At 69.0% G+C, this 54,965-nt stretch carries 51 protein-coding genes and 2 tRNA genes (1 of these 53 cut by a window edge); 18 read left to right on the top strand and 35 right to left on the bottom strand.

Translation table 11 applies throughout. The features are described 5' to 3' along the window. Positions 1-171 precede the first annotated feature (171 nt). From BLQ03_RS03740 to BLQ03_RS03720, 5 genes are all read right to left on the bottom strand, one after another. Positions 172-248: transfer RNA gene (locus BLQ03_RS03740), tRNA-Asp, on the bottom strand. 31 nt (positions 249-279) lie between these two features. Continuing rightward, positions 280-356: transfer RNA gene (locus BLQ03_RS03735), tRNA-Asp, on the bottom strand. Between the two features lie 187 nt (positions 357-543). Beyond that, entirely contained in the window at positions 544-1,857 is a 1,314-nt protein-coding gene (locus BLQ03_RS03730; protein ID WP_090752966.1) for a hypothetical protein, read from the bottom strand. 149 nt (positions 1,858-2,006) lie between these two features. Next, complete coding sequence (locus tag BLQ03_RS03725) at positions 2,007-2,921, bottom strand: PRC-barrel domain-containing protein (protein ID WP_090752963.1); 915 nt, start codon at positions 2,919-2,921, stop codon at positions 2,007-2,009. A gap of 108 nt (positions 2,922-3,029) precedes the next feature. Beyond that, complete coding sequence (locus tag BLQ03_RS03720) at positions 3,030-4,121, bottom strand: anhydro-N-acetylmuramic acid kinase (RefSeq protein WP_090752961.1); 1,092 nt, start codon at positions 4,119-4,121, stop codon at positions 3,030-3,032. Positions 4,122-4,184: 63 nt separating this feature from the next. Here BLQ03_RS03720 and tyrS point away from each other — a divergent pair, with 63 nt between their 5' ends. The 3 genes from tyrS (at position 4,185) to BLQ03_RS03705 (ending at position 7,307) form a co-directional block, all read left to right on the top strand. Then, positions 4,185-5,432, top strand: a complete 1,248-nt coding sequence (gene tyrS, locus BLQ03_RS03715) for a tyrosine--tRNA ligase (protein WP_090752958.1) — start codon at positions 4,185-4,187, stop codon at positions 5,430-5,432. Next, positions 5,429-6,325 carry a PfkB family carbohydrate kinase gene (locus tag BLQ03_RS03710; RefSeq protein WP_090752955.1) on the top strand — a complete coding sequence of 299 codons (897 nt, stop codon included), beginning with the start codon at positions 5,429-5,431 and terminating at the stop codon, positions 6,323-6,325. The genes tyrS and BLQ03_RS03710 overlap by 4 nt, the downstream gene beginning before the upstream one ends. 73 nt (positions 6,326-6,398) lie before the next feature. Continuing rightward, entirely contained in the window at positions 6,399-7,307 is a 909-nt protein-coding gene (locus tag BLQ03_RS03705) for a pseudouridine-5'-phosphate glycosidase (protein ID WP_090752953.1), read from the top strand. A 146-nt stretch (positions 7,308-7,453) separates the two neighbouring features. Here the strand turns inward: BLQ03_RS03705 and BLQ03_RS03700 are convergent, their stop codons facing one another. From BLQ03_RS03700 to BLQ03_RS03680, 5 genes are all read right to left on the bottom strand, one after another. Next, on the bottom strand, positions 7,454-8,503 hold the full coding sequence (locus BLQ03_RS03700; protein ID WP_090752950.1) for a patatin-like phospholipase family protein: 1,050 nt from the start codon (positions 8,501-8,503) through the stop codon (positions 7,454-7,456). Positions 8,504-8,590: 87 nt separating this feature from the next. Next, positions 8,591-9,718: a peptide chain release factor 2 gene (gene prfB, locus BLQ03_RS03695; protein WP_090752947.1), complete on the bottom strand. Its 1,128-nt coding sequence runs from the start codon at positions 9,716-9,718 to the stop codon at positions 8,591-8,593. An 86-nt stretch (positions 9,719-9,804) separates the two neighbouring features. Continuing rightward, entirely contained in the window at positions 9,805-12,303 is a 2,499-nt protein-coding gene (locus BLQ03_RS03690) for a penicillin-binding protein 1A (protein ID WP_090752944.1), read from the bottom strand. Positions 12,304-12,378: 75 nt separating this feature from the next. After that, the gene (locus BLQ03_RS03685; protein ID WP_090752941.1) at positions 12,379-13,584 is read right to left on the bottom strand and encodes an N-acetylmuramoyl-L-alanine amidase family protein; all 1,206 of its coding nucleotides are present in this window, start codon (positions 13,582-13,584) and stop codon (positions 12,379-12,381) included. A gap of 2 nt (positions 13,585-13,586) precedes the next feature. After that, complete coding sequence (locus BLQ03_RS03680) at positions 13,587-14,729, bottom strand: pyridoxal phosphate-dependent aminotransferase (protein WP_090752938.1); 1,143 nt, start codon at positions 14,727-14,729, stop codon at positions 13,587-13,589. A gap of 137 nt (positions 14,730-14,866) precedes the next feature. On the opposite strand from BLQ03_RS03680, the gene BLQ03_RS03675 reads away from it, so the two are divergent. Then, entirely contained in the window at positions 14,867-15,616 is a 750-nt protein-coding gene (locus BLQ03_RS03675; protein WP_090752936.1) for a DsbA family protein, read from the top strand. 261 nt (positions 15,617-15,877) lie between these two features. Here the strand turns inward: BLQ03_RS03675 and ispG are convergent, their stop codons facing one another. From ispG to hemA, 3 genes are all read right to left on the bottom strand, one after another. After that, positions 15,878-16,999: a flavodoxin-dependent (E)-4-hydroxy-3-methylbut-2-enyl-diphosphate synthase gene (ispG, locus tag BLQ03_RS03670; RefSeq protein ID WP_090752933.1), complete on the bottom strand. Its 1,122-nt coding sequence runs from the start codon at positions 16,997-16,999 to the stop codon at positions 15,878-15,880. 69 nt (positions 17,000-17,068) lie between these two features. Continuing rightward, the gene (locus BLQ03_RS03665; protein ID WP_245688661.1) at positions 17,069-18,223 is read right to left on the bottom strand and encodes a helix-turn-helix domain-containing protein; all 1,155 of its coding nucleotides are present in this window, start codon (positions 18,221-18,223) and stop codon (positions 17,069-17,071) included. A gap of 194 nt (positions 18,224-18,417) precedes the next feature. Then, on the bottom strand, positions 18,418-19,647 hold the full coding sequence (gene hemA / locus BLQ03_RS03660) for a 5-aminolevulinate synthase (protein ID WP_090752929.1): 1,230 nt from the start codon (positions 19,645-19,647) through the stop codon (positions 18,418-18,420). A 178-nt stretch (positions 19,648-19,825) separates the two neighbouring features. Here hemA and BLQ03_RS03655 point away from each other — a divergent pair, with 178 nt between their 5' ends. Both BLQ03_RS03655 and BLQ03_RS03650 read left to right on the top strand, forming a co-directional pair. Beyond that, positions 19,826-21,211, top strand: coding sequence for a dipeptidase (locus BLQ03_RS03655; protein WP_090752926.1), 1,386 nt, complete (start codon positions 19,826-19,828; stop codon positions 21,209-21,211). Between the two features lie 111 nt (positions 21,212-21,322). After that, positions 21,323-21,529, top strand: coding sequence for a hypothetical protein (locus tag BLQ03_RS03650; protein WP_090752924.1), 207 nt, complete (start codon positions 21,323-21,325; stop codon positions 21,527-21,529). A 58-nt stretch (positions 21,530-21,587) separates the two neighbouring features. On the opposite strand, the gene BLQ03_RS03645 is transcribed toward BLQ03_RS03650, so the two are convergent. The 5 genes from BLQ03_RS03645 to BLQ03_RS03625 form a co-directional block, all read right to left on the bottom strand. Further along, the gene (locus tag BLQ03_RS03645) at positions 21,588-22,097 is read right to left on the bottom strand and encodes a CarD family transcriptional regulator (RefSeq protein ID WP_090753082.1); all 510 of its coding nucleotides are present in this window, start codon (positions 22,095-22,097) and stop codon (positions 21,588-21,590) included. A 270-nt stretch (positions 22,098-22,367) separates the two neighbouring features. Next, the gene (fdxA, locus tag BLQ03_RS03640; protein WP_090752921.1) at positions 22,368-22,706 is read right to left on the bottom strand and encodes a ferredoxin FdxA; all 339 of its coding nucleotides are present in this window, start codon (positions 22,704-22,706) and stop codon (positions 22,368-22,370) included. Positions 22,707-22,786: 80 nt separating this feature from the next. Then, on the bottom strand, positions 22,787-23,122 hold the full coding sequence (locus BLQ03_RS03635) for an RNA-binding S4 domain-containing protein (RefSeq protein WP_090752918.1): 336 nt from the start codon (positions 23,120-23,122) through the stop codon (positions 22,787-22,789). A 16-nt stretch (positions 23,123-23,138) separates the two neighbouring features. Next, on the bottom strand, positions 23,139-26,195 hold the full coding sequence (locus tag BLQ03_RS03630) for a helicase-related protein (protein ID WP_425415713.1): 3,057 nt from the start codon (positions 26,193-26,195) through the stop codon (positions 23,139-23,141). A 1-nt stretch (position 26,196) separates the two neighbouring features. Continuing rightward, positions 26,197-26,664 carry a tetratricopeptide repeat protein gene (locus BLQ03_RS03625; RefSeq protein ID WP_245688660.1) on the bottom strand — a complete coding sequence of 156 codons (468 nt, stop codon included), beginning with the start codon at positions 26,662-26,664 and terminating at the stop codon, positions 26,197-26,199. A gap of 160 nt (positions 26,665-26,824) precedes the next feature. Here BLQ03_RS03625 and BLQ03_RS03620 point away from each other — a divergent pair, with 160 nt between their 5' ends. Next, the gene (locus BLQ03_RS03620) at positions 26,825-27,109 is read left to right on the top strand and encodes an SCP2 sterol-binding domain-containing protein (protein ID WP_090752915.1); all 285 of its coding nucleotides are present in this window, start codon (positions 26,825-26,827) and stop codon (positions 27,107-27,109) included. A gap of 7 nt (positions 27,110-27,116) precedes the next feature. Then, positions 27,117-28,088, top strand: coding sequence for an alpha/beta hydrolase (locus BLQ03_RS03615; RefSeq protein WP_090752911.1), 972 nt, complete (start codon positions 27,117-27,119; stop codon positions 28,086-28,088). A 289-nt stretch (positions 28,089-28,377) separates the two neighbouring features. Here the strand turns inward: BLQ03_RS03615 and pgi are convergent, their stop codons facing one another. Genes pgi through BLQ03_RS03590 form a run of 5 tightly spaced genes read right to left on the bottom strand, consistent with a single transcriptional unit; the run spans position 28,378 to position 33,944 of the window. Next, positions 28,378-29,988, bottom strand: coding sequence for a glucose-6-phosphate isomerase (gene pgi, locus BLQ03_RS03610; protein ID WP_090753074.1), 1,611 nt, complete (start codon positions 29,986-29,988; stop codon positions 28,378-28,380). Positions 29,989-30,008: 20 nt separating this feature from the next. After that, positions 30,009-30,671, bottom strand: a complete 663-nt coding sequence (gene pgl, locus BLQ03_RS03605; protein ID WP_090752908.1) for a 6-phosphogluconolactonase — start codon at positions 30,669-30,671, stop codon at positions 30,009-30,011. Between the two features lie 19 nt (positions 30,672-30,690). Further along, on the bottom strand, positions 30,691-32,142 hold the full coding sequence (gene zwf / locus BLQ03_RS03600) for a glucose-6-phosphate dehydrogenase (RefSeq protein ID WP_090752906.1): 1,452 nt from the start codon (positions 32,140-32,142) through the stop codon (positions 30,691-30,693). Positions 32,143-32,199: 57 nt separating this feature from the next. Further along, entirely contained in the window at positions 32,200-32,745 is a 546-nt protein-coding gene (locus BLQ03_RS03595) for an RSP_2648 family PIN domain-containing protein (protein WP_090752904.1), read from the bottom strand. Continuing rightward, entirely contained in the window at positions 32,742-33,944 is a 1,203-nt protein-coding gene (locus BLQ03_RS03590) for an RSP_2647 family RNA methyltransferase (protein WP_090753072.1), read from the bottom strand. Before BLQ03_RS03590 ends, BLQ03_RS03595 begins: the two co-directional genes overlap by 4 nt. A gap of 169 nt (positions 33,945-34,113) precedes the next feature. On the opposite strand from BLQ03_RS03590, the gene BLQ03_RS03585 reads away from it, so the two are divergent. Then, on the top strand, positions 34,114-35,478 hold the full coding sequence (locus tag BLQ03_RS03585; RefSeq protein ID WP_090752902.1) for a glutamate--cysteine ligase: 1,365 nt from the start codon (positions 34,114-34,116) through the stop codon (positions 35,476-35,478). 31 nt (positions 35,479-35,509) lie between these two features. Here BLQ03_RS03585 and BLQ03_RS03580 read toward each other — a convergent pair whose 3' ends face one another. The 6 genes from BLQ03_RS03580 to BLQ03_RS03555 form a co-directional block, all read right to left on the bottom strand. Next, the gene (locus BLQ03_RS03580) at positions 35,510-35,917 is read right to left on the bottom strand and encodes a DUF2852 domain-containing protein (protein WP_090752899.1); all 408 of its coding nucleotides are present in this window, start codon (positions 35,915-35,917) and stop codon (positions 35,510-35,512) included. Positions 35,918-36,009: 92 nt separating this feature from the next. Next, positions 36,010-36,618, bottom strand: a complete 609-nt coding sequence (locus BLQ03_RS03575; RefSeq protein WP_090752897.1) for a TetR/AcrR family transcriptional regulator — start codon at positions 36,616-36,618, stop codon at positions 36,010-36,012. A gap of 10 nt (positions 36,619-36,628) precedes the next feature. Further along, complete coding sequence (locus BLQ03_RS03570; RefSeq protein WP_090752893.1) at positions 36,629-36,904, bottom strand: HPr family phosphocarrier protein; 276 nt, start codon at positions 36,902-36,904, stop codon at positions 36,629-36,631. Continuing rightward, a complete protein-coding gene (locus BLQ03_RS03565; protein ID WP_090752889.1) occupies positions 36,901-37,311 on the bottom strand; it encodes a PTS sugar transporter subunit IIA in 411 nt (136 codons plus the stop codon). Before BLQ03_RS03565 ends, BLQ03_RS03570 begins: the two co-directional genes overlap by 4 nt. Next, positions 37,308-38,306, bottom strand: a complete 999-nt coding sequence (gene rapZ / locus BLQ03_RS03560; protein ID WP_090752885.1) for an RNase adapter RapZ — start codon at positions 38,304-38,306, stop codon at positions 37,308-37,310. Before rapZ ends, BLQ03_RS03565 begins: the two co-directional genes overlap by 4 nt. Before the next feature lie 33 nt (positions 38,307-38,339). After that, positions 38,340-38,753 (bottom strand): HPr kinase/phosphorylase, encoded by a 414-nt coding sequence (locus BLQ03_RS03555; RefSeq protein WP_090752882.1) that lies wholly within the window; start codon positions 38,751-38,753, stop codon positions 38,340-38,342. 268 nt (positions 38,754-39,021) lie between these two features. Between BLQ03_RS03555 and BLQ03_RS03550 the strand changes: the two genes are divergently transcribed. Then, on the top strand, positions 39,022-40,617 hold the full coding sequence (locus BLQ03_RS03550) for a phosphoenolpyruvate carboxykinase (protein ID WP_090753069.1): 1,596 nt from the start codon (positions 39,022-39,024) through the stop codon (positions 40,615-40,617). Positions 40,618-40,849: 232 nt separating this feature from the next. On the opposite strand, the gene rnr is transcribed toward BLQ03_RS03550, so the two are convergent. Next, positions 40,850-43,108, bottom strand: coding sequence for a ribonuclease R (rnr, locus tag BLQ03_RS03545; RefSeq protein ID WP_090753066.1), 2,259 nt, complete (start codon positions 43,106-43,108; stop codon positions 40,850-40,852). Between the two features lie 88 nt (positions 43,109-43,196). Here rnr and BLQ03_RS03540 point away from each other — a divergent pair, with 88 nt between their 5' ends. Then, a complete protein-coding gene (locus BLQ03_RS03540) occupies positions 43,197-44,138 on the top strand; it encodes a glycosyltransferase family 8 protein (protein ID WP_139166615.1) in 942 nt (313 codons plus the stop codon). Here BLQ03_RS03540 and BLQ03_RS03535 read toward each other — a convergent pair. Further along, a complete protein-coding gene (locus BLQ03_RS03535) occupies positions 44,135-44,680 on the bottom strand; it encodes a gamma-glutamylcyclotransferase (protein WP_090752875.1) in 546 nt (181 codons plus the stop codon). The genes BLQ03_RS03540 and BLQ03_RS03535 overlap by 4 nt on opposite strands. 61 nt (positions 44,681-44,741) lie before the next feature. Between BLQ03_RS03535 and BLQ03_RS03530 the strand changes: the two genes are divergently transcribed. Then, positions 44,742-45,752, top strand: a complete 1,011-nt coding sequence (locus BLQ03_RS03530; protein ID WP_090752871.1) for a DUF2125 domain-containing protein — start codon at positions 44,742-44,744, stop codon at positions 45,750-45,752. Here BLQ03_RS03530 and BLQ03_RS03525 read toward each other — a convergent pair. Beyond that, the gene (locus BLQ03_RS03525) at positions 45,749-46,681 is read right to left on the bottom strand and encodes a prephenate/arogenate dehydrogenase family protein (RefSeq protein WP_090752867.1); all 933 of its coding nucleotides are present in this window, start codon (positions 46,679-46,681) and stop codon (positions 45,749-45,751) included. The two genes, BLQ03_RS03530 and BLQ03_RS03525, sit on opposite strands and share 4 nt — an antisense overlap. Beyond that, positions 46,678-47,775, bottom strand: coding sequence for a histidinol-phosphate transaminase (hisC, locus tag BLQ03_RS03520; protein ID WP_090752864.1), 1,098 nt, complete (start codon positions 47,773-47,775; stop codon positions 46,678-46,680). Before hisC ends, BLQ03_RS03525 begins: the two co-directional genes overlap by 4 nt. Before the next feature lie 129 nt (positions 47,776-47,904). Between hisC and queA the strand changes: the two genes are divergently transcribed. From queA to BLQ03_RS03490, 6 genes are all read left to right on the top strand, one after another. Then, positions 47,905-48,960, top strand: a complete 1,056-nt coding sequence (gene queA / locus BLQ03_RS03515) for a tRNA preQ1(34) S-adenosylmethionine ribosyltransferase-isomerase QueA (RefSeq protein WP_090753063.1) — start codon at positions 47,905-47,907, stop codon at positions 48,958-48,960. 12 nt (positions 48,961-48,972) lie between these two features. Then, on the top strand, positions 48,973-50,229 hold the full coding sequence (locus tag BLQ03_RS03510; protein ID WP_090752860.1) for an MFS transporter: 1,257 nt from the start codon (positions 48,973-48,975) through the stop codon (positions 50,227-50,229). Further along, positions 50,226-50,813 (top strand): DUF924 family protein, encoded by a 588-nt coding sequence (locus tag BLQ03_RS03505; protein WP_245688658.1) that lies wholly within the window; start codon positions 50,226-50,228, stop codon positions 50,811-50,813. Before BLQ03_RS03510 ends, BLQ03_RS03505 begins: the two co-directional genes overlap by 4 nt. A gap of 41 nt (positions 50,814-50,854) precedes the next feature. Continuing rightward, on the top strand, positions 50,855-52,246 hold the full coding sequence (lpdA, locus tag BLQ03_RS03500) for a dihydrolipoyl dehydrogenase (protein ID WP_090752856.1): 1,392 nt from the start codon (positions 50,855-50,857) through the stop codon (positions 52,244-52,246). Positions 52,247-52,812: 566 nt separating this feature from the next. After that, a complete protein-coding gene (locus BLQ03_RS03495) occupies positions 52,813-53,649 on the top strand; it encodes a manganese catalase family protein (protein WP_090753058.1) in 837 nt (278 codons plus the stop codon). After that, positions 53,649-53,999: an HIRAN domain-containing protein gene (locus tag BLQ03_RS03490; protein WP_090752853.1), complete on the top strand. Its 351-nt coding sequence runs from the start codon at positions 53,649-53,651 to the stop codon at positions 53,997-53,999. The genes BLQ03_RS03495 and BLQ03_RS03490 overlap by 1 nt, the downstream gene beginning before the upstream one ends. A 226-nt stretch (positions 54,000-54,225) precedes the next feature. On the opposite strand, the gene phoB is transcribed toward BLQ03_RS03490, so the two are convergent. Both phoB and phoU read right to left on the bottom strand, forming a co-directional pair. Further along, positions 54,226-54,915, bottom strand: a complete 690-nt coding sequence (gene phoB, locus BLQ03_RS03485) for a phosphate regulon transcriptional regulator PhoB (protein ID WP_090752850.1) — start codon at positions 54,913-54,915, stop codon at positions 54,226-54,228. A 24-nt stretch (positions 54,916-54,939) separates the two neighbouring features. Next, positions 54,940-54,965, bottom strand: partial view of a phosphate signaling complex protein PhoU gene (gene phoU, locus BLQ03_RS03480; RefSeq protein WP_090753055.1) — the final stretch only. It continues 694 nt past the right edge of the window; 26 of the gene's 720 nt are visible here — the last part of the coding sequence; its start codon lies off the right edge, out of view; the stop codon is at positions 54,940-54,942.

Genomic DNA, 54,965 nt, shown 5'->3' with positions numbered 1-54,965 from the left:
GGCCCTGCATCGCGCGGTGCATCATCCCGCCGTAATCGATTTCGCGTGCCATCGTCGTCTCCTGCCTAGGGCCATGCCAAGCATAGGGATGTGACGCGGATTGAAAAGACCAAGGCGCGGCCGCATGAGGCCGCATTTCCCATTGTGCAGGTCTTCGAGGAAAAGGGAAAGTGGCGCGGTTGACGGGGCTCGAACCCGCGACCCCCGGCGTGACAGGCCGGTACTCTAACCAACTGAGCTACAACCGCGCATAAACCCGGCGGAGATTCCTGGTGGTGGTGGCGCGGTTGACGGGGCTCGAACCCGCGACCCCCGGCGTGACAGGCCGGTACTCTAACCAACTGAGCTACAACCGCCCAACCACCCCCGGATCACCCTAGGGTGCGCGGGGTTTACGCAGCCCTGCATTGGAGGTCAAGCGCGAATAAGCGACCCAAGGCAGCAGAGGGGCGAAAAAGAAAGAACCCCGCGCGAGGCGGGGTTCTTCCAGGCCGGCGGCGGGGTGGTGGGCCGCCCTGCCCCCGGCCGTCGTGGAGGTCCGGCTCAGTTGCTGCCGGTGCCCGCGCCCGCGTCGGTCGCAGCGCCCGCTTCGGTGCCGGCGGCAGCGCCCGCGCCCGTGTAGGGCGGCAGGTTCTGGATCTGGTCGGCCGGGGTGCCGACATAGGCTTCAAGATCGCCCGCCGCGGTGCGCTGGAAGGAAATCTGGTCCAGCGGATAGGCGACCTGACGCTCGCCGATGCCGAGGAAGCCGCCCACCGCGACAACGGCGGTGTTGCTGGCCGCGTCATAGGCGTCGATCTCGCCGATCTCCTCGTAGTCGCCGTTGCCGCTGGCCGCAAAGACCTGCAGCCCGTCGATGCCCTGGTTCGTCACCTCGACAGGATCGACCAGCGTATAGCCTTCGCGCACGGCGATGTCGGTGGCCATCACCGGGGCCACGGCAGTCGCGCCCGCAGCGGTGGCGTCGGCGCCCGTCACATTGACGGTCGGCTCACCCTGCTGGACCTCGACATTGGCCTGACCGGCGGACTGGACCTCGACCTGCGGCTCGGGCGCCTCGGCGACATTCACCTGGGCCTCGCCCGTCTGCTCGACGTTCACGGCGGCCTCGTTCTGGCGAATCTCGACCTGAGCGGCCTCGGCGCGGGTCACCTCGACCTGGGCCTCGGCCTCGGTCACGTTGACCTGAGCCTCGGCGCCTTCGACCACGACGCGCGGTTCGGGTTGAACGAAGGAGACCACCGGCTCGGGGGTTTCCACGGTCACGATCGGCTGGGTCTCGCCTACACGGACCTCGGGATCGGCCAGCGCGACCGACACGATCGGCTGCGGGATGTTCACGGTCACGGTCGGCTCGGCCTGGGTGACGGTGATGCGCGGGGCGCACTGTTCCACGTTCACCTGCGGCGGCGCCTGGGTGACGGTCACGGTGGGCTCGGGCTGTTCGACCTGCACCTGGGGCGCGGCCTGGATCACCTGCACCTCGGGGTTCGGAACCTCGACATTCACGACCGGCTCGGCCTGCTCGACCACGACCTGCCCGCCCGGCACGGCAACGGCCCCCGTGGCCGCAGCCCCGGTCGCGGTGTCGGTCGTCGCGGCATCGGTCGTCGCGGCGTCAGTGGTCGCGGCGTCAGTCGTCGCAGTGTCGGTCGTCGCGGCGGCATCTGCATCGGCACCGGCCTCGGTGGCAGCGACATCGGCCGCCACGGCGGCGGCACCGGCAGCATCCGCGGCCGAATCGGCGGCCTGGGCTGCGGGGTCGGCCGGCGTCGTTTCAGGCGCGGTCTGGGCCATCGCACCCGCCGCGACGAAGGACAGCACAGCGGCCGTTCCAAGAAGCTGCTTGATCAGCATGGAGGTTCCTTTCCTTGTTCTTTTTGAAGTGCCCGCCGGTGTCTCAGGCATCGCGGTCACAACCCCACGACCGCGCCCCGGTTCCCGCCTGAACAAAAAAGGGGCACCCCGAGGGGCGCCCCTTGCCGTCATGGCCGTGGCCCTGCGGCTCAGCGCATGACCGTGGTGGTGTCGAAATCGGGCAGCGCCTCGAGCTCTTCGCGGGTGAAGTTCGTGGCGAAGAAGGCGTCGTCCCCGATCTGCACGAAATGCAGCGCGTCCTTGTTCAGAAGCACCTGCTTGGCGCCCAGGCCCAGGAAGCCGCCGATGTCGGCCACATAGCCGGTGATGTTGCCCTCGGCGTCCACGACGATGTCGTCCACCTTGGCGATGTCGGTCCATTCGGCCGGACGCTCGGTCAGGGTGGTGCTGGCCCATTCGGTCGAGGAGGGCTGGTTGGTCGTCCAGATGCGGCGGTTCATGATCCACGAGCCCAGCATGCCGGGATGGTCGGCCGTCATCGCCGCGGCGCCCGCGTCACCCGAGGTGGCGGTCACGGTCGTGGTGGTCGTGGTGGCCGAGTCGCTGCCCGTGGCGTCGGTGTCCATGGCCGAGCCGCTGTCGGTGGTGCCCGCGGCGTCCGTGGTGGTGCCCATCGAGCCCGTGGCGGCGTCCGACGACATCCCCGTGGTGCCGGTGGTCGCGCCCGAAGCCGCATCGGTCGTCATGCCCGTGGTCGTACCCGACGCCGCGCCCGTCGTGCCGCTGGCCGCGTCGCCCCCGCTGGTCATGCCGCCCCCGGTGGTCATGCCGCCCGAGGTGCCGCCCGTAGCCGCGTCGCCCGAAGTCGTGCCGCTGGCGTCCGCACCGCTCGCGTCGGCGCCGCCGGCTGCAACGCCGCCCGTGGCATCCGCGCCGCTGCCGCCCATGCCGCCGGTCGCCGCAGCCGAGCTGTCGGTGGCGGTGCTGCCCGCGGCGGGCGGGGTGGCGGCAGCGCCCGAGGTGTCGGTCTCCACGGCGGTCTGCGCCATGGCAAAGCCCGTCAGGGCCAGAGACGAAGTGGCGGCGAGAAGCAGAGCTTTCATCGTTGACGTCCTTCTTTTGTCCAAATCAGCCGGGATCGATTTTCCGTCCCCGATCTGGGCCCCCAACGTCCCTTGCGCGGCTCGCGTTCCCCTTCGATCAAGCAGTTGTCAGCGGAAGGCCGGGCTGATCCGCCCGCCGCAGACAGGGGCAGGAACCCCCGTCGTTCCCGGTCCCGAGGTCGGCAGACCCCGCAGAACCCGCGCGGCAAGCCAGGCGAAAGCCTGCGCCTCGATCATGTCGCCGTCGAGCCCCGCCTCCTCGACCGGGCGCACGGGCAGGCCGCAGCGGGCGCCCAGCGCCTCCATCATCGCGGCGTTGTGACGGCCGCCCCCGCAGGCCAGCACCGAGGCCGGGCGCGAGGGCAGCAGCCCCAGCCCCGCCGCCACGGCTGCCGCCGCCGCATGGGTCAGGGTCGCGGCGGCATCCGCGTCCTCCATCTGCGCGACGGCAGGGCCGAGCGCCGCGAAGGCGTCGCGGTCCAGCGACTTGGGGGCGGGGCGGGCGAAGTAGGGGTAGCGCAGGAACTTCTCGATGACCGATTCGCGGGGTTCTCCTTGAGCGGCAAGCACGCCGCCCTCGTCGCGCGGAAACCCGCGCCGCGCCCGCATCAGGTCGTTCAGCGGCGCATTGGCCGGACCGGTGTCGAAGGCCACGCAGGCGGTCAGCGGATCCGCCTCGCGCGGGTCGCACCAGGTCAGGTTGCCGACGCCGCCGAGGTTCAGGAACACCACCGGAGCCGCCTCGAGCCGCCCCTGCCCGACCGCCCAGTGCGCCAGCGCATGGTGGAAGAAAGGGGCAAGCGGCGCGCCCTCGCCGCCCTGCCGCACGTCCTCGGTCCGGAAGTCCCAGACCACGCGGCGGTTCGTGGCGCGGGCGAGCTGCCACCCCTGCCCCGCCTGATGTGTGCGCCCCGCGCCCGGATCATGGGCAAGCGTCTGCCCGTGATAGCCGATCGCCTCGGCCTCGGGGAAATCCGTCGCCAGCTCCGCATGTGCCCGAACCGACAGTGCCGCCGCCTCGGCCACGCCCGGCGCACCCGGCCAGCGGCCCAGCGCCGCGTGCAGGACCTCGGCCTCCTCGGCCGCATAGGGACGATAGCCGGTCCGCCCGAAACCGAAGATCGCCTCGCCGTCGGTGTCCAGCACCGCCGCGTCCACCCCGTCCAGCGAGGTGCCCGACATCATCCCCAGAACCAGCATCCGCTTTTCTTTCCCTCGTGCCCCACGCGCTGTATAGGCGGGCCGAGTAGAAGGAAGAAGCCGATGACCTACCGCCCGAAGTCCGAGTTCCTGACCGTCATGGTCGAACGCGGCTATCTGGCCGACTGCACCGACCTGCAGGCGCTGGATGACGCCCTGACGGAAGGACCGGTCACGGCCTATATCGGCTATGACGCCACGGCGGCGAGCCTGCACGTCGGCCACCTTCTGAACATCATGATGCTGCGCTGGTTCCAGAAGACCGGCAACAAGCCGATCACCCTGATGGGCGGCGGCACGACCAAGGTGGGCGACCCCAGTTTCCGCAGCGAGGAACGCCCGCTTCTCGGCCCCGAGCAGATCCAGTCGAACATCGACGGGATGGCGCAGGTCTTCGCCCGCTACCTGCGCTATGGCGACGGCGCGGCGATGATGCTGAACAACGCCGAGTGGCTGGACGGGCTGAACTACCTCGACTTCCTGCGCGACATCGGGCGGCATTTCTCGGTCAACAGGATGCTGTCCTTTGAATCCGTCAAGTCGCGGCTGGACCGGGAACAGAGCCTGTCCTTCCTCGAATTCAACTACATGATCCTGCAGGCCTACGACTTCCTGGAACTCTACCGCCGCTATGGCTGCCGGCTGCAGATGGGCGGGTCGGACCAGTGGGGCAACATCATCAACGGGATCGACCTGACCCGGCGCGTGCTGGATGCGGAAATCTGGGGCCTGACCTCGCCGCTGCTGACGACCTCGGACGGGCGCAAGATGGGCAAGTCGGCGGGCGGCGCGGTCTGGCTGAACGGCGCCATGCTGTCGCCCTACGAGTTCTGGCAGTTCTGGCGCAACACCACCGACGCCGACGTGGGCCGGTTCCTCAAGCTCTACACCGAGCTTCCCGTCGCGGAATGCGAGCGGCTGGGCGCGCTCGAGGGCCAGGCGATCAACGACGCCAAGATCGTGCTGGCGAACGAGGTCACGACCCTGCTGCACGGAGCCGAGGCCGCGGCCAGCGCCGAGGCGACCGCGCGGCAGGTCTTCGAGCAGGGCGGCACCGGCGCGGACCTTGAACTGGTCGCCATGCCGGCTTCGGCCTTCGAGGGGGGCCTGTCGGTCGTCCAGATGCTCGCGCAGTCGGGGCTGACCGCCTCGGGGAAAGAGGCCAAGCGCCTGATCGCCGAAGGGGGCCTGCGGCTGAACAACGACGCCGTGGCCGACCCGCAGCGGGTGCTGACCGTGGACGAGATCGGCGAAGGCATGAAGGTCAGCCTCGGCAAGAAGAAGCACCGGATGCTGCGGATCGTCGGATGACATCCGCGCGCCCGGACATCCTCTGCGTCGGCGCGGTGCTGTGGGACGTGATCGGCCGCAGCCCCGCGCCGATGGCTCCGGGCGCGGATGTTCCGGGCCGCATCCGCCATGTGCCGGGCGGGGTCGCGCTGAACGTGGCCGTCGCTTTGGCTGCCCGGGGGCAGTCCGTGGCCGTGCTGGGCGCGGTCGGTGCGGACCCCGAGGGCGAGGCGCTGCTGTCCGCCGTGCGCGCCCTTGGCGTGGCCACCGACTGGATGCAGCGCCTTCCGGAATGGCCGACCGACATCTACATGGCAATCGAGGACACTGACGGCCTGATCGCCGCCATTGCCGACGCCCATTCGCTGGAGGCCGCGGGCGACCGCGTTCTGGCGCCGCTGCGCGACGGCACCTTCGGCTCGGCCCAAAGCCCGTGGCACGGCACGGTGGTGATCGACGGCAACCTGACCGTGCCGCAGCTGGAAGCCATCGCCGCCGATCCGGCCCTGCGCCGGGCCGACCTGCGCGTCGTCCCGGCCAGCCCCGGCAAGGCCGAACGCCTCGCCCCTCTGCTGGGGATGGATCACGTCACGCTCTATCTCAACCGCGCCGAGGCCGAGACGCTGGCAGGCCACCCCTGCGCGGATGCTGCCGAGGCCGCCGCCGCCGTGGTCGTCCGGGGCGCCGCGCGCGTGCTGGTCACGGATGGCCCCCGCCCCGCCGCCTGTGCCCAACGCGGGGCCGAGGTGCTGACGCAGGCCCCGCCCCCCGTCACCATCGCCCGGGTGACCGGCGCTGGCGACTGCTTCATGGCCGCCCACATGGTGGCCGAGCGCGGGGGCGCGGGTCGCAGCGCCGCGCTCGACGCTGCTATCCGCGCTGCCGCCGCCCATGTCTCGGGCGAAGGGCCATGAATTTCTTCTTCGTGAAAATATCCCAAGGTCCGGGGCAGCGCCCCGGCTTCCTTCCGATCTCAAGGAGCCGCCGATGACCGACCTGCCGCTGAGCTTCACCCCCGAGGTCCGCGAGGCGCTTGACGCGGGACGCCCCGTCGTCGCGCTGGAATCGACAATCATCACCCACGGGATGCCCTATCCGAAGAATCTGGAAATGGCGCGCGACGTGGAAGCGGCGATCCGCGAGGCGGGCGCGGTGCCCGCAACCATCGCGCTGATGGACGGCCGCATCCACATCGGCCTGGACGACGCCGCGCTGGAATCGCTCGCGCAGGCGCAGGACGTGATGAAGGTCAGCCGCGCCGACCTCGCCGCCTGCTTGGTAACGCGCCGCACCGGGGCGACCACGGTCGCGGCCACGATGATCTGCTCGGCGCTTGCAGGCATCCGCGTCTTCGCCACCGGCGGCATTGGCGGCGTGCACCGCGGCGTCGAGGACACGATGGACATCTCGGCCGACCTTTACGAACTGGCGGCGACCCCGGTGACAGTGGTCTCGGCGGGGGCCAAGGCGATCCTCGACCTGCCGCGGACCTTCGAATATCTCGAAACCTTGGGCGTGCCGGTAATCGCCGTCGGCCAAGACGTAATCCCCGCCTTCTGGAGCCGCGATTCGGGCCTGCCCGCGCCCCTGCGGCTGGACGACCCCGCCCAGATCGCCGAGGCCGCGCGGATGCGCCGCGCCCTCGGCCTGCCCGGCGGCCAGTTGGTCGTGAACCCGATCCCTGCGGAGGCCGAGATCCCCCGCGCCGAGATCATGCCCGTGGTCGAGCAGGCGCTCGCCGACGCAACCGCACAAGGGATCGCCGCCAAGGCCGTGACCCCCTTCCTGCTGGACCGCATCTTCGAACTGACCGAGGGCCGGTCGCTGTCCGCCAACATCGCGCTGGTTCTGTCGAACGCACGCCTCGCCGCAAGGATCGCAGCCGAGGGCGCCTGACCCCGTTCTTCTTCGTATGAATATCCTCCGGGGCTGACGAGCGCCCGGAAAACGGTCTAGTGGACCGTTTTCAGCGAGGCAGGGGTCGGCAGACCCGATCGGCGGTGGAAAACCCCCGGTCCGGCCGTGACGCCGTTCGCCGCGCCTCAGCCGTAAAGCCGGGGCAGATCCACCGAGTCACGCTCGCCGATGTTGCGGGCGTCTCCGCTCAGAAACTTCTCGGCCGCCAGCCGCCCGGCGGTCTTCATGCGCCCGATCAGCCCCGGCCCCGGCAGCAGCTTGGTGCGCGTCCCCAGCGAGGTCATCAGGGCGTCGTCCGACAGCAGGTGGATCAGCGGCTCCTTCATGTCGCGGCCGGTCAGGCGGCCCTCGGCGGACAGGCGCTTGACGAACTGGATCGCCCGCAACTCGCGCTGCAGCGAGGAATTAAAGCTGACCTCGTTGATCCGGTCCTGGATCTCGACGGGCGAGCGGGGGATGCCCTCGCGCTCCATCGGGTTGATCGTCACGATGACGATGTCGCGCGGCAAGTCGGTGCCGAACAGCGGGAACAGCGCGGGATTGCCGGAATAGCCGCCGTCCCAATAGGCCTCGCGCCGTCCGGTCTTGGGGTCGTCGATCTCGACCGCGCGGAACAGCGTGGGCAGGCAGGCCGAGGCCATCACCGCCTCGGGCGTTACCTCGTCGCCGGCAAAGACCCGCACGCGGCCCGTGCGGACGTTGGTGGCGGTGACGAATAGCGCGGGGTTCTGGATGTGGCACGAATGCAGGGGATGCGGCATCCCAGCGATGATGCGGCCCAGAGGGTTGGAATAGAACACCCCCGAATCATAGGGGCTGAAGATGCGCGACCAGTTCTCCATCCAGGCTACCGGCGAGAAGAGTTCCGCCCAGCGCTGCAAGGATGAGGGCACATGGTCGAGGCAGGTCATCCAGCGCAGCAGCCGATGGTCGTTCACGCGGCTGACCTCCGCCCAGACATGGTCAAGGTTCTCGCGCGCCGCCTTCCGCCCGGCTGCGCCGTCCGCCGAGGCGAGCCCCGCCGCGAGTGCCGCCCCGTTCAGCGCCCCTGCGGAAGTGCCGCTGATCCCGGCAACCTCCAGTTCATCGCCGTCCAGCAGGCGGTCGAGGACGCCCCAGGCGAAGGCGCCGTGCGCACCGCCGCCCTGAAGGGCAAGGTTGATCCGTTTTGGCATGCTGCCCCCTTTCCTTCGCTCCGCTGCAACGCAGCGTGACGAAGGAAAGAGCGGACCGTCAACAGGGATGTGAACGGGGGACCGCCCTCAGTCCTCGGCGTTGGCCTCGGCCCGGCTTTTCCCGGCCACGTCCATCGCCAGGGTCGCGGCCATGAAGCCGTCGAGGTCGCCGTCCAGCACCCCCTGCGTGTCCGAGGTCTCATGACCCGTCCGCAGGTCCTTCACCATCTGATAGGGCTGCAGCACGTAGGAGCGGATCTGGTTGCCCCAGCCGGCATCGCCCTTGTTCTCATGCGCGGCGTTGATGGCCGCGTTCCGCTTGTCCAGTTCCAGCTGATACAGGCGCGCCCGCAGCGCGTTCATCGCGGCCTCGCGGTTCTGGTGCTGCGACTTCATCGAGCTGGTGACGACGATGTTCGTCGGCAGGTGGGTGATCCGCACCGCCGAGTCGGTGGTGTTCACGTGCTGCCCGCCCGCGCCGGACGACCGGTAGGTGTCGATCCGGATCTCATTGTCGGGGATCACGATCTCGATATTGTCGTCCACCACCGGATAGACCCAAACCGAGCTGAACGACGTGTGCCGCCGCGCTGCCGAGTCATAGGGGCTGATGCGGACCAGCCGGTGCACGCCCGATTCCGACTTGAGCCAGCCATAGGCGTTCGGGCCGCTGATCTTGTAGGCGGCGGACCGGATGCCCGCCTCTTCGCCGGGCGTTTCCGACTGAAGCTCGACCTTGTAGCCCTTCTTTTCCGCCCAGCGCGTGTACATCCGCGCCAGCATGGACGCCCAGTCGCAGCTTTCCGTGCCGCCCGCACCCGCGTTGATTTCCAGGAATGTGTCGTTGCTGTCAGCCTCGCCGTCCAGAAGGGCCTCGAGCTCTTTCTGTGCGGCAAGCTCGGCCAGGGACTTCAGCGTGGTTTCGGCGTCGGTCACGATTTCGGCGTCGCCCTCGGCCTCGCCCAGTTCGATCAGTTCCACGCTGTCCTTCAGGTCGCGGTCGATGCGGCGATAGGTTTCCACCTTGTCCGACAGCACCTGCCGGTCGCGCATCAGCTTCTGCGCGCGGGCGGGGTCGGACCACAGGTCGCCGTCCTCGATCATCGCGTTCATCTCTTCCAGCCGGTGGGGCGCGGTGTCCCAGTCCATCCGCTGCGCAAGCAGGTTCAGCGACTTGCGGATGGCTTCGACGGAGGCTTGCGTTTCGGCGCGCATGGGCGGTCCCTGCAAAGGAATGGCGATCGTCTGAACGGATGGAGGAGGCTGATACCGCGCGGGGGCGTTCGGCACAAGCAGGGCGGTCAGTAAAGCCCGCCCGCGCTCATGCTGTTGAAATCGGCCTTCTTGGGAATGACCTTGCGCTTGCCGGTCGAGGTGGTCACGGCCTTTTCCGTCGTCTCGGTCACGTCGCTGCTTTTCTTGGACTCGCGGTCAAAGCCGCCGTCCACGACGCGGTTCACCACGACCGACCCCTCGCGGAAATATTCCGAGACGGTGAACTTGCCGTAGGACACGTCGGCGAAATAGCCGCCCGGCGGGACCTTGAAGGCGGTGCCGCCGTATTTCTTCACCGCCTGCCGCATGAACGAGTTGAACACCGGCACGCAGAGCGTCCCGCCATAGGCGTTCGATCCCAGGCTGCGCGGCTCGTCGAAACCCAGATAGCAGCCCGCCACGATGTTCGAGGTGAAGCCGATGAACCACACGTCCTTGGCGTCGTTCGTGGTTCCGGTCTTGCCCGCAACAGGCACCGGCAGCTTGACGCCCTTGCCCGAGCCGCGCTTGACCACGCCTTCCAGCATCGAGGTCAACTGATAGGCGGTGATGGCGTCCATCACCCGCTCGCGGTCGGATTCGATCACAGGCGGCTGGTTCGGGGGCAGAGCGCCCTGCTGGCAGTTGACGCAGGCGCGCTTGTCGTGGCGATAGACCGTGCGGCCGCGCCGGTCCTGCACGCGGTCCACCAGCGTGGGTTCCACCCGCTCGCCGCCGTTGGCGAACATGGCATAGGCCGCGACCATCTTGAACAGCGTGGTTTCCTGCGCGCCGAGGCTGTTGGCCAGGAAGGGCGACAGGTGGTCATAGACGCCGAAGCGCTCGGCATATCCAGCCACCGTGTCCATCCCGATGTCCTGGGCGATGCGGATGGTCATCAGGTTCCGGGACTGCTCGATCCCCGTGCGCAGGGGCGTCGGGCCGTAGAAGCCGCCGCCCGAGTTCTTGGGCGTCCAGAGGCCCTGCGGCGTGTTCACGGTGATCGGCTCGTCGGCCACGATGGTCGCGGGGGTGAAGCCCCGGTCCAGCGCGGCGGCATAGACGAAGGGCTTGAAGGCCGAGCCCGGCTGCCGCATCGCCTGCGTCGCCCGGTTGAAGACCGAGGACTGGTAGCTGAAGCCTCCCTGCATGGCGACAACCCGGCCGGTGTTGACATCCATCGCCATGAAGCCGCCCTGGATCGTCGGAACCTGCCGCAGCGTCCAGCGGATGAAGGCGCCGGTGTTGTCATCGGTCATCTGCCGGACCATCACCACGTCGCCCAGCGACAGCAGGTCGGACGCCACCTTCGCCTGCGGCGCGCGCTCGCGCCCCGGCATCAGCTTGCGCGCCCATTGCACATCCTTGGCAGGGATAACGTGGGGCTCGGCCTCGGACGGGACGCCCTCGATGCCGATGATGGCGTCGCGTTCGGTCAGGTCCAGCACGACGGCCGGGTGCCAGCCCTCGATGTCGCGCGGCACCTTGGCCTTGGCCAGCGCCGCGCGCCAGCGGTCCTCGGAGCCCAGGTCCTCGGGCGGGATCACCTGGCCCGTGCCGCGCCAGACGCCGATGCCGCGATCATAGCGTTCCAGCGCGTCCTGCAGCGACTTGGCGGCGACCTCCTGCATGGCCGGGTCCATGGTCGCGCGGATCTGCAACCCGCCGGTGAAGAACTCGTCCTCGCCGAACTGCTGGGACAGCTGGCGGCGGATCTCGTCGGTGAAATAGTCGCGCGGCGGCAGGCTGTTGCGGAAGGCGGGATAGTCGCCGTTCTGCACGGACTTCAGCGGCAGGGCGGATTCGGCGCGATAGACAGCCTCGGTCAGGTAGCCGTTCTGCCACATCTCGCGCAGGACATAGTTGCGCCGTTCGGTGATGCGGTCCTTGTCACGCACCACGGACCGCGAGGGCGCCTGCGGCATGGCGGCCAGGGTCGCGGCCTCGTGCGGCGCAAGCTCGCTCAGCGACTTGTTGAAATAGGTCTGGGCGGCCGCTGCGACCCCGGCGCTGTTCTGGCCCAGGAAGATCTCGTTGAGGTAAAGTTCGAGGATCTGGTCCTTGGACAGCGTGTTCTCGAGCCGAGTCGCAAGGATTAGTTCCTTCACCTTGCGTTCCACGCTGCGCGAGGAATCGAGCAGGAAGTTCTTCATCACCTGCTGGGTGATGGTCGAGGCGCCGCGCACGCTTTCGCCCCGCGTCTGCACGGCCTGCACCGCCGCCCCCGCCATGCCGCGCGGGTCATAGCCGCGGTGCTGGTAGAAGTTCTTGTCCTCGGCCGAGACGAAGGCCTGCTTCACGAGGTCCGGGATTTCCTCGATCGGCACGAAGATGCGGCGTTCCTCGGCGAACTCGTCGATCAGGCGGCCTTCGCCGGAATAGATGCGGCTGATGGTCTTTGGGGCGTAGCTCGCCAGCGCCTCGTGGCTGGGCAGATCCCGCGAATAGATCCAGAAGATCCCTCCCACCACGAGCGCCAGGAACACCCCGGCGGTCACGAACCAGGAAAAGACCCCGCCGAGGAAGTTCAGGACGAAACGGATCACTGATGGAGCCTACCGCGACATTGAGCGAGGTGTTCCTATAGCGCCACACCCCCTTCGGGTCAAAGAAAGCTTGCGTCAGCGGGTGGCGCCCTGGGCGGCTCCCTGCCCGTCCCGGTCCGCCGCCCAGGCGAGGATGCCCCGGGTCAGCGCCTGCGCCACCCGCTCGCGCCAGTCGGGATCGAACAGGTTGGCGCGGTCGTCGGGGTGGGTCAGGAAGCCCAGTTCGATCAGCAGGGACGGAATGTCGGGCGATTTCAGGACCGAGAAGGCTGCGCCGCGCACGGGCGTGCGGTGCATGACGACGCCTGCCTCGTTCAGCTTGGCGACCAGATGGCGCGCCGCGTCCTGGCTGCGGGGCTGGGTGCCGATGCGGGCCAGGTCCATCAGCGCGCGGCTCACGTCCTCGTCGGTGTCCGACAGGTCCATCCCCGCCAGCAGGTCGCTGCGGTCGTGCCGCTGCGCGAGCTGCCGCGCGGCGCGGTCGTTCGAGCGCCCGTCCCAGGTGTAGATCGTGGCCCCCGCCGCCTCGCCTTCCGGCAGGGCGTCGGCATGCAGCGAGATGAAGAGGTCCGCGCCCTTTGCCCGCGCGACCGTGGTGCGCCGTTCCAGCGGGATGAAGCGGTCGTCCTCGCGCGTCAGCACGACCTCGATGCCTTCGGCGCGCAGGATGGCGGCGAATTCGCGGGCGAAGCCCAGCATGACGGCGGCCTCGGTGATGCCGCCCGCCTGCGCCCCCGGATCAAAGCCGCCGTGGCCGGGGTCCAGCACCACGCGCAGCCGGTCGTCGGCGGGTCCCTGGGCACCTGGCCCGGTCTGTACCGGCTGCGGCAGGCCGCGCAGGACGGTCAGCGTATCGCTGCGGGGGCGGAAGGCCTCGGGCGCAACAGGCACCAGATGCAGGGTCAGGGCGGGGTCAGGCGCGGTGGCCATGCGCGCAGTCTTCAGCTCCATCGGGCCGGGCAGCGTCAGGATCGCCCGCGCGCCGCCCTGGGGCGCGGGTCCCCAGCGCAGGGAGGACGGATCGGCAGGCGCCTTCTCGGGCGGCCGGGTGTCGCGCAGGTCCACGACCAGCCGGGGCGGGCCGTCGATGATGGCGATGTTGTGGGGCACGGCACGGTCCAGTCCGATCGTCAGCACCAGCGGGCGCGGCTTGCCCCGGTCCCGGCCCAGAAAGCCCAGCGTCGTGCGGGCGGGATCGAGTTCGGCCAGCGCCTCGGCCCAGACCTGGACCGGCGCGGCCAGCAGCAGCACCAGAGCCAGGGCCCGCAGCGCGCCCCGCATCCCTACCGCCCGGCCATGTAGCGGGCGAGCCGGTCCAGTCCCTCGGCGATGTCCGCGGTCGATCGCGCATAGGAGAAGCGCAGCGTTTCCGCCCCGCGCACCGGGTCGAAATCCACCCCCGGCGTGACCGCCACGCCGGCCTTGTCGAGGATATCTGCCGCCAGCGCCGCGCTGTCATGGGTCAGCGCCGAGACATCGGCATAGACGTAGAAGGCCCCGTCCGGCGGCGCGATCCTGTCGAAGCCCATCGCCGGCAGCCGCTCCAGCATCATCCGCCGGTTCTCGGCATAGACGGCCAAGTTCGCCTGCGCCTCGGCCTCGGCTTCCGGGGTCAGCGCCGCCAATGCCGCGACCTGGCTGGCATGGGGGGCGCAGATGAACATGTTGGCGGCCAGCCGGTCCATCGTGCGGACCATGTCGGGCGGCACCACCAGCCAGCCCACGCGCCAGCCGGTCATGCTGAAGTATTTCGAGAAGCTGTTGATGACGACGACATCGTCCGTCAGCTCCAGCGCGCTGACGGCCCGCTGGCCGTAGTCGAGGCCGTGGTAGATCTCGTCCGAGATCAGCGAGGCGCCGATCTCGCGCGTGCGCCCGACCAGCGCCGCCAGCGCGTGGCGGTCCAGCATCGTCCCCGAAGGGTTGCCGGGCGAGGCGATCATGACGCCCTGCACCCCCTCGGGGATGTCCTCGGGGACGGGCTGGTAACGGTTCTCGGCGCGGGTCTGCATTCCCACGGGCTCGACCGACATGGCGCGCAGGATCTGGCGATAGCTGGGATAGCCGGGCTCGCCTACGGCCACCTTGTCACCCGCGTCGAACAGCGCCGCGAAGGCCAGAAGGAACGCCCCCGAGGAGCCCGGCGTCACCACCACCCGCGCGGGGTCCAGGTCCACGCCGTACCAGCGGCGGTAAAGCCCCGCGATCCCTTCCCGCAGCGCAGGCAGGCCCAGCGCGACCGTATAGCCCAGGGGTTCCGCCAGTTCCTGTCCCAGCGCCTTCAGCGCGGCGGCGGGTGCGGGCGTCGAGGGCTGGCCCACCTCCATGTGGATGATGTGGCGGCCTGCGGCCTCGGCCCGGCGCGCGGATTCCATGACATCCATGACGATGAAGGGATCGACCTGACCCCGCCGCGACTGCCGCATCCGCCTGCCCCTTTTCGTTTGGCGGCCCTTTTCGCCCCGGCCCGCCCCGCTGGTCAAGCGGCAGTGATCCCTGCGGGGGTGGACAGCGCGCCCGGGACTGGCGCAATGTCCGCGCGAACCCGGGGAAAGGACCAACGATGAAAGCCCTGATGACGGCCGCGCTGATGGCAGCGGCCCTTGCCACCCCCGCCGCGGCCTTCGATCCCGCCAACATGACCGAAGCCGAGCGCGCGGCCTTCGGCGAGGCGGTGCGCGACTACATCATGCAGAACCCCGAGGTGCTGATCGAGTCGCTCAATGCGATGGAAGCCCAGCGCCTGGCCAACGAGGCCCAGAACGACAAGCAGCTGGTCGCCGCCAACAGCGCCGAGATCTTCGAGGACGGCCATTCCTGGGTCGGCGGCAACCCCGACGGCGACCTGACCATCGTCGAATTCATCGACTATCGTTGCGGCTATTGCCGCCGCGTCGCCCCCGAGGTGGACGAGGTCGTGGCCAAGGACGGCAACATCAAGCTGATCCTGAAGGAGTTCCCGATCCTCGGGCAGGAAAGCGACCTCGCATCGCGCTATGCCATCGCGGTCAAGCAGCTTGCGGGCGGGGACAGCTACAAGACGGTCCATGACAAGCTTTACGAGATGCGGGGCTCGGTCACGATCGAATCGCTGAACGCGATCTCGCAGGACCTCGGGCTTGATGCCGAGGCGATCGTGCAGCGGATGAACACCGAGGAGGTGTCCGCCGAGATCCGCAAGAACCGGCAACTGGCCGAGAAGATGCAGATCATGGGCACCCCCACCTTCGTGATCGGGCCCGAGCTTCTGCGCGGCATTCCCTCGACGGGGCTTGCTTCCGCGGTCGAGCAGATCCGGGCCGCGCAGGGCTGACCGGAAGGGCCCAGGGGTGCGTTCACGTGGCGCCCTTGGGGAATGTCTGAAATGACTGCCGCCGTTAACGGAATGTTAACTCTCGGTCCCTAGAAGCGTTGCCGCGGCACAGGCGGAAATGCCAAAGGCCGCACCGGCGAAAGCAAGCCCCCGTCCATGCAGGCGGGGGCGTATTTTGTAAAGAGTGCGATGTTTCTTCAGGGGTAAGGCGGCTCGTCGAGGCGCCGGGGGTCGAAAGACCCCCTACCCCGCAGGAAACCCTTACTCTGCCGCCTGAGGCGCGCGGGCCAGTTCCTCGGCCCGGCGTTCCACCAGCTCGACGATGTGGTCGATCATCTGGTCGTTGGTCATCTTGTGGCTCTGCCGCCCGGCCACATAGACCATGCCGCTGCCCGCCCCACCACCGGTGAAACCGAGGTCGGTCATCAGCGCCTCGCCGGGGCCATTCACCACGCAGCCGATAATCGACAGGCTCATCGGCGTCTTGATGTGCTCGAGCCGCTTTTCCAGAGCCTCGACCGTCTTGATCACGTCGAATCCCTGCCGCGCGCAGGAGGGACAGGAAATGATCTGCACGCCCCGTGTCCGCAGGCCCAGCGACTTGAGGATCTCGTAGCCGACCTTGACCTCTTCCACCGGGTCGGCCGACAGTGACACGCGGATCGTGTCGCCGATGCCCATCCACAAGAGGTTGCCCATGCCGATGGCGGACTTGACGGTGCCGCCGCGCAGCCCCCCCGCCTCGGTGATCCCGAGGTGGATCGGCGCGTCGGTCGCCTCGGCCAGTTCCTGATAGGCGGCGGCGGCGAGGAAGACGTCGGACGCCTTCACGCTGATCTTGAACTCGTGGAAGTCGTTGTCCTGCAGCAGCTTGATGTGGTCGAGGCCGGATTCGACCATCGCTGCCGGACAGGGCTCGCCGTATTTCTCCAGCAGGTGGCGTTCCAGCGAGCCGGCGTTCACGCCGATGCGGATGGAACAGCCGTGGTCCTTGGCGGCCTGCACGACCTCGCGCACCCGCGCCGCGTCACCGATGTTGCCCGGGTTGATCCGCAGGCAGGCCGCGCCCGCCTGCGCCGCCTCGATGGCGCGGCGGTAATGGAAATGGATGTCGGCCACGATCGGCACCGGGCTTTCGCGCGTGATCTCGCGCAGCGCCCGGGTTGAGGCCTCGTCGGGGGTCGAGACGCGCACGATGTCTGCGCCCGCCTCTGCCGCCGCGATCACCTGCGCCAGCGTGGCGCGCACGTCCGACGAATCGGTGTTCGTCATAGTCTGCACGCTGATCGGGGCGTCGCCCCCCACCGGCACGCGGCCGACCATGATCTGGCGCGACCGGCGGCGTTCGATGTTGCGCCAGGGACGGATGGGGTTGTGCGTCATCGCGGGACCTTTCGGCTGACGCCCGCAGACATAGGCCCTTGCAGCCGCGCGGGCAACCGCACGAAGCCGTCAGGGGGTCGCCGCCCCCCCCTCGCTCGGCAAGGGGGCGGCCGAGGCGACGGCGAACATGCTGGCAAGCTCGGGATCTGCCGTCACGTCCGCGACCGCATAGTTCTGCGCCAGCGCGTCGGGCGACAGCACCACGTCCTTGATGACCTTGGCCCCCGGCGCCGCCGGGCCGTAGGTCTGGCCGTTCACCGTGAAATAGACCGCGCCCGAGTTCCCTGTCCGCAGCTTCGGCGGCTGTTCGGTCGGCGGCAGCGCAAAGCGCTCGCCCGCATCAAGCGTCTTTTCCAGAATCACCGTCCCGTCGGCCGAGCTGATCCGAACCCAGGCGGGCCGCGCCGCCAGGATCTCGAGCTGCGGCGCATCGGGGCCAAGGGTCCGCACCGTCTGGGTGGCCAGCTGCGCTTCAGCCGCGCCCGCCTGCGGGACGGCAGCCGGGACCGGCTGCTGCCCTGCCTCTGCGACCTGGGTCTGCGTGGCAGGCTGTTGTTCCGGCAGGCCGGGGTCGATCGCGGCGATGGGCGTGTCGCGCGGCGTCAACACCGGCACCTCCAGCGCACGGGGGCGATAGATGCGGTCCAGCGCCTCGGGCTGCGGCAGGTCGACCGAAGCCACGTCCTGCACCCCCGCGGGCGCGGCGTCCTGCACCGGGTCCAGCGTCGCCACCACGGCGGGCGCCTGGTCCGAGGGCGTCAGGTTGACCTTCTGCACCTCTTTCAGCACCGACCAGCCGCCATAGCCGAGGCCGAGGACGACGGCGGCCATCACCAGCAGCGAACCCACGGCCCTGGGCTCCAGCGAGGACCAGAAGCTTTCGGGCTGCGGCAGATACAGCGCGCGGGGATTGGCCAGGGCCTCGGTGGGGTCGCCGGGCTGGCGGGGCGCCTTGGGGCCAGGTGCGGCGGGCGCAATGCCATGCGCGGGCTGGAAGCCCGATTCCTCGCAGAAGCGGCGGAAGACCCAGTCCTGGTCCATGCCGAGGTAGCGGGCATAGGACCGCACATAGCCCGCGACGAAGCTGGGCGCGTCGAAGGCCGAGATGTCGCAATTCTCGATGGCGGCGATGTAGGAGGCGCGGATCCGCAGCTCGCGCTGGACATCCAGCAGTGACTTGCCGATCGTCGCGCGCTCTCCACGCATCATGTCGCCAAGCCGCATTTCGAAATCATCGAAACCCGGCGCAGCCACCCCACCCGTCAAGGAATCGCCCGTCGTTGACGACGCCCGCGTCCCGCTCATGTCTGCCTGCCTCATTCTGGAAGGTCCGCTTCACGCCTTAACGCGAATCTGGCCCTCTTTGTTTAGGGACAGGCTATCACGGGGGCGAGAGGGGCGACACTGCTTGTTGGCCCTCAGGCGACCGCGTGCGAGCGATTAAGCGCGCAGCGTGACCAGAGCGCATCCATCGCGCGCACCAGATGGTCGATCTGCTTCGGGTCATGCACCGGCGAGGGCGTGAAGCGCAGCCGTTCCGTCCCGCGCGGCACGGTGGGGAAGTTGATCGGCTGGACGTAGATGCCGAATTCGGCCAGCAGCATGTCCGACAGCATCTTGCAGTGGACCGGGTTGCCGACATGGACCGGCACGATATGGCTGCCGCGGTCGTCGATGGGCATCCCCAGTCCCTTGAGCCGCATCTTCAGGATGCGGGCGTGCAGCTGCTGGGCGTCGCGCAGCTTCTGCCCCTCGGCGGTCTTGAGATGGGCGATCGAGGCCGCGGCCCCCGCCGCGACCGCGGGCGGGATCGAGGTGGTGAAGATGAAGCCCGGCGCATAGGACCGGATCGCGTCGCACATCTTGGCCGTGCCCGCGATATAGCCGCCGAAGACGCCGAAGGCCTTGCCGAGCGTGCCGTTGAAGATATCGATTCGGCCCATCAGCCCGTCGCGTTCCGCCACGCCGCCGCCGCGGGGGCCATACATGCCGACCGCATGAACCTCGTCCAGGTAGGTCAGGGCGTTGAACTCGTCCGCGAGATCGCAGATCTCGGCGATGGGGCCGAAGTCGCCGTCCATCGAATAGATCGATTCGAAGGCGATCAGCTTGGGCGCAGCCGGGTCGTCCTTGGCCAGAAGCTCGCGCAGGTGGGCCACGTCGTTGTGGCGGAAGATGCGCTTGGCGCCGTCGAAGCGCTTGATGCCCTCGATCATGGACGCGTGGTTCAGCTCGTCCGAATAGATGATCAGGCCCGGGAACAGCTTGCGCAGCGTCGAAAGCGTCGCGTCATTGGCGATATAGGCCGAGGAGAAGACCAGCGCGGCTTCCTTGCCGTGCAGGTCCGCGAGTTCCGCTTCCAGCCGCTTGTGATAGACCGTGGTGCCCGAGATGTTGCGCGTGCCGCCGGAACCTGCCCCGGTCGCGTCCAGCGCCTCGTGCATGGCCTTCAGCACGACCGGGTGCTGGCCCATGCCCAGGTAGTCGTTGCCGCACCAGACGGTGATCTCCTGCTCGCCCCCGTCGGGACGCTTCCAGATCGCCTGCGGGAAATGGCCCTTGCGCCGCTCGATGTCGATGAACGTCCGATAACGGCCTTCATCGTGCAGACGCTTCAGGGCCTGATCGAGTGCGGCATCGTAGTTCATCGTCGTGATCCCTTGCGAAACTGGCTGGGCTTGCGGCACACGCCTGAGCGGATCATCGTCCGATCCTGCGGTCCTTGCATTGATAAGGATCAATGGCGGCGATTAACACCCTTTATCCCTCCCCTGAGACGAAAAGTCGTAGGGGAACTTGATGAATACGCTAAGGAAAGGACGGATCATGGCCACGGATTCCCGGCTGGACGAGGTGCTGGAGCGGCTGGATGCCGGGCTGCCCGAGGCGATCGAGCGGCTGAAGGCGTTCCTGCGCATTCCCTCGATCTCGACCGATCCGGCCTTCGCGGCGGACGTGCGGGCGGCGGCGCACTGGCTGCGCGAGGAACTGGCCGGTGTCGGCTTTGACGCAGCGGTGATGGACACGCCCGGCCATCCCATGGTGGTGGCGCGCACGCCTGCGGGCGAGGGGCGCAGCCTGCTGTTCTACGGCCATTACGACGTCCAGCCCGTCGATCCGCTGGAGCTGTGGAACCGTCCGCCCTTCGATCCGCAGGTCGAGGACACGCCCGAGGGTCCCGTGATCCGCGGCCGGGGTGCGGCCGACGACAAGGGGCAGCTGATGACCTTCGTCGAGGCCTGCCGCGCCTGGAAATCCGTCCACGGCGCCCTGCCCCCGGGGCTGATCCTGCTGTTCGAGGGCGAGGAGGAGTCGGGCTCGACCAACCTCCAGCCCTTCCTGCGCGAGAATGCCGGGATGCTGCGGGCCGACCTCGCGCTGATCTGCGACACGACCATGTATGCCGACGGACGGCCCGCAATCACGACGCAGTTGCGCGGGCTGATGGGGGAAGAGATCACCGTCCGTGCCGCCGACCGCGACCTGCATTCCGGCAGCTTCGGGGGCCTCGCCGCGAACCCGATCCAGGTGCTGGTGAACGCGCTGGCCTCGGTCAAGGACGCCGAGGGCCGCGTGACCCTGCCCGGCTTCTACGACGGCGCCCCCGAGCTGACGGACGAACTGCGCGCCGACTGGCAGGCGCTGGGCTTCGACTCGGCCGAGTTCCTGTCCCGCGTGGGCCTGCGCGAGCCCATCGGAGAAAAGGGCCGCACGGGACTGGAGATGGTCTGGAATCGCCCGACCCTCGAGATCAACGGCATTGCCGGGGGCTACGCAGGCGAGGGGTTCAAGACCGTCCTGCCGGCTGAGGCCCGCGCCAAGGTCAGCTGCCGCCTTGTCGGGACGCAGGACCCCGACGCGATCCGCGCGGCCCTGCGCGCCCATGTCCGCGCCCACATCCCCGCCGACTGCACGGTCGAGTTCCACGCCCATGGCAATTCGCAGGCCAGCGTCATGGACACCTCGGACCCCGCCTTCGGGGCGGCGAAACAGGCGTTGACCGCCGAATGGGGCCGCGAGGCCGCGTTCATCGGCGCGGGCGGCTCGATCCCCGTGGCGGGCGACTTCAAGCGGATGCTCGGGATGGACACGATGCTGATCGGCTTCGGCCGCGACGACGACCGCATCCACTCGCCGAACGAGAAGTATGATGTGGAGAGCTTCTCGAAGGGCGCGCGCAGCTGGGCGCGGATCATCGCGGCGCTTATGTGAATTGCAGCAGGGCGCATCTGCAACATGCGCCTTAGTTGGATACTCCACTAAATCCAGCAGTCATACGCTGTGCTATCCTTGATCTCTGGGCCGTCTTTAGAGGGAGCAGCCATGGAGATCTTCATTCTTGTAGCTTGGGTGGCCGGCATAGTGCAGCCCGGCCAGTTCGGCGGTAGCCAGGTAGAGCGAAGCAGTCTTGTGCATATCGGCGAATTCTCGAGCCAAGACGCCTGCATCCGCGCGGCCGATTTTCTGAAATCATCTCATATGTCTGGTAAAGTGCCGATCATAGAGACGTGGTGTTTGCCAAAGCAGTGACTCCAGACAAGCGAAGGGCGCCCGAAGGCGCCCTGTTTGATCGTTTGCGATCTGGCCCTCAGGCCGCGCGGGCGGTCAGGACGGCTTCGACCTTCTTCTGGGCGCCGCCCTCGTCCATGCCGCTGACGGCGGCGACCTCGCGGGTCAGGCGGTCCAGCGCGGCCTCGTACAGCTGACGCTCGGAATAGGACTGTTCGCGCTGGTCGTCGCTGCGGTGCAGGTCGCGCACGACCTCGGCGATGGACAGCAGGTCGCCCGAGTTGATCTTCTGCTCGTATTCCTGCGCGCGGCGCGACCACATCGCGCGCTTGACGCGAGCCTTGCCCTTCAGCGTCTCGAAGGCGCGGTCCACCAGATCGGGCGAGGCGAGGCTGCGCATCCCGATCTCGGTCGCGCGGGCAGTCGGAACGCGAAGGGTCATCTTGTCCTTGTCGAACGAGATCACGAACATCTCGAGGCGGAGGCCGGCGACCTCCTGCTCTTCGATGGACACGATGCGGCCGACGCCGTGGGCCGGATAGACCACGAAATCGTCGGGATGAAACTCGTTCTTCTTGGTCTTCGACATCATGCTTCCTTCCAAGGCGCGCGCCTTGCGGGGCGCAAAATACCCCCGGGGGGCTTGTCCTCCTGGGGTGCGTGTGATCTGTGTCGGCTGGCTGGGCTAGCAGGTTTCCGGCCGCAGGACAGCTGGCCATCGCCCGAGAACGTGGCCAATGTGACAAGTATATAGCACGAATCACCCCCTTCTTGAAGGGGGATTCAGGCGCTCGCGCGCCAAATCGGGCCTGTGCGCCGATGATGTCGAAGCTTCACGCGATCGTCAACACAGAGGGGCTCAGTCGCCCTCGCCCGGGTTCGGAGAGAAGTATTTCTCGAGCTTGCCCGCGACTCCGTCCATTTCCGTGGCGGTGGGCAGCGGGTCCTTCTTGCGGGTGATCACCGGCCATTGCTCGGAATACTTCCGGTTGAACTCGACCCAGTTCTCCATGTCCGGCTCGGTGTCTGGGCGGATCGCGTCGGCGGGGCACTCGGGTTCGCAGACACCGCAGTCGATGCACTCGTCCGGGTGGATGACCAGCGTGTTCTCGCCCTCGTAGAAGCAGTCCACGGGGCAGACCTCGACGCAGTCCGTGTATTTGCACATGATGCAGTTATCGGTCACGACATAGGTCATCGGGTTCCTCGCGGGCAGGTGCGGGGCCTCACCTATGCCTTTCGCCGGGCGGGTTCAACCCGGCCCGCGCCGCACGGCCGTCATGCGCCGGGCGCATCCGGAAGATCCGGCGCATCGAGATCCTCGTAAAGCGCGCGGGCCTCGCTGGCCGGGCCGCGGCGCTCGCCGGGCGACAGGACGCGCAGGCTGCGGACGCCCCCGGGGGCGGCGGCCGTGACCACGTCGCCCACCTTCACCTCGTGCCCCGGCTTGCGGCAGGGCGCGCCGTTGATGCGCACGCCCCCTGCCGCGATTCGCTCGGCCGCCACCGTGCGGGTCTTGAAGACGCGCGCATGGCAGAGCCAGCGGTCCAGCCGGATCGCGTCCGCCGGAGCGTCCTCGACCTCGGGCGTCCGGTCCCTGCCCTTGCGCGCCATCAGTGTCGCTGCCGCGTCACGACTTGTTCTTCAGCGCCGCCAGGATGGCGAAGGGGCTGTCGGGGTCGATCGGCTTGTCGTTGCGCGGGGGACGCGCCTCGAAGCTGCGCCCGCCCTCGTTCCTGGGCGGCCGGTCCTTGCCGCCCTGACGCCCTTCGGACTTGCCACGATCGCCCTTGCCCTGCGGCTTGCCCTTGCCGTGACGGCCCTGGCCCTCGCCCTGGTCGTCGCGCGAACGGTTGCCGTCAAAGCGGCGCTCGCCCCGAGGACGGTCGTCGCGGCGCGCGCCTTCGGGGGCGGCGGCGTCCTGCGGCTGGCCTTCGCGCGGCTGACCGTCGCGCCGTTGCCCTTGGCCCTGGCCCTGCGGGCCGTCGAAGCGACGCGGGCGGCGGTTGTTGCCGCGCGCCTCGCCCTCGCCCGCCTGACGGCGCGGCCCGCGCGGACGGGGCGCCCAGGTGAAGGTATAAAAGCTTTCCATCTCGGCCGGGGCGGCTTCCGCCTGCCCCGCCTCGGCGCTCTCGGCTTCGTCAGGCGCCTCGCCCGACGCTGCCGCGGCTTCCGCCTCGGCGCGCTGGCGTTCGGCCTGCTCGGCCTCCCAGCGGGCGCGGGTTTCGGCGGCGAGGACGCTTTCCTCCTCGGTCATGGGGGCGACCGACTCGCCCTCGGCTACCGGGGCAGGCTCGGGCACCGCAACGGGGGCAGCCGCGCGGGCCTTTGCCCGCTCGCCCTTCTCGGCGCGATAGCCCAGGCCCGCCATCAGGTCGGCGAACTGGTCCAGCGTCATGCCCGTGATCGACAGCATGTCGGGCGTCGCCTCGAAGCCCGCGCGGCTGTCCTGGCCGCGCAGCATGTCGGCCAGCCGTTCCAGCATGTCGATGCGGATCGCCCGTTCGCCCGCCGGGCGATAGCCCGACAGCGTGTAATAGTCGCGCGGCACGTCGGGCAGGTTCGGGATCGTCACCAGTCCCGGAGGCGGCGATTCGGGAAACTCGTCCGCCCCGGCCCACAGAGCCGACAGCAGCAGCCGCAGCCGGGTCGGCGCGGGCTTCAGCAGCGCGGGCAGGAAGATGGTGAACTGGCCGAAGCGGACGCCGTGCTTGCGCAGGGACCCCCGCGCGTCCTGGTCCAGCTCCTTGATCTCGGATGCGATGCCTTCGCGCGGCAGCACGCCCATCGCCTCGACCAGGCGGAAGGCGATGCCCCGAGCCAGGCCCGTCAGCGTCTCGTCGGCCTGCATCGCCATCAGCGGCTCGAAGCCCGCGGCGATCTTGCGGTCGATGAAATGCTGCAAGCGGCGGCGGACCTTTTCGGCCACGTCCGAGCCCGCTTCCTCGTCCACGAAGACCTCGATGCCGGGCTTCAGGGGATCGGCGCCCTTGACCAGCTTGCCCACGGCAGAGCCGCCCCACATGAGGCCGCCCTGAACCGTGAAGTCCAGTTCCGTATCCGGCGCGTTGTAGAAGCGGTCCGCGCGCAGGTGGAACTCGGGGCGCAGGGCCTCGTAGGCGGCGCGGGTCAGCATCCGCGCCTCGTCGCCCTGGGCGCTGGGATCGGTGCGGAACCGGAACCCTTCCAGGCGGCCGGCGAATTCGCCCTCGACCGTCACTTCGCCCTTGTCGTTCACCTCGGCCACCAGGCTCTCCTTCTGCTTGAGCCGGCGCATCAGGACAGAGGTGCGCCGGTCCACGAATCTTTGCGTCAGCGCGGCATGCAGCGCGTCCGACAGACGATCTTCTACAGCCCGCGTTTCCTCGCGCCAATGGGCTTCGTCCCTGACCCACCCATTGCGCTGCGCGACATAGGTCCAGGTGCGGATATAGGCGAGCCGCTTGCTGATCGCGTCGATGTCGCCGCCGGTCTTGTCGATCCGCGCCACGGCCCGCGCCAGCCAGTCGCCGGGGATACCGCCTTCCTGCAGGAAGCCGAAGATGCGGGTCAGCAGGGTCGTGTGCTCGGCGGGCGAGATGCCGCGGAAGTCCGGAATGCGGCAGACGTCCCACAGAAGCCGCACGTCCTTGGGATGCGTCACCCGGTCGTGCACCTCGGGCAGCGCCGACAGGGTCTTCAGCGCCGACAGGTCGTCGGCCTCGCGCCCGCGCCCCAGCCATTCGTTGCCCGAGGGCTGTTCCAGCGAACGGATCAGCCGGTCCACGGTCCCGAACTCCAGAGCCGAGTTGCGCCAGATCAGGCGGCTGATGGGCTGGAAGCGGTGGTTTTCGATGGCGTCGATCAGCCCCTCGTCCAGGGGCTGCGCCTCGCCGGTGACGCCGAAGGTGCCGGGCTCGGTATGGCGGCCCGCGCGGCCCGCGATCTGGCCCAGCTCATGCGGGAAGAGGGGCCGCAGGCGGCGGCCGTCGAACTTGTGGGTCGCCTCGAAGGCCACATGCCGGATGTCGAGGTTCAGCCCCATGCCAATGGCATCGGTGGCAACGAGGTAATCGACCTCGCCCGCCTGGTACATCGCCACCTGCGCGTTGCGGGTGCGCGGCGACAGCGCCCCCATGACCACCGCGCAGCCTCCCTTCTGGCGGCGGATCAGTTCCGCCGTGGCATAGACGTCGTCCACGCTGAAGCCCACGATGGCCGAACGCGGGGGCATCCGGGACAGCTTCTTCGACCCCGCCCAGGACAGCGTTGAAAACCGCTCGCGCCGCATGAACTGCGCCTCGGGGACCAGCGCCGCGATGGCGGGGCGCATGGTGGCCGAGCCGAGGAACAGCGTCTCGTGCAGGCCCCGCATGTTCAGCAGGCGGTCGGTGAAGACATGGCCGCGCTCGGGGTCGGCGCAGAGCTGGATCTCGTCAATGGCGACGAAGTCGGCCAGCACCTCGGGCATGGCCTCGGTGGTGGCGACCCAGTAGGCCGCGCGCTCGGGGACGATCCGCTCCTCGCCGGTGATCAGCGCCACGACGGAAGGACCGCGCGCCTTCACGATGCGGTCATAGACCTCGCGGGCGAGCAGCCGCAGCGGCAGGCCGATGACGCCCGTCCGGTGGGCCAGCATCCGCTCGATGGCATAATGGGTCTTGCCGGTGTTCGTTGGCCCCAGCACGGCCGTGACGCGACCCGCCACCTCAGACGCCCTGCCCCTGATCGGCAGCCATCAGGCGGGCGACACCATCCTCGGCCTCGTCCTGGTGCGGGTTGATCGCAAGGCTCTCGCGATAGGCGTCCAGCGCACGGTCGGTCTGTCCCATGTCCTCGAGGATCGTGGCCAGCAGCGTGACCGAGGGCCAGTGCCGCGGTTCCAGCCGCAGCGCCTGCGCAAGGTCGGCCATGGCCGGGCCGGTTTCCCCGGCAAGGGAGAAGGCCACGGCCCGCGCAGCCCAGCCGGCCGCGAAGTCGGGCGCGTTCTCGGTCAGCGCGGTCAGGTGGCCGATGGCGGCCGGCACGTCGCCCGCGTCCAGCGCCGCCTCGCCCCGCATCAGCAGCAGGTCGAGGGCGGCCGAGCCCGAGCGCGACCAGATCCGCTCGATGTCGGACTGCGCCCGCATCCATCCGTCCCCCTGCTGCGAGGACAATTCGCTGAAAAGTGAATCCATTTCTTCCGGGCTTTGTGCAGCCAATGGCGCTGCCGTTAACAGGATCGACAGCAGTGCCGCGCCAAATGCCGTGGCGGCAGAGTGGAACTGGGTCAACGGCGCGCGCATATGAACGATGTAAGCATTCCCGCGCCGCGGCGCCAGATTTGGGGAGATATTGATGAGTGCAGTCATTGAAGGGGCCGTCAAGGCGCTGGGGGCGCGGATTTCGTCCTTTGACGGTTCGGCCAAGTTCGTGGTGGAAGGCGAAGGCGCCATCATGATCGACGAACAGGGCGTGCGCGCGGGCGACGAGCCGGCCGAGGTCACGCTGACCGCCAACCGCGACACGTTCGAGGGCATCCTGAACGGCGACACCAACCCGACCATGGCCTACATGACGGGCAAGCTGAAGATCGACGGCTCGCTTCCGGCCGCGATGAAGCTGGGCGCGGCCCTGTCCTGACGCCCCCATGGACACAGAGGCCCCGGCGATCCGGCAGGCGGGCTTCCAGCCCGCGCCTCTGAACCACCTGCCCGGCGAGGCACCCTCGCCGGGACAGGCCTTCTTCCTTCGGACCGAGGACGGCCTGCGCCTGCGGCTGGGCTTGTGGGAACCCGAGGGACAGGCCACCGGAACGGTGCTGCTGTTCCAGGGCCGCACCGAGTATCTCGAGAAATATACCTCCATCGCCGCGCGGCTTGTGGCCGAGGGCTTCGCCGTCCTGGCGATCGACTGGCGCGGACAGGGGATGTCCGACCGCCTGCTGCCAGATCCCCGCGCGGGCCACATCCGGGACTTTGCGGATTACCAGACCGACGTCGTCGAGATGGTGGTGGCCGCGGACACCCTGGCACTGCCCCGCCCCTGGCACCTGCTCGCGCATTCGATGGGCGGCTGCATCGGCCTGGCCGCGCTGCTGAACGGGCTGCCGGTGCAGACGGCAGCCTTTTCCGCGCCGATGTGGGGACTGCACCATCCGCGCGTTCCTGATGCGGTCATCACCGGGCTGACGGGGACCGCGCGGCGGCTGGGCCGGGCGGACCTGACCGCCATCGGCACCGGCGGGGGCGGCACCTACCTGCTGGACGCGCCCTTCCGGGGCAACGCGCTGACGGGCGACCCGCTGCAATGGGCCCGTCTGGTCGCGCAGGCGGGAAGCTGGCCCGACCTGACGCTGGGCGGCGCGACCTATGCCTGGATCGCCGCTGCCCGCGCGGAATGCCGCCGCCTCGCCGCCCTGCCCTCGCCCGACCTGCCCGCGCTGATCGGCCGTGGCGGCGCCGAGGCGGTCGTATCGCGCCGGGCGGTGCAGGAGCGAGCCGCCGCCTGGGCGGGGGCGCAACTGCTCGACCTGCCGGGTGCGCGGCACGAATTGATGTTCGAATCCGCCCCCGTGGCCGAGCGGTTCATGTCGGCAGTCCTGGGGCTGTTCCGGGGCTGACGCCCAAGGTCGTGCTCCCTGCAGCGGCCCGGTGGTGTCCGGGTCATCAGGACGCAGGTCCCGCAAGGCGCCCATGCTCCGACGCCCCGTGCTTGTTACCGTTGAAGAGGCATCTGGTCAGAAAGACGCCCAAGGCTCCTCCGGTTCAGCCCGGAAAGCCCCTGCGGCTTTGTCCTGATCCAAGCACCCATGCGACCGTGCTGCCCGCTGCAAAGCTCGCCACCGGGACACTCGCGCCACAAGCAAAGGTCCGGCAGAACGCACGCGGCCGAGCGGCCCTGTGACCCCCTCACCCGTCGCCGCGCACCCCGCGGATATGCGCGACCAGCGCCAGGGTCGAGGCATCCTGCCCGTCCGCGTCACCGCCATCCAGCAGGGGCCCGAGCTTCAGGGCCAGTTCCTTGCCGAGTTCCACCCCCCACTGGTCGAAGCTGTTGATCCCCAAGATCACGCCCTCGACAAAGACGCGATGTTCATACAGCGCCACGATCTGGCCCAGGGTGAAGGGCGTCAGCGCCTCGATCACCAGCGTGGTCGAGGGGCGGTTGCCCGGGAAGACACGGTGGCGGGCCTGCCGCTCGGCCTCGGCCTCGGGCAGCCCCTTGCCCGCCATCAGCGCCCGCGCCTCCTCCAGCGAACGGCCGCGCAGCAGGGCGCCGCTCTGCGCGAGGCAGTTGGCGATCAGCAGCTTCTGCTGGTGGTCGAGGTCGGGCTCGTGCCCGCGCGCGGCGACGATGAACTCGCAGGGGACGACCTGAGTGCCCTGGTGGATCAGCTGGTAGAAGGCGTGCTGGCCGTTGGTGCCCGGCTCTCCCCAAACGATGGGGCCGGACGGACGGTCGAGGTCCGCGCCATCCATCGTGACGCGCTTGCCGTTCGATTCCATCTCGAGCTGCTGCAGATAGGCGGGCAGGCGCAGCAGGCGGTTGGCATAGGGAAGGACCGCGCGGGTCGGATAGCCGCAGACCTGGTGGTGCCAGACGCCGACCAGCGCCAGCATCACGGGCAGGTTCCCTTCCAGCGGGGCAGAGCGGAAATGGTGATCCATCGCCCGTCCGCCCGCAAGGAACTCGTCGAAGCGGTCCGGCCCGATGCCCAGCATCAGCGACAGCCCGATCGGCCCCCAGACCGAATAGCGTCCGCCGACCCAGTCGGCGAAGCCGAAGACGCGCTCGGGGTCGATCCCGAAGGCGGCGGTCCTGTCCAGCGCGCTCGACACCGCGGCGAACTGGCTTGCGGGGTCGGCGACGCGGCCTGCCATCCAGCGGCGGACGGTCTCGGCGTTGGTCATCGTCTCAATGGTGGTGAAGGTCTTGGAGGACACGATCACCAGCGTCCGTTCCGGATCCAGCCCCTTCAGGGTGTCGGTCGCGTCCGCCCCGTCCACGTTGGAAATGAAATGCAGCCGCGGCCCGTCAGCCCAGGGCGCCAGCGCCAGCGCGGCCATGACAGGGCCGAGGTCCGAACCGCCGATGCCGATGTTGACGACATCCGTATAGCGCCCGCCCTGCCCCGCGATTTCGCCCGAGCGCACCCGGTCCGCGAAGCGGCGCATCCGGTCCAGGGTCGCGTGAACCTCGGGCAGGACGTCCCGGCCATCGACAAGGATCGGGCCTTCGGTCGCGCGCAGGGCCGTGTGCAGGACGGCGCGGCCCTCGGTTTCATTGATCCTCTCGCCCGTGAACATCGCCTCGCGCCGGGAGGGGACGCCTTCGGCCAGCGCCAGCAGCAGATCAAGCGCGGTGTCGTCGATGGCGGTCTTGGACCAGTCGAACCACAGCCCGTCGGCCGCCACCGTGCAGCGGCGGGCGCGGTCGGGGTCGCCGTCGAACAAAGCAGCGATGGGGCGGTCGCCGGTCGCGGCGCGATGGTCGGCCAACTGCCGCCAGGTATCGGTCATCGAAAAATCCTTCATTCAAATCATTCCGCGTAATGCACCATCAGTCCCTTGAGGATGGCGCGGACCGGCGCCTCCTCGACGGGCAGCGCGGCCGCGCGCTCCAGCGCCTCGCGCTTTTCGGGGCCGGTGATCATCAGGAAGGCTTCGGTCGCCGAACACAGCGCCGGCACCGTCAGCGTCACCCGTGCCTCGGCGGCGGTCTGCACCGGCAGGACCGGGGGCGCGGCGGAATCCAGCGCGGCCTCCAGCCCCTCGGCGCCGGGGATGAGGCTTGCGGTGTGCATGTCCTCGCCCATGCCCAGCAGCAGGACCGACAGCGGCAGCAGGGGCGCGATGCGCTCGGATGCCAGCGCCGCGCCCGCCTGCGGGTCCAGCCCTTCGGTGTAAAGCTCGATCAGCTCGGCGCCCGCGCCTTCCTCGATCAGGTTGCGCCGGATCAGCCGCGCGTTGGAGCGGGGATGGTCCGCCGGCACCCAGCGCTCGTCGCTGGGGATGACGATCACCCGCTCCCATTCCAGCCGCGCGGCCGCCAGCGCCTTGAAGACGGGCACCGGGGTCGAGCCGCCGGGCAGGCACAGGACGGCGCGCTCGCGCACCTTCAGCGCCATGCCCAGCGCCTCGGTGATGGCCTGGGCCACGCCCAGGGTCAGGGCCTCGCGATCAGGATGCTCGGTCAGGGTCATCGGGTCTACGCCTCAAGGTTCAGGTCTTGATGTCGCGCCAGCGGCGGCCGTCGCGGTGGATCAGCCCCAACGCCTCATCCGGCCCGCTGGTGCCCGGCTGATAGGGTTCGGGCCTTCCCGAGCCTTCCTCCCAGGCCGAGATGATGGGATCGGCCCAGGACCAGGCGGCCTCGACCTCGTCGCCGCGCATGAACAGCGTCTGGTTGCCCCGGATCACGTCGATGATCAGGCGTTCATAGGCGTCGGGCATCTCGGCGCCCTCGGGGCCCAGGGCCTCGGCGAAGCTCATGTCCAGGGGCACCTGCACGAGGCGCATTCCGCCGGGGCCGGGTTCCTTGATCATGACCTTGAGGTTGATTCCCTCGTTCGGCTGAAGGCGGATCACCAGCTGGTTGGGCTTCTGCTGGCCCGCCGTGTCGAAGATGGAATGGGGCGGCTCGCGGAAGACGACGGCGATCTCGCTGGTGCGCGCGCGCAGGCACTTGCCGGTGCGCAGGTAGAAGGGCACCCCCTGCCAGCGCCAATTGGCGATCCTGAGCTTCAGCGCGACGAAGCTTTCCGTCCGGCTGTCGGGGTTGTCCACGTCGGCCAGGTAGTCGGGCTCGTCCCCGTCGCCCGCATATTGCCCGCGCACGATGTCGGTGGGCGCCACGGGTTCGAGCGCGCGGATGACCTTGAGCTTCTCGTCCCGCGCCGCATCGGGGTCGAAGTGCCAGGGCGGCTCCATCGCGATCAGGCAGACAAGCTGCATCAGGTGGTTTTGCACCATGTCGCGCATGGCGCCGGAATGGTCGTAATAGGCCGCGCGGCCCGCGACCCCCACGGTTTCGGCCACGGTGATCTGGACGTGGTCGATGTAATGGGCGTTCCACAGCGGCTCGAACAGGATGTTGGCGAAGCGCACCGCCATCAGGTTCTGGACGGTTTCCTTCCCGAGGTAATGGTCGATCCGGTAGATCTGGCGTTCGTCGAAGTGGCGGGCGAGCACCTGGTTCAGTTCGCGGGCCGAGGCAAGGTCGCGACCGAAGGGCTTTTCGACGACGATGCGGGCATCCGGTCCCGCGATGCCGTGGCGGGCCAGCCGCTCGGCCAGGTCGCCGAACAGGCCGGGCGCGACCGAGAAGTAGAAGGCCTGCACCACGCCGGTTCGCATCTTTCCGGCCAGCTCGGGCCAGCCCTCCTCGCCGCAGGCGTCAAGGCGCACATAGGACAGGCGGTCGAGGAAGCCGGGCAGCTCGGGTGCATCGGCGCGGCCCGGGTCGAACTCGGCGATGGCGGCGCGGATGTCGGCCCGGAAGGCTTCGTCGTCCAACTCGGCGCGGGCGGCGGCGATGATGCGGGCGCCCTCGGGGAACTGGCCCCCGGCATGGCGGCGGAACAGGCCCGGCAGGATCTTGCGCCGCGCCAGGTCTCCGGTCGCGCCGAAGATGACGAGGTCGAAGTCATCGACCCGGATCAGACGCGAGGCCATCCGCTTCCCCCATCGCTTGCCCGGACGGTGGTAGAGGCTGCGCGGCCCGGCGGCAAGTCAGCCCTGCCGCGCCAAGGCCTTGGAAAGCCGCGGCAGCCGCGCCCGCGCCATCAGGTCGCGGAGCGGCATCGGTCCGCCCAAGGCCTGCGCCTTGGCATGGGCGGCGTGGACGCTGGCGGCGACCGGCTCGGGGTCGCGCCGCCACAGGTCCAGCAGGAAGGCGTCGGGATGGACCGCGCGCAGGCCCAGCGCGCCGAGCGCCCGCGAGGGAAAGTCGCGCAGGTTCGCGGTGACGATCATGTCCGCGCCCGAGGCCAGCGCGGCCTCGGCCACGTGCCGGTCGGCAGGGTCGGGCCAGTCGAAGCCCGCAGCCAGAGTGCCATCGTCAGGGGCTTCAGCCGCAGGGTGGGCGGCACGCAGCAGGGCGATCTCGGCCCCGGCCACGGCGGCCCCGTCGGGGCCGAGGCGGGCGGCGGCGTGGCGCCATTCGTCAAGGATGCGGGCGGACCAGAGGGGCTGGTAAAGCCCCGCATCCGCCGCGCCGATCAGGATTTCCCGCAGGACGGTCGGGTAAAGGACGCAGGCGTCGAGGACCGCCTTCATCCGTCCAGCCGGAAGAACAGCGACTTGAGGTATCCGCTTTCGGCCAGTTGGGGCAGCATCGGGTGGTCCGGCCCGGCAAAGCCCGTGTGGATCAGCTGCATCCGCCGTCCCCCGCGCCCGATCCCCCGCGCGCTTGCGTTGCGGAACGCTGTCAGGTCGGCGGCATGGCTGCAGGAGCAGAGGCAGAGATAACCGCCCGGCGCCACCAGCGGGGCGGCCAGCCGGGCGATCCGCTCATAAGCGCGCAGGCCGGCCTCCAGCGCCTGTTTCGCCGGTGCGAAGGCGGGCGGGTCGCAGATCACCACGTCGAAGCGCTGGCCTTCGGAGGCCATGGCCTCCATCACCGCAAAGGCATCGCCCTGCCGGGTGGTCAGACGCGCCTCAAGCCCCATCGCGCGCGCCCCGCCCTGCGCCAGCGACAACGCCGCGGCCGAGCCATCCACGCAGGTCGCGCTCTCGGCGCCTCCGGCGAGCGCGGCAAGCCCGAAGCCGCCAACATGGGAAAACACGTCCAGCACCCGCGCGCCGCGCGCCAGCCGCTGGGCAAAGGCATGGTTCGGCCGCTGGTCGTAGAACAGCCCCGTCTTCTGCCCGCCCGTCAGGTCGGCCAGATAGGTCGCGCCGTTCATCGGGACCTCGATGGGGGCCGGGACGCCGCCGGCCAGGACCTCGGTGCGCTCGTCCAGCCCTTCCAGCCCCCGCGCCCGGCCCGAGCCGTTCATCACGACCGTGGACACGCCCGTGACCTCGGCCAGCGCATCGGCAAGGTCGGGCAGCATCCGGTCGGCCCAGGCGGCGTTGGGCTGGATCACCGCCGCATCGCCGAAGCGGTCGATGACGACACCCGGCAGCCCGTCTGCCTCGGCATGAACGAGGCGATAGAAGGGCGCGTCGAACAGGCGTTCGCGCATCGCCAGCGCCCGGCGCAGCCGCGCCACAAGCCAAGCGCGGTCGATGGTGGCGCCCGCGTTCTGGTCCATGACCCGCGCCACGATCTTCGAGTTCACGTTGACCGTGACGACGCCCAGTTCGCCCCGCTCGGCATCCTGCAGGACCGCCATGGCGCCCGGCGCGAGGCCCCTGGTGCGGCGGTCCACCACCAGCTCGTCGGCATAAACCCAAGGGAAGCCGTGCCGGATCGCCCGCGCGTTCGCCTTCGGCCGCAGGCGTACCACCGGCAGGGCGCGGGCATCGGTCATGTCGGGCAGGTCGGTCATCGGGATCTCGGGAGCTTTGGGATTGGCCCCAGCCTGTGACACGCGCGCGCGGGCCGGGCAAGGCTTGGGCGAGGCCCGCCGAAGGGTTGGCTTGACACTCCCCCACCGTCGCGCCACCTGTCCGAACGATTACGACCTCGTGAGGGCCCCCATGTCCATTCCCCAGCAGGGCGGCGGCCCGATCGAGCGCCGAGAGCAGCTCGCCGACTATATCGCCTTGGGCGAGAAGCCGCGCGAAAGCTGGCGCATCGGCACCGAGCACGAGAAGTTCGGCTTCCTGTGGGACACGCTCGAGCCCCTGCCCTACGAGGGGCCGCGCTCGATCCTTGCCATCCTGGAAGGACTGCGCGACCGCTTCGGCTGGTCGGAACTGCGTGAGAGCGGCAAGCTGATCGGCCTGTCCAGGGCCGGCGCCAATGTCAGCCTGGAACCGGGCGGGCAGCTTGAACTGTCGGGCGCGCCGGTCGAGACGATCCACGACACCGACGCCGAGACGCGCCAGCACCTGTCCGAGGTCGCGGCGGTGACGGAAGGCTTGGGCATCGGCTTCATGGGCCTTGGCGCCGCGCCGGTCTGGGGCCAGGACCAGATGCCGATGATGCCCAAGGGCCGCTATGCGCTGATGACGCCCTACATGCAGAAGGTCGGCACGCTGGGCACCCAGATGATGTACCGGACCTGCACCGTGCAGGTGAACCTCGACTATGCGTCCGAGGCCGACATGGTGCAGAAGCTGCGGGTGGCGCTGGCCCTGCAGCCGGTGGCGACGGCGCTGTTCGCAAGCTCGCCCTTCCTCGACGGCAAGCCGAACGGGATGAAGTCCTGGCGCGCGCATATCTGGCAGAACCTCGACGCGGCGCGCACGGGGATGCTGCCCTTCGTCTTCGAGGAAGGCTTCGGCTACGAGGCCTGGGTGGACTATGTCCTCGATGTACCTATGTATTTCGTCTACCGCGACGGGACCTACATCGACGCGCTGGGCCAGAGCTTCCGCGATTTCCTCAAGGGCCGCCTGCCCGCGCTGCCGGGCGAGGTGCCGACGCTGTCGGACTGGGCCGACCACATGACCACCGTCTTCCCCGAGGCGCGGGTCAAGAAATACATCGAGATGCGCGGCGCCGATTGCGGCCCGCTGAGCCACCTCAACGCCCTGCCCGCGCTGTGGGTCGGGCTGACCTACGACCAGGGGGCGCTGGATGCCGCGACGGAACTGACCCGCGGCTGGACGCACGAGCAGCGCGAGGGCCTGCGCCGCGCCGCCGCCCGCGACGGACTGGCGGGCGAGTTCGACGGCCTGAAGCTGCGCGATCTCGCCGCCGAGACGCTGACGCTGGCCGAGGCCGGGCTGGCCGCGCGCGGGCATCTGGACGACCGGGGCGCGGATGAGGCGCAGTTCCTGGCCGTGCTGCGGGACAAGGTGGAACGCGGCGCGACGGCGGCGGACGACCTGCTGGCGAAGTATCACGGCGAATGGCAGGGCGAGCTGTCGCGCATCTACGCCGACTGCGCCTATTGAAAAGGGGGCCGGCTGGACCGGCCCCTTTGCTTCAGTTCTGGCGGCGTTCGTCCATGAACTGGTCGAACTCGGCCTTGTCGCGGGCCTCGCGCAGCTTCTGCAGAAAGTCCAGGAAGGCGCGGTGCTCGTCTTCCAGCCGCTTCAGCGTTTCATCGCGGTACGCGTCGAAGGCGGCATTGCCGGTGCTTTCGGCGCGATAGGCCGGGACGTGGCGGCTGCGGCGGGTGCAGGTTCCGAACATGCGTTTGCTCCAGATCATGTAGCCGAGGATGGCAAGGCCCACCGGCCAGGCGAAGACGAGGCCGAGGACCATGGCGGCAAGCCAGGCCACCCTGCCCCGCGCGTCCAGCCAGTCGCGGGCCTGCAGCAGAAGCTGCCTTGCGGACTGAACGACGCCTTGGGCGGGCAGATAGCTGCGAGGTTCGTAGGCTGGGATCATGGGGGTGCTCCGTTCAGGAATGTGAATGTTAATCACATTAACAATGTTGGAGCCGCAGGGGCCTGCGTCAATGCCCGTCACGAAAGAATCCGTTACTCGATGACGCCGAGGCCGCGCAGGTAGATCAGCACGCCGCTTTCCAGCATTTGGTCGGCCGAGATCGGGCTGCGCGCACCGGGGCGGCCACGCCTGAACAGTTCGACCACGCCATGGGACAGCGCCCAGACGTGGTTCGCGACCATCGAGGGCGGCGGGCGGCGGTCTGCGGGCAGGCGCGCGAACAGTGCCTCGGCGCCCCGGACGAGGGCGGCCTCGGCCCGCTCGGCCGCCGCGGCCAGGTCGGCATTGCCCGCGATCGACAGGCCCGCCTCGAACATCGCCATGTAGAAGCCGGGCTTCTCGGCGGCAAAGCCCAAGTAGGCCTGCCCCATGCGCAGGAAGGCCGACAGCGCCGAGGGCCGGCCCTCATCGAAGGCAGCTTCCAGCCGCGCCGCGAAGTCGAGGAAGCCCTGCCGCGCGACCTCCTCGAGCAACTGCTCGCGGCCCGAGAAATGGCGGTAAGGGGCGGCGGCGCTGACGCCGGCCTGGCGCGCAGCCTCGGCCAGGGTGAAGGCCATCGGCCCCTTGTCCTCGATCAGCGAAACGGTGGCCTCGACGAGCGCCTGCCGCAGGTTGCCGTGGTGATAGCTGTCGCGGGCCAAGGGGCGGCCCTCAGCGGCCTTCGCCGAAGTAGCTGTCCACCAGTTCGGCCAGCGCCTGCATCAGCGGCCCGGCCTCGGGGCCACTGGTTGTGACGCGGATGGTGCTGCCGCGCGGGGCGACCAGCATCAGCAGGCCCATGATCGAATCGCCCGACACCGTCTCGCCGTCCTTTTCCACCATGGCGCGGGCGTCGAAGCGTTCCACCGTCTCGGCAAAGCGGGCCGAGGCGCGGGCGTGCAGTCCCTTTTCGTTGACGATCCGCAGTTCGCGGCTGAACTCGGTCACAGCGCGGCCCGGACCGGCGAAGGTTCGGGGGCGTAGCAGTCGATGTACTTGCGTCCCGCCTCGGCGGCGAGAACCGCGGCCTCCTCGACCGCAAGGTGGCGCGACTTGGCCAGCTTGACCAGCATGGGCAGGTTGGCGCCGTAAAGGATGCGGCGGCGCGCGGGCAGGCAGGCCGGCATCGACAGGTTCGACGGCGAGCCGCCGAACAGGTCGGTGACGATCACGACGCCATCGCCCGTGTCCACGTCGTTCGCGGCCTGGCAGATCTCGTCCTGCTTGGCGGCACGGTCGTGGTTATCCTCGATGGTGACGGCCCGAAGGCCGGTCTGGGGTCCGACCACATGCTGGACGGCGGCGACATATTCGCGCGCCAGCCCCCCATGTGCGACGATGACGATTCCGATCAACTGCCTTCCACCATTCGCAACGGCCCGCCGCCCGCCGATCCGCCGGACACCCCCGGCTGTTCTGAGCGGGTCGGGTCGGCCGGTCGCAGCGCCGAGGCGCGACGTTCCAATTCCCGGTGTCGTTTTGACACCTGCCAGCCCTCTTTCGCAAGCGCGTCGGCCATCAGCTCCACCAAAGTGACGGAACGATGTTGCCCTCCGGTGCAGCCGAAGCCTATCGCCAGATGCGCCTTGCCCTCATCCACCTGCGCGGGCAGCAAAAACAAGATAAGGTCACGGACCTGCCCGAAGAAGGCCCGGAACCGGGGATCTGCCGTCACGTAATCCTGAACCGGCCCGTCCCGCCCGTCGAAGGGCCGCAAACCCGGCTCCCAATGCGGGTTCGCGAGGAACCGGCAGTCGAACATCATGTCCAGTCCGCGCGGCACCCCCCGCTTGTAGCTGAAGGACTGCAGCGAGACCGAAAGCCCCCGCCCGCCCCGCAGGTCGAAGGTCCGCGCGAGTTCCGCCCGCAGGTCATGGGGCGACAGCTCGGTCGTGTCGATCAGCACGTCGGCGCGCGCCCGGACCGGGGACAGCATGTCGTGCTCGGCCGTGATCGCGTCGGCGGGCGTGCTGCCCTCGCCCAGCGGATGGCGGCGGCGCGTTTCCGAATAGCGCCGCAGCAGCGTTTCGGTGGCGCAGTCGAGATACAGCACCTCGGGCGCGAAACCGGGATTGCGGGTCAGCACGTCGATCAGCTCGATCAGGTTCGAGGCCGAGAAATCGCGGTTGCGCACGTCCAGCCCCAGGGCCAGCGGCACGGGACGGGGCTGGCCATCCAGCAGGCGCGGGATCAGCGACAGGGGCAGGTTGTCGATCGCCTCGAAGCCCATGTCCTCGAGCGCGTGGATCGCCGTGGACCGCCCGGCGCCCGAGGGGCCCGTCACCAGCACAAGCCGCTGGGCCTGCGGCTCGGGGGCATGCTCGTCCGACACTGCCTGGTCGCTGTTCAAGGCCCATCCCTTCCGCCGGAACCGCTCCGGCCCTCAGTCACAGCGCCCGCTGCGCATCAACTGCATCAGTGCGGGTGGAAGATGCGGCTCCATCGGCCCCAGCACAAGGGGCAGCTCCAACCCCAGCAGGAAGGTGGTGCGGAAAGGCGGCAGTCGCTCTGTTTCCGCCTGCCCCAGATCCACGACCTGCGCCAGCGGAACCGGGCCGGCCGGGTCGGCGCGCAGGATGCCGACGCCGCGCGCCTCGATGCGGCCCCGGATCGCGGGCGGGCAGCCGGCCAGAAGGTGTCGGCTCTGGATCCGCAGGACCACCCGGTCGTCGGCTACCAGCCGCGCGCCCAGTCCCATCAGCGCCAAGGCCAGCGCCGACTTGCCCGCGCCCGACGGACCCAGGATCAGCAGCCCCCGCCCCCCAATTTCCACGGCGCTGGCGTGGATCGTGGTCATGGGACCATGCCGCAGGAGTTAACCATTGCGGCAATGATAACGCTAACCATCTCTGGTTGCGCTAACTGCCACTCCTGTTGGTCTATCATCATCATTCCGCCATGTTATAGGGGCCCGAAGCACAGCGCGCCCGATCCAAGGAGTTCCCCGCATGGCACAGACCGTCGTCAACCTGAATCGCAAGCTCGAAGACCAGGGTCGCCAAGGTCTGGGCGACCATGCCGCAGGCGCGCAGGTTGCAGCGAACTCGACCCAAGGAACCACCGGCATGGCACAGTCCCGCGTCAACCCGAACTGCAAGCTTGAGGACCAGGGGATCGAGGGTCTGGGCCGCGTCCACTACAACCTGCTGGAACCCGCGCTGATCGAGGCCGCGATCCGTCGCGACGAGGGCAAGCTGGGCCTGGGCGGCGCGTTCCTTGTGTCCACCGGCGCCAAGACGGGCCGTTCGCCCAAGGACAAGTTCGTCGTGCGCACGGCGGGCGTCGAGGCCTCGATCTGGTGGGACAACAACGCGCCGATGGAGCCCGAGGCTTTCGACCGGCTGCACGCGGACATGCTGGCCCACATGAAGGGCAAGGAATACTTCGTGCAGGACCTGTTCGGCGGCGCCGACCCGGAACAGCGGCTGGACGTGCGCGTCGTCAGCGAACTCGCCTGGCACAACCTCTTCATCCGCCACCTGCTGCGCCGCCCCGAGGCGTCGGAACTGGCGAGTTTCACCCCCGACTGGACGATCATCAACTGCCCGTCCTTCAAGGCGGACCCGGCCCGTCACGGCTGCCGCAGCGAGACGGTCATCGCGCTGAACTTCGAGCGCAAGATGATCCTGATCGGCAACACCGGCTATGCGGGCGAGAACAAGAAGGGCGTATTCACGCTGCTAAACTACATCCTGCCGGAACGCGGCGTGATGCCGATGCACTGCTCGGCCAACCATGCGCCGGGCGACGAAAGCGACGTGGCGGTCTTCTTCGGCCTGTCGGGCACCGGCAAGACCACGCTGTCGGCCGACCCCTCGCGCGTGCTGATCGGCGACGACGAGCACGGCTGGTCGGACAAGGGCGTCTTCAACTTCGAGGGCGGCTGCTACGCCAAGACGATCAACCTGTCGCCCGAGGCCGAGCCCGAGATCTACGCCACGACCCACCGCTTCGGCACCGTGGTCGAGAACATGGTCTATGATCCCGACACCCTGGAGTTGGACTTCGCCGACGGCTCGATCACGGAAAACACCCGCTGCGCCTATCCGCTGGTCGCGATCTCGAACGCCTCGGAAACCGGCATGGCCGGCGCACCGAAGAACGTCATCATGCTGACCTCGGACGCCTATGGCGTGATGCCGCCGATCGCGCGGCTGACGCCCCAGCAGGCGATGTACCACTTCCTGTCGGGCTTCACCTCGAAGACGCCGGGGACCGAGGACGGCGTGGTGGAACCGCAGCCGACCTTCTCGACCTGCTTTGGCGCGCCCTTCATGCCGCGCCGCCCCGAGGAGTACGGCAAGCTGCTGGAGGAGCGGATCCAGAAGTCGGGCGCGACCTGCTGGCTGGTCAACACCGGCTGGACCGGCGGCCCCTTCGGCACCGGCAAGCGCATGCCGATCAAGGCCACCCGCGCCCTGCTGAGCGCAGCGCTGGACGGCTCGCTGAACAATGTCGAGTTCCGGAAGGACCCGAACTTCGGCTTCGAGGTCCCGGTCTCGGTGCCGGGCGTCGAAGACAAGCTGCTGGACCCGCGCCAGACTTGGGCGGACGGTGCCGCCTATGACGCACAGGCCGAGAAGCTGAAGGGCATGTTCCGCGAGAACTTCAAGAAATACGCCGACAAGGTCGACCAGGACGTCCGCGACGCGGCGATCTGATCCTGTCTTCAGGCTGATGGAAGGGCGGTTTCGAAAGGAGCCGCCTTTTCCTTTTGGGCCACCGCCGGACCGGGGCGCTGCCCCGGACCCCGGGATATTTGCACGAAGAAGAACAGACGGCGCTGAGCAGCGACCGCTCTGGAACGGCTCGCCGAGCCTCAGCGGCTTGAGAAGCAGCCTTGATATGTCCTGCCGCGCCAGAGGCATCCCCCGGCGCAGCATCTTCGAGGGGTTACCGCTTGCGGATACGCCGCAGCTTGCGGGCGCGGGCTTCGCCGGCCTTGGCGTTCTGCGCGTCGCGGCGGCGGGGGGACTTGCCGCGGCGGCCCTGGGGACCCCGGGCGATGCTGCGGCCTTCAAGCTCCACCAGTTCCAGCGTCAACCCGCCGGTGGTGGGGATCGCCTCGGCCAGACGCACGGTTACGCGCTGGCCGATGCCGATCACGGTGCCGCTGTCCGAGCCGACCAGGGTCTGTGCGTCGCGGTCGAAGTGGAAATACTCGTTCCCGATCTCGCGGATGGGCAGCAGACCGTCGGCCCCCGTCTCGTCCAGCTTGACGAAGGCGCCGAAGCGCTGGACGCCGCTGATGCGGCCGGTGAACTCGGAGCCCACCCGGTCGGCCAGATAGGCGGCAAGGTAGCGGTCGGTCGTGTCGCGCTCGGCCGCCATGCTGCGGCGCTCGGTGTCCGAGATGTGCTGGGCGGTATCCTCCAGCGTCTCGATGTCCTGCGCCGACAGTCCGTCCTTGCCCCACTGGTGCCCCGAGATCAGCGCGCGATGCACGATCAGGTCGGAATAGCGGCGGATGGGCGAGGTGAAATGCGCATAGTTCTTCAGCGCCAGCCCGAAATGGCCGAGGTTTTCCGCGTTGTAATAGGCCTGCGTCATGGACCGCAGCGTGCTGACGTTGATCAGTTCGTCGAAATCGGTCCCCTGCGCCTGGGCGAGCAGCCGGTTCAGGTGGCTCGTCTGCAGCACCTGGCCCTTGGCCAGCGCGAAGCCCGAAGCCTCGGCCACGTCGCGCAGGGCGTTCAGCTTCTCGGGGCTCGGCTCCTCGTGGACGCGGAACAGCAGGGGGCGGCGCAGGCGGGTCAGTTCCTCGGCGGCGGCGACATTGGCCAGCACCATGAACTCCTCGATCAGCCGGTGGGCATTGAAGCGGTCGCGGAAGGCCACGGATTTTACCCGGCCGTCGGGGGTCAACTCGATCCGCCGTTCCGGCAGATCGAGATCCAGCGGCTGGCGGCGGGCGCGGGCAGCCTTGAGCAGCTCATAGGCCGCAAACAGCGGGCGGATCACGTTGTCCATCAGCGGCGCGGCTTGCTCGTCGGGCGTGCCATCGGCCGCCGTCTGCGCCTGCTCGTAGGAGAGCGACGCCATGCTGTTCATCATGCCGCGGTGGAAGTCGTGGCCGATCTTGTTGCCCTGCGCGTCGATCCGCATCCTGACGGCGATCACGGGGCGGTCCACCCCTTCGTGCAGCGAACACAGGTCGCCCGACAGCACGTCCGGCAGCATCGGCACCACGCGGTCGGGGAAGTATGTCGAGTTGCCCCGGTGCCGCGCTTCCATGTCCAAGGCCGACTGCGGGCGGACGTAATGGGCGACGTCAGCAATGGCGACCCACAGGATCATGCCGCCTTCGTTCCGGGGATCGTCGTCGGGCATGGCGGCCACGGCGTCGTCATGGTCGCGGGCGTCCACCGGGTCGATGGTGACAAGCGGCAGGTCGCGCAGGTCCTCGCGGCCCTTCATGGTGGCGGGCTTCTGGGCATCGGCCTCGGCCATCACCGCGTCGGGGAAGTCGTCGGGGATGCCGTGCTGATGGATGGCGATCAGGCTGACGGCACGCGGGGCCGAGGGGTCGCCCAGCCGCTCGATGATGCGAGCCTGCGGCAGGCCGATGCGGTTGCGCGAGCCGATCTGCTCGGCCTCGACCAGTTCACCGTCCTGCGCGCCCTGCGCGGCTTCGGCCAGGACACGCCATTCGCGGTCGACGCCCTTGTCGATGGGGACGATCCGTCCGCCCTCGGTCTCCTTGCGGAAGATGCCGACGACGCGGTGGGGCGCGGTGCCGATGCGGCGCATGAGCCGGGCTTGGTACTGGTAGTCCTCGCCCTCGACCTCGGTCAGGCGGACCAGCACGCGCTCGCCCGCACCCACGGCGGGGTCGGCCTTGCGGGGGGCGAAGAGGATGCGCGGCATGGGGGCGGTGCCCTGCCATTCCATCGGTTTCGCGAAGATGTCGCCGTCTGCATCGGGCGGCAGGATCTCGACCACGCTGACGGGGGGCAGCTTCTCGTGGTCGCGGTAATGGCGACGGCGGCGTTCCAGCAGGCCCTCGTCCTCGAGTTCGCGCAGCACGCGCTTGAGCTCGATGCGGTCGCTGCCCTTGATGCCGAAGGCCTTGGCGATGTCGCGCTTGGCAGTGGCGTCGGGATTGTCGGCGATCCATTCGAGGATCTGCTGTCGGGAAGGGATCTGGACCATGGTGTTCACGCTATCACGCCGCTTGCGGCAGGGTTAGAGGGGAAAGCGCGCGCTTGCCTTTCGGTTTCAACGCGTGGAAATCGGGCGCATGAATGCCGTGATCTCGCCGGGCTTCCGGCAGTTGTCCGACCGCGCCGTGATCGTGGCCTGCGACGCGGGCTACCTGCCCTATGCTTCGGTCGTGGCAGGCCAGCTTGCGGTCGAAGGTCGCGGCTGGGACGTGCTGATCGGCTCGCCCGAGCCGCTGGAACTGCCGCCGGCGCTGGCCCGGGCGGGCGTGGGCCACGTCGCCGCCCGCGACGCGACGCTGGAGGCTGCGCTGCCGCTGGACGGGCGGCGCTCGGTCGCGACCTACATGGACGTGTTCCTCGCGGGTGCCCTGAGAGGGCGCTGGCGGCGCATCCTCGTGCTGGACGCCGACATCCTGTTCGAGCGCGGCGATCCGGGGCGGCTGATGGCCGCCGACATGAGGGGCCGCGCCGTGGGGGCCGTGCGCGACAACCGCCAATGGCGTCAGCCCGGCAAGCGGGTGCCGGATTTCAAAAGGCTTGGCTGGCCTGCGGCACCCTATTTCAATGCAGGCGTGGTGATGGTGGACACCGAGGCCTGGGCCGAACAGGACCTGCCCGCCCGCTGCGCCGCTTTCGCCCGGACCCACCTTGCCGGCCTTGGCCGCGACCAGGCGCTGCTGAATGGCGTGCTGCGCGGCGACTGGGCCGAAATGAGCCCGCTGTGGAACTGGCAGTTCACCTGGGCCTCGGCGCATCTGTCGGCCATGGCGGACCCCTGCCTCGTGCATTTCATCGGACCCGACAAGCCTTGGCTGAAACGGTCGGAAGGCATCGTGCCCCTGCGCTGGCGCGCGCCCTATGCCGGCCTGCCGGGTGCCGAGGAGGGGCTGACCCGCCGCCACTGGCCAGACCGCCGCCGCTTGGGCCGCGCGCTGCTACGGCAATGGCGGGCGGCGGGACCGATGCTGGATTACCTGAACCGCTTTTCCGACGAATACACGCTGCTCGACCCGCGCTAGGCCGCCGCGCCCCGCAGCGCCCGGACCCGTGCGGCGAGGTCGTCCAGGTCGTCGTCGGGAATCCCCAGCTCGGCCAGATGCGCGACGGTGTTGTAGAGATAGTCGGCGTTCGGTCCCCTGCCCCCACAGGCCGTGGCGATGATCGCCGCCTGCTCGTCGGGGCTGAGCCCGCCCGCATACTGCCGGTGCTCGGGCCGCATGACATAGGTAAGCCCCCGCACCCGGCGCCCGTCGGCCAGCGCGAGCGGCAGCATCAGCTCGCGATAGGCGCCCGTCACCATCTCGCGCGCGCGCAGGCCGGCGATGACCTGGGGCCACAGGGGGTCCTCGACCCGCAGGGCCAGCCCCGTGCAGTCGCGGCCGGGGTGGGGCTCCAGCCCCAGGACGAGGCCGGGGCAGGTCTCGGTGCCCCGGTAGGTGACGGACCGCAGGCAGAAGCTGCGCCTCCAGCCGTCGGCCTGGGCGATGACGGCCTCGGCCACGGGGAAGTCGGGCGCCCACATCAACGAGCCGTAGCCGAAGACCCAGAAGCCGTCATCCATCGCTTGCCCTTTCCATCCGGCGCAGGTTAGGCCGGTCCTGCATGATTTCAAGAGAGGCGCCGTGAAGACGCTGGTGATCCTGTTGCTGCTGGTCGGGGGCGCCGTGGCGGGCGCCTGGCTGGGCGGCGAGACCTGGCTTGCGCGCAAGGCGCAGGCCATGATCGCCGAGGACCCCCGGATCGAGGCGGCCTCGGTCACGCCCCTGCGCGAGATCGACCGGATCGGCCTCGGCCTGACCGCCGTCGAGATCGCCACCCCGGCGGGCGAGGCCGTTCTGCCCGCCGTCGAGCTTTGGGCCGCGCCCACCTCGCCCACCCAGTTCCACGCGGCGCTCCCTTCCACCATGACCCTGCCCGTCATGGGCCGCCCGCTGGCGGTGGCGGCGGCGGACGCGGTGCTGTCCATGCGCGTCTCGCCGGGCAGCGACATGGCGATCAGCCGGGTGGCCGCTGCCAGCGGCCCCGTGGCGATCGAAGGCCACCCCTTGCTGGAGGGGCTGGACGCGCAGGCGCAGCTGGTGGCGATGGGGGCCGCCGCGCCCCGCGCGGCCCGCGCCGCCTATGATTTGGGCGGCCAACTGCGCGACCTGACGGGCATGGGGCTGCTGCCCCGTCCCCCCGCGCTGGCCGACCGTGCCATTTCCGTCGAAGGCGCCGCGCGGGTCTTCCTGACCGCGCCCCTTCGGCAGGCGGCGGATGCGCCGCCGCCTGACCTGGTGGGCGTATCCTCGGACGGCGTGACGCTGACCCTGGGCGACCAGTCGCTGCGCCTTGCGGGCACGGTGCGCGCGGGCGAGGACGGGCGGGCCGAGGGAGCGGCCTTCGTCTACACCACCGACGCCCGCGCCTGGCTGCAACTCGCCGCCGACCTGGGCGCCATCCCGGCCGTCACCGTGGCGCTGGCCGACACCGCGCTGCAGCAGGCGGCCGAAATGCCGGTCGAGCTGCCCGCGGGCGTCCCCGCCCCCGCCGAGCCCGCGAAGGGCGAGTTGCGCGTGCCGCTGATCTTCCGCGACGGCAAGACCTTCCTCGGCCCCCTGCCCCTGGGCGAGGCGCCGCTGTTCCCGGCCTAGGCGCGGTCCTTGACCCCCGCCCGGCCGAAGTCGGGGGCGGCGGTGTCCTGCCCCGCCTCGATGATGCCGCGGCGGATGGCGCGGGTGCCGGTGAAATACCTGTGCAGATGCTCGCCGTCGCCCATGCGGATGGCGCGCTGCAAGACAAACAGCTCCTCGGCGAAGCGGCCGAGGATGTCGAGGGTTGCTTCCTTGTTGTGCAGGAACACGTCGCGCCACATCGTCGGGTCCGAGGCCGCGATCCGGGTGAAGTCGCGGAAACCCGCGGCGGAATAGCGGATCACCTCGGATTCCGTGACGCGGCTGAGGTGGTCGGCCACACCCACCATCGTATAGGCGATCAGGTGCGGCACATGGCTGGTGACCGCCAGCACCCGGTCGTGGTGCGGTGCCTCCATCGTGTCCACGTTGGCGCCCATCGCGCGGACCAGCGCGGACAGCCGCTCGACCGCCGCGGGGTCGCTGTCGGGCAAGGGCGTCAGCAGCCACCAGCGGTTGCGGAACAGCGTGGCAAAGCCCGAGCGGGGACCGGAATGTTCCGTCCCGGCCAGCGGATGGCCGGGAACGAAATGGACGCCCTCGGGCACATGGGGGGCGACCACGTCGATGACCGACTGCTTGACCGAGCCCACATCCGTCAGGATGGCGCCAGGCGCGAGATGCGGTGCAATCTCGACGGCAACATCTCCCATGGCGCCCACGGGCACGGCCAGCACGACCAGGTCGGCGCCGGTGACGGCTTCGGCGGCGGTATCCGCCACCTCATCCACCAGCCCGATCTCGCGCGCCGTTTGGCGCGTCTCGGGCGAGCGCGCATAGCCCACGAGATGGGCGGCAAGGCCCCCCTCGCGCATGGCGAGCGACATGGAGCCCGCGATCAGGCCAAGGCCGATCAGGGCGACGCGCTGGAAGATCGGCTCGCCGCTCATCGGGCGGCCATGAACCGGCCGACGACCTGCGCCACGCGGCGGCAGGCGGCCTCGTCCCCGACCGTGATCCGCAGGCATTCCGGCAGGCCATAGCCGCCGACGCGGCGGACGATGATCCCGTCCTCGCGCAGGGCGGCGTCGCAGGCGGCGGCGGTCTCCTCATCGGCGAAGCGGGCGAGGATGAAATTCGCGTGCGACGGGTCCGAGGGCACGCCGTGCCGCGTCAGCGCCCCGGCCAGCCAGTCGCGCATCCGCGCGTTCTCGGCCCGCGCGTGATCGACGTGGGCGCGGTCGAGGACGGCAGCCTCGGCCCCTTCCAGCGCGACGTTGGACAGGTTGAAGGGTCCGCGGATGCGGTTCAGCACGTCGATGATGGGGCGCGGGCCATAGCCCCAGCCGACCCTCAGCCCGCCGAGGCCGTAGATCTTCGAGAAGGTCCGCGTCATCACGACGTTCGGCAGCCGCGTCGCCAGCTCCGCCCCGCCGTCGAAGTCGGCACTGACGTATTCCGCATAGGCCGCGTCGATCACCAGGACTGCCTGCGGCACGGCCAGAGCCAGCCGCTCGAGTTCGGCCGTCTCGATCATCGTGCCGGTCGGGTTGTTCGGGTTGGCGACGAAGACCAGCCGCGTGGCGGGCGTCGTCGCCGCGATCAGCGCGTCAATGTCGGTGGTCCGCTCGCGTTCCGGCGCCTCGACCGGGGTGGCGCCTGCCGCCAGCGCGCTGATGCGGTACATGGAAAAGCCGTGCTCGGTGAACAGCACCTCGGTCCCCGGCCCGGCGTAGCACTGGCAAAGGAAATGGATGATCTCGTCCGAGCCCACGCCGCAGATGATCCGGTCGGGGTCGAGCCCGTGAACCTCGCCGATCGCCGCCCGCAGCCGCGCATGGTCGGTCGAGGGATAGCGGTGCATCGCCTGCGCCGCATGGGCCACGGCCTCGCGCGCCTTCTCGGACGGGCCGAAGGGGTTTTCGTTGGAACTCAGCTTCAGCACGTCGCTGCGGCCCGACAAGGTGGCGGAACCCGCCTCGTACAGCGCGATCTCCATGATGCCGGGTTGGGGCGTGACCTGAAGGGACGGCGTCTGGGTCATGAAGGGGCTCCCGGCTGCGGTTGCGGGCGTCTTAGGCAAGCGACGGCGGGATGGGAAGGGGCGTCACAGGTGGCTGAGGAGGGTGCGGGGCCTGTTGACCCCGCCCGCGCCCGCGCCGACAAGGCGGTCATGCGCCTGTCCGACTTCGACTTCGAGCTGCCCGAGGGGCTGATCGCCACCCGTCCCGCCCGCCCCCGCAGCTCTGCCCGGCTGCTGGTCGCGCACGGGCATTCCACCACCGATGCGCGGGTCAGCGATCTGCCTTCGTTCCTGCGGCCGGGCGACCTGCTGGTGCTGAACGACACCCGCGTGATCCCCGCCCGCCTGACCGGCACCCGCACCCGCGATTCCGCGCAAGGCCCCGCCACCGCCCGGATCGAGGTCACGCTGCTGGAGCCCGCGCCCGGCGGCCAATGGCAGGCGCTGGCCAAGCCGCTGCGCAAGCTGCGGCAGGGCGAGGTCATCCGCTTTGGCGAGGCCCTGTCCGCCCGCGTCGAGGCGATCACGGACGCAGGCCTGACGCTGTCCTTCGATGCCGAGGGCGAGGCCTTCGACGCGGCGCTGGCGCAGGTCGGCGCGATGCCCCTGCCCCCCTATATCGCCGCGCTGCGGGCGCCGGACGACCAGGACCGCACCGACTACCAGACCGTCTGGGCCGAGCGCCCCGGCGCCGTCGCCGCCCCGACCGCAAGCCTGCATTTTGACGAACCTCTGCTGGCGTCGCTGGAGGCGATGGGCGTGCAGCGCGTCCATGTCACCCTGCACGTCGGCGCGGGCACGTTCCTGCCGGTCAAGACCGACGACGTGAGCCAGCACCGGATGCACGCCGAGCGCGGCATCGTCACGGCCGAGGCCGCCGCCGCGATCAACGCCGCGAAGGCCGAGGGCCGGCGCGTGATCCCCGTCGGCACCACCGCCCTGCGCCTGATCGAATCGGCGGCGACCGAGGACGGCCGCATCCATCCCTTTGATGCGCAGACCGACATCTTCATCCGCCCCGGATACCGCTTCCGCGTCACCGACGGGCTGATGACGAACTTCCACCTGCCGAAGTCCACGCTGATGATGCTGGTTTCGGCGCTGATGGGAACGGAACGCATCCGCGCGATTTATGCCCACGCGGTTCACGAAAACTACAGGTTCTTCAGCTATGGCGACGCGTCGCTGCTGATACCGGGCGACTGAGGCAGGAAAATCATGCTGAGCGTTCTGCGCACCACATGGCCGTTGCTGCTGGGCGTTCTGCTGCTGATGGTCGGCAACGGGATGCAGGGCACGCTTCTGGGCATCCGCGGCGAAATCGAGGGCATCCCGACCACGCAGATGTCCGTGGTGATGTCCGGCTATTTCGGCGGCTTCGTGCTGGGCAGCCTGATCGTGCCGGGCATGATCCAGCGCGTGGGCCATGTGCGGGTCTTCGCCGCGCTCGCGTCGCTGATCTCGGCGGTGCTGATCGTCTATGCGGCGATCCCGCACTGGCTTGCCTGGGCCCTGATGCGGCTGCTGATCGGCTTCTGCTTCTGCGGCGTCTACATCACCGCCGAAAGCTGGGTGAACGCCAGCGCCAGGAACGAGACCCGGGGCCAGGCCATGTCGGCCTATTTCATCGTGCAGATGCTGGGCCTTGTCACCGGCCAGGTGCTGATGAACGTCAGCGACCCCGGCGGCTGGATGCTGTTCGTCATCCCCTCGGTCCTGGTCTCGGTGGCCTTCACCCCGATCCTGCTGGCGCAGGTCCCCGCGCCGCGGTTCGAGACGATCAAGCCGATGAGCATGGGGCAGCTTTACCGCGCCTCGCCACTGGGCTGCGTCGGCATCTTCCTGATCGGCGGGGTGTTTTCCGCAGTTCTGGGCATGGGCGCGGTCTGGGCGGCGACCATCGGGCTGAACGTGCGGGAAATCTCGGCCTTCGTCGCCGCGATCTGGATCGGCGGGCTGCTGGCCCAGTATCCGATCGGCTGGCTGTCGGACCGCGTGGACCGGCGCTTGCTGATCACGGCGCTCGCGGTGTTCGGCATGCTGGTCACCGCCATCGTCGCGTCGCGCGAATCGGGTGTCTGGGGCTATCTGCTGGCCGCCGCGTTGGTGGGCGGGGTCGCGAACCCGATCTATGCGCTGCTGATCGCCTATACCAACGACTTCCTCGACACGGCCGACATGGCGGCCGCCTCGGCCGGGCTGCTGCTGATCAACGGGACCGGGTCGGTCTTCGGGCCGATCCTGACCGGCTGGCTGATGGCCGCGATCGGTCCCGAGGGCTTCTGGGTCTACATGTCCGTGCTGCTCGCGGGGCTTGCCGCATATGGCGGCTGGCGCATGACCCAGCGCGCCACTCCCGATGTCGACCAGAGCTTTGCCATCCTGTCGCCGTCGGCCACAACGCTTGCCGTCGAGACGGCGCTGGCCGAGGCGGGCGACAACTCCACCGCTCCCCCACAGGACAAGGCCGCATGATCATGGATGCCGTCACCCCTGCCGAGATCATCCGCTTCTGGATCGACGAGACCGGCCCCAAGGGCTGGTACATGCAAAGCGACGACCTGGACCGCAGGGTCCGCGACCGCTTCATGGCGGCCTGGATCGACGCGCCCCGGCTGGCCGCCGAATGGGCGGGCACGGCCGAAGGCGCGCTGGCCGCCCTGATCCTGACCGACCAGTTCCCGCGCAACATGTTCCGGGACGACGCGCGAGCCTTCTCGACCGACCCGCTCGCGCTGCGGATCGCCGCTGCCGCCATCGACGCGAGCCATGACCTCGCCACCCCGGAACCTGCGCGGCAGTTCTTCTACCTGCCCTTCGAGCACAGCGAGGAACTGGCGGACCAGCAGCGCGCCGTCGCGCTATTCGCGGAACGGATGCCGGGCGAGAACCTGATCCATGCCGAAATCCACCGTGACACCATCGCGAAGTTCGGCCGCTTCCCCTGGCGGAACGAGGCGCTGGGCCGCATCCCGACAGACGCCGAGCGGAAGGTGATGGAGGCCGGAGGCTATGGCGCGCTGGTCTCGGGCAAGCTGTCGCTTGCCGATCTGGACTGACCCTGCGAATGTGACCGAACGTCCGAAGGCGAGAGGGACCAATGGCGCAGAGTTTCGACGTTGTTGTGATCGGGGCTGGCCCCGGTGGTTATGTCTGCGCCATCCGCGCGGCGCAGCTGGGGCTGAAGGTCGCCTGCGTCGAGCGCGAGCACCTAGGCGGCATCTGCCTCAACTGGGGCTGCATTCCGACCAAGGCCATGCTGCGCTCGGCCGAGGTCTTCCACCTGTTCGAACGCGCCAAGGATTTCGGCCTCAAGGCGGACGGCTTCGGCTATGACCTGGACGCGGTGGTGCAACGCTCGCGCGGGGTCGCCAAGCAGCTTGCGGGCGGCGTCGGGCACCTGCTGAAGAAGAACAAGGTGTCCGTCTTCATGGGCGAGGCCAAGCTGACCGCGCCCGGCAAGCTGTCGGTCAAGACCGACAAGGGCACCGAGGAGTTGACGGCGAAATCCATCGTGCTCGCCACCGGGGCGCGGGCGCGCGAGTTGCCGGGGCTTGAGGCCGACGGCGAACTCGTCTGGACCTACAAGCACGCGCTGGTGCCGAAGCGCATGCCGAAGAAGCTGCTGGTCATCGGCTCGGGCGCCATCGGGATCGAGTTCGCATCGTTCTTCAATACCCTAGGCGCGGATACCACCGTGGTCGAGGTCATGGACCGTGTCCTGCCCGTCGAGGATGCCGAGATCAGCGCCTTCGCGAAGAAGCAGTTCGTCAAGCAGGGCATGAAGATCCTGGAGAAATCCACGGTCAGGAAGCTCGACCGCAAGGGCGGGACCGTGACCGCGCATATCGAGGCGGGCGGCAAGACCGAGACGCAGGACTTCGACACGGTGATCTCGGCCGTGGGCATCGTCGGCAATGTCGAGGGGCTGGGGCTCGAGGAACTGGGCGTCAAGATCGACCGCACCCATGTCCTGACCGACGAATACTGCCGCACGGGGGTCGAGGGGCTTTACGCCATCGGCGACGTCGCGGGCGCGCCCTGGCTTGCGCACAAGGCGAGCCACGAGGGGGTGATGGTGGCCGAGCTGATCGCGGGCAAGCATGTCCATCCGGTCAAGCCCTCGAACATCCCCGGCTGCACCTATTGCCAGCCGCAGGTGGCCTCGGTCGGGCTGACGGAAGCCAAGGCGAAGGAACTGGGCCACGAGGTCCGCGTCGGCCGCTTCCCCTTCGTCGGCAACGGCAAGGCCATCGCGCTGGGCGAGCCCGATGGAATGGTCAAGACCGTCTTCGACGCCAAGACCGGCGAGCTTCTGGGCGCCCACATGGTCGGCGCCGAGGTGACGGAACTGATCCAGGGCTACACCGTCGGCAAGACGGCGGAACTGACCGAGGAAGACCTCATGCACACCGTCTTCCCGCACCCAACGCTGAGCGAGATGATGCATGAATCGGTGCTGGACGCCTATGGGCGGGTGATCCATTTCTGAGCCACCCGCTTGAGTGGCCGGCGGACCGGGGCTTTGCCCCGGACCCCCGGATACTTGAGACCGTCCGAAGGGACGTTCACCCTGCTGATGAGCGAACGAGGCGTGCGCCACCGTTGTCGGGTTGGCGCATGGCCAGTTGATGCCGGCAAGGACAGGCTTTTTGTGAGGCGCTGCTTTGGTGTGCACCGCGCCAGTCGCGGTGTAGCATCATGAAACCTATCCCAGTTTAGGGAGCAGACCACCGACCGGTTTGAGTCCGAAGCGGACGTTCATCCGTGCGGCGTTCTCAGATGCTGCCCTCTAGGCAGGACGCAGCGAAATTCCATCGATCCTGGGGCTGTCCGCAGCGGAGCGGTCACTGGAGACCAGTGACGGCGCCATTCGGTACAGCCTCCGGGCTTGTCAACGACATGCTCGCCACGCCTGCGAGAACTTCATGATGTTTGTCGGCGAAGACTGCTGCCTCAGGAACAAATCGGCCTGAAGTACAGTTCCTCCGGGGCTTCAGCGGCCGCTGCACCGGACGACGCAGGCCCTTCAGAACCTATGCAACCTTGGAGTTCACGATGTTCTACACTGACAACAAGCTGCAATATCCCGTTCGCGTCGACAGCCCCGATCCCCTCTTCGCACGCGCCCTGCAACAGGCCATCGGCGGCGTCGAGGGCGAGATTCGCGTGGCCATGCAGTATTTCTTCCAGGCCTGCGGGGCCCGCGGCAATCCCAAGTTCCGCGACCTGCTGATGAACACCGCGGCCGAGGAACTGGGCCATATCGAGATGCTGGCCACCGCCGTCGCCATGAACCTGGAAGGCGCCCCCTTGTCGATGAAAGAGGAAGTGGCCGCAAGCGACCGCGCAGTAGGCGCGATCATGGGCGGCATCAACCTCAAGAATCTTCTGTCGTCGGGGCTGTCGGCGATGCCGGTGGACAGCGACGGCGTGCCCTTCGACATGTCCCACATCTATGCCAGCGGCAACATCGCCGCCGACATGACCGCCAATGTCGCCGCTGAATCCACGGGGAGAACCCTTGCCGTTCGGCTTTACAACATGACCGACGACGCGGGCATGAAGGACATGCTGTCCTATCTGATCGCCCGCGACACCATGCACCAGAACCAGTGGCTGGCCGCGCTTGAGGAACTGGGCGGCATGACCGGCGCCTTCCCGATCCCCAACAGCTTCCCGCAGGACCAGGAAAAGACCGACTTCAGCTATGCCTATCTGGGCTTCCAGGCCGATGGCAGCGAGCCGGTGGCCGGCCGGTGGTCCGATGGCCAGTCCATCGACGGCAAAGGCGAGTTCACGGCGCAGCCGATGCAGCCTCTGGGGGAAAAGCCTGACCTCGGGGCGGCGCGGCCTCAGAGCGGCGCACAGTCCGAGCAGATTGGAGAGCAGTGATGGAACGGCGTGCCTTGTTGGGCGGATTGGCGCTGGCGACCGTTGCTCCGGTTGGGGCATTGGCTCGCCCCGCCATGCCCGCGGGACTGGAGGTGCTGAGGACGCATCTGGCGAACGCGGACCGGTTCGAACACCGTCCCAAGGTCGGGCAGCGTCTGGTCCTCCGGCGCGATCCCAGCCGTGCCTTCGATCCCGCCGCCATCGCGGTCGAAACCGAAGAAGGCCAGAGAGTGGGCTATCTGCCGCCAGCCCAGGCCGGCGTTCTGTCGCGGTTGATGGATCATGGCGCATCGGCCTCGGCCCAATTGTCCGAGACCGGCAAGCTGCAGGTGTTCCTGCACTTGACGTGATGTGTCAAAGGCAGAACCGCTAAAATCCTGCTGCGAACCAGCGACAGGCGGAGGAGCGTCGTAACCGGTCGCTCCGATCCGCTTGGAAAGCTGTCGGCCCCTTTTGCGTGAATACCGCTGTTGTGTCAGGCGTTGTACATGCACAGCGAACGGCGGCTTGGTCCCCGCAAAACTGCCCTCGGTCGGCCAACCCATGAGGTCTACCCGGTCCTGAAGCCGCAGCCCCTCACCCCAGCGCATACCCCGTCCCACGCACCGTCCGCACGGGGTTCGTCCCTCCGTTCGCCATCAGCGCCTTCCGCAGCCGGCCGACGTGAACGTCGATGGTGCGGCTGTCCACGTAGATGTCGCGGCCCCAGACGCGGTCCAGCAGTTGCTCGCGGGTCCAGACGCGGCCGGGGCGTTCCATCAAGGTCGAGAGCAGGCGGAACTCGGTCGGGCCGAGGTGCAGGGGTTGGCCCGCGCGGAAGACGCGGTGCTCGCCTGAATCGAGCAGGATGTCTTCGAAGCTGAGGCGCTCGCCCATCGTGGTCGGGCGGGTGCGGCGCAGCTGGGTGCGGACGCGGGCCATCAGCTCGACCACGGAATAGGGCTTGACCACGTAGTCGTCGGCGCCGGTTTCCAAGCCGCGGACGCGGTCGGTTTCGTCCGAGCGGGCCGACAGCATGATGATCGGGATGTGGCGCATTCCGGGGTCGGCCTTGACACGGCGGCAGATCTCGATCCCCGAGACGTTGGGCAGCATCCAGTCCAGCACCATCAGGTCGGGCGCCTCTTCGGCGACCAGCAGCATGGCCTCGTCGCCGGTCTCGGCGCCCACCACGCGGAAGCCCTCGGACTCGAGGTTGTAGGTCAGGACCTCGCGCTGGGCGCCCTCGTCCTCGACCAGGAGGACGCAGGGTTGCTGGACGGACATGGCTTGCTCCTTTCGCGGGGCGCGTCAGCCGCCCGGGGCGGGATCGACGG

Origin of the sequence: Paracoccus chinensis (assembly GCF_900102885.1) — a bacterium.
GTDB classification, from domain to species: domain Bacteria; phylum Pseudomonadota; class Alphaproteobacteria; order Rhodobacterales; family Rhodobacteraceae; genus Paracoccus; species Paracoccus chinensis.
Note: the sequence above shows the minus strand (reverse complement) of the source record. Positions and strands in the feature narration are given on the sequence as shown.

What these genes read in the sequence shown, in the direction of transcription:
- BLQ03_RS03685 (WP_090752941.1), bottom strand. Translation starts at nt 13,584, where the DNA reads ATGCGGGGCGCGCTGCGGGCCCTGGCTCTGGTGCTGCTGCTGGCCGCG.
- BLQ03_RS03615 (WP_090752911.1), top strand. Translation starts at nt 27,117, where the DNA reads ATGGACACAGAGGCCCCGGCGATCCGGCAGGCGGGCTTCCAGCCCGCG.
- BLQ03_RS03650 (WP_090752924.1), top strand. Translation starts at nt 21,323, where the DNA reads ATGGAGATCTTCATTCTTGTAGCTTGGGTGGCCGGCATAGTGCAGCCC.
- tyrS (WP_090752958.1), top strand. Translation starts at nt 4,185, where the DNA reads ATGACCTACCGCCCGAAGTCCGAGTTCCTGACCGTCATGGTCGAACGC.
- rnr (WP_090753066.1), bottom strand. Translation starts at nt 43,108, where the DNA reads ATGGTCCAGATCCCTTCCCGACAGCAGATCCTCGAATGGATCGCCGAC.
- BLQ03_RS03585 (WP_090752902.1), top strand. Translation starts at nt 34,114, where the DNA reads ATGTCCATTCCCCAGCAGGGCGGCGGCCCGATCGAGCGCCGAGAGCAG.
- BLQ03_RS03635 (WP_090752918.1), bottom strand. Translation starts at nt 23,122, where the DNA reads ATGGCGCGCAAGGGCAGGGACCGGACGCCCGAGGTCGAGGACGCTCCG.
- zwf (WP_090752906.1), bottom strand. Translation starts at nt 32,142, where the DNA reads ATGGCCTCGCGTCTGATCCGGGTCGATGACTTCGACCTCGTCATCTTC.
- BLQ03_RS03725 (WP_090752963.1), bottom strand. Translation starts at nt 2,921, where the DNA reads ATGAAAGCTCTGCTTCTCGCCGCCACTTCGTCTCTGGCCCTGACGGGC.
- BLQ03_RS03710 (WP_090752955.1), top strand. Translation starts at nt 5,429, where the DNA reads ATGACATCCGCGCGCCCGGACATCCTCTGCGTCGGCGCGGTGCTGTGG.
- hemA (WP_090752929.1), bottom strand. Translation starts at nt 19,647, where the DNA reads ATGAACTACGATGCCGCACTCGATCAGGCCCTGAAGCGTCTGCACGAT.
- BLQ03_RS03590 (WP_090753072.1), bottom strand. Translation starts at nt 33,944, where the DNA reads ATGACCGATGCCCGCGCCCTGCCGGTGGTACGCCTGCGGCCGAAGGCG.
- phoB (WP_090752850.1), bottom strand. Translation starts at nt 54,915, where the DNA reads ATGTCCGTCCAGCAACCCTGCGTCCTCCTGGTCGAGGACGAGGGCGCC.
- BLQ03_RS03620 (WP_090752915.1), top strand. Translation starts at nt 26,825, where the DNA reads ATGAGTGCAGTCATTGAAGGGGCCGTCAAGGCGCTGGGGGCGCGGATT.
- BLQ03_RS03540 (WP_139166615.1), top strand. Translation starts at nt 43,197, where the DNA reads ATGAATGCCGTGATCTCGCCGGGCTTCCGGCAGTTGTCCGACCGCGCC.
- pgi (WP_090753074.1), bottom strand. Translation starts at nt 29,988, where the DNA reads ATGACCGATACCTGGCGGCAGTTGGCCGACCATCGCGCCGCGACCGGC.
- BLQ03_RS03655 (WP_090752926.1), top strand. Translation starts at nt 19,826, where the DNA reads ATGGCCACGGATTCCCGGCTGGACGAGGTGCTGGAGCGGCTGGATGCC.
- BLQ03_RS03645 (WP_090753082.1), bottom strand. Translation starts at nt 22,097, where the DNA reads ATGTCGAAGACCAAGAAGAACGAGTTTCATCCCGACGATTTCGTGGTC.
- pgl (WP_090752908.1), bottom strand. Translation starts at nt 30,671, where the DNA reads ATGACCCTGACCGAGCATCCTGATCGCGAGGCCCTGACCCTGGGCGTG.
- BLQ03_RS03495 (WP_090753058.1), top strand. Translation starts at nt 52,813, where the DNA reads ATGTTCTACACTGACAACAAGCTGCAATATCCCGTTCGCGTCGACAGC.
- fdxA (WP_090752921.1), bottom strand. Translation starts at nt 22,706, where the DNA reads ATGACCTATGTCGTGACCGATAACTGCATCATGTGCAAATACACGGAC.
- prfB (WP_090752947.1), bottom strand. Translation starts at nt 9,718, where the DNA reads ATGCGCGCCGAAACGCAAGCCTCCGTCGAAGCCATCCGCAAGTCGCTG.
- BLQ03_RS03680 (WP_090752938.1), bottom strand. Translation starts at nt 14,729, where the DNA reads ATGCGGCAGTCGCGGCGGGGTCAGGTCGATCCCTTCATCGTCATGGAT.
- BLQ03_RS03580 (WP_090752899.1), bottom strand. Translation starts at nt 35,917, where the DNA reads ATGATCCCAGCCTACGAACCTCGCAGCTATCTGCCCGCCCAAGGCGTC.
- BLQ03_RS03730 (WP_090752966.1), bottom strand. Translation starts at nt 1,857, where the DNA reads ATGCTGATCAAGCAGCTTCTTGGAACGGCCGCTGTGCTGTCCTTCGTC.
- queA (WP_090753063.1), top strand. Translation starts at nt 47,905, where the DNA reads ATGCGCCTGTCCGACTTCGACTTCGAGCTGCCCGAGGGGCTGATCGCC.
- BLQ03_RS03665 (WP_245688661.1), bottom strand. Translation starts at nt 18,223, where the DNA reads ATGCGGCTTGGCGACATGATGCGTGGAGAGCGCGCGACGATCGGCAAG.
- BLQ03_RS03705 (WP_090752953.1), top strand. Translation starts at nt 6,399, where the DNA reads ATGACCGACCTGCCGCTGAGCTTCACCCCCGAGGTCCGCGAGGCGCTT.
- BLQ03_RS03550 (WP_090753069.1), top strand. Translation starts at nt 39,022, where the DNA reads ATGGCACAGTCCCGCGTCAACCCGAACTGCAAGCTTGAGGACCAGGGG.
- BLQ03_RS03595 (WP_090752904.1), bottom strand. Translation starts at nt 32,745, where the DNA reads ATGAAGGCGGTCCTCGACGCCTGCGTCCTTTACCCGACCGTCCTGCGG.
- BLQ03_RS03720 (WP_090752961.1), bottom strand. Translation starts at nt 4,121, where the DNA reads ATGCTGGTTCTGGGGATGATGTCGGGCACCTCGCTGGACGGGGTGGAC.
- BLQ03_RS03490 (WP_090752853.1), top strand. Translation starts at nt 53,649, where the DNA reads ATGGAACGGCGTGCCTTGTTGGGCGGATTGGCGCTGGCGACCGTTGCT.
- BLQ03_RS03505 (WP_245688658.1), top strand. Translation starts at nt 50,226, where the DNA reads ATGATCATGGATGCCGTCACCCCTGCCGAGATCATCCGCTTCTGGATC.
- ispG (WP_090752933.1), bottom strand. Translation starts at nt 16,999, where the DNA reads ATGACGCACAACCCCATCCGTCCCTGGCGCAACATCGAACGCCGCCGG.
- BLQ03_RS03535 (WP_090752875.1), bottom strand. Translation starts at nt 44,680, where the DNA reads ATGGATGACGGCTTCTGGGTCTTCGGCTACGGCTCGTTGATGTGGGCG.
- BLQ03_RS03675 (WP_090752936.1), top strand. Translation starts at nt 14,867, where the DNA reads ATGAAAGCCCTGATGACGGCCGCGCTGATGGCAGCGGCCCTTGCCACC.
- BLQ03_RS03625 (WP_245688660.1), bottom strand. Translation starts at nt 26,664, where the DNA reads ATGGATTCACTTTTCAGCGAATTGTCCTCGCAGCAGGGGGACGGATGG.
- BLQ03_RS03525 (WP_090752867.1), bottom strand. Translation starts at nt 46,681, where the DNA reads ATGAGCGGCGAGCCGATCTTCCAGCGCGTCGCCCTGATCGGCCTTGGC.
- BLQ03_RS03510 (WP_090752860.1), top strand. Translation starts at nt 48,973, where the DNA reads ATGCTGAGCGTTCTGCGCACCACATGGCCGTTGCTGCTGGGCGTTCTG.
- lpdA (WP_090752856.1), top strand. Translation starts at nt 50,855, where the DNA reads ATGGCGCAGAGTTTCGACGTTGTTGTGATCGGGGCTGGCCCCGGTGGT.
- BLQ03_RS03700 (WP_090752950.1), bottom strand. Translation starts at nt 8,503, where the DNA reads ATGCCAAAACGGATCAACCTTGCCCTTCAGGGCGGCGGTGCGCACGGC.
- BLQ03_RS03555 (WP_090752882.1), bottom strand. Translation starts at nt 38,753, where the DNA reads ATGACCACGATCCACGCCAGCGCCGTGGAAATTGGGGGGCGGGGGCTG.
- hisC (WP_090752864.1), bottom strand. Translation starts at nt 47,775, where the DNA reads ATGACCCAGACGCCGTCCCTTCAGGTCACGCCCCAACCCGGCATCATG.